This window comes from Cupriavidus sp. 05L310 (genome assembly GCF_056398185.1).
Genome location: NZ_JBFTOX010000005.1, coordinates 1 through 57,671 on the forward strand (window position 1 = coordinate 1; position 57,671 = coordinate 57,671).

47 protein-coding genes and 1 pseudogene (1 of these 48 running past the window's edge) are annotated in these 57,671 nt (G+C 64.6%); 27 read left to right on the forward strand and 21 right to left on the reverse strand.

Going from position 1 to position 57,671, the window contains the following annotated elements:
• From AC1DS6_RS04315 to AC1DS6_RS04365, 11 genes and pseudogenes are all read left to right on the forward strand, one after another.
• Window positions 1–1,279, forward strand: a pseudogene (locus tag AC1DS6_RS04315) (hypothetical protein); the annotation flags it as partial.
• Window positions 1,276–1,557 carry a hypothetical protein gene (locus tag AC1DS6_RS04320; RefSeq protein ID WP_477102149.1) on the forward strand — a complete coding sequence of 94 codons (282 nt, stop codon included), beginning with the start codon at window positions 1,276–1,278 and terminating at the stop codon, window positions 1,555–1,557. The pseudogene AC1DS6_RS04315 and the gene AC1DS6_RS04320, both read left to right, overlap by 4 nt.
• Window positions 1,558–1,635: 78 nt before the next feature.
• Window positions 1,636–2,109, forward strand: a complete 474-nt coding sequence (locus AC1DS6_RS04325; protein WP_477102150.1) for a hypothetical protein — start codon at window positions 1,636–1,638, stop codon at window positions 2,107–2,109.
• A 582-nt stretch (window positions 2,110–2,691) separates the two neighbouring features.
• The gene (locus AC1DS6_RS04330; protein ID WP_477102151.1) at window positions 2,692–3,906 is read left to right on the forward strand and encodes a hypothetical protein; all 1,215 of its coding nucleotides are present in this window, start codon (window positions 2,692–2,694) and stop codon (window positions 3,904–3,906) included.
• A gap of 355 nt (window positions 3,907–4,261) precedes the next feature.
• Entirely contained in the window at window positions 4,262–4,438 is a 177-nt protein-coding gene (locus AC1DS6_RS04335; protein WP_477102152.1) for a hypothetical protein, read from the forward strand.
• A 531-nt stretch (window positions 4,439–4,969) separates the two neighbouring features.
• Entirely contained in the window at window positions 4,970–5,317 is a 348-nt protein-coding gene (locus AC1DS6_RS04340) for a hypothetical protein (RefSeq protein ID WP_477102153.1), read from the forward strand.
• Window positions 5,318–6,507: 1,190 nt separating this feature from the next.
• On the forward strand, window positions 6,508–8,238 hold the full coding sequence (locus AC1DS6_RS04345) for a ShlB/FhaC/HecB family hemolysin secretion/activation protein (protein WP_477102154.1): 1,731 nt from the start codon (window positions 6,508–6,510) through the stop codon (window positions 8,236–8,238).
• Between the two features lie 89 nt (window positions 8,239–8,327).
• Window positions 8,328–9,008 (forward strand): CsgG/HfaB family protein, encoded by a 681-nt coding sequence (locus tag AC1DS6_RS04350; protein ID WP_441635227.1) that lies wholly within the window; start codon window positions 8,328–8,330, stop codon window positions 9,006–9,008.
• Between the two features lie 24 nt (window positions 9,009–9,032).
• Complete coding sequence (locus AC1DS6_RS04355) at window positions 9,033–9,407, forward strand: DUF4810 domain-containing protein (protein ID WP_477102155.1); 375 nt, start codon at window positions 9,033–9,035, stop codon at window positions 9,405–9,407.
• Window positions 9,404–10,063: a DUF799 domain-containing protein gene (locus tag AC1DS6_RS04360; protein ID WP_477102156.1), complete on the forward strand. Its 660-nt coding sequence runs from the start codon at window positions 9,404–9,406 to the stop codon at window positions 10,061–10,063. Before AC1DS6_RS04355 ends, AC1DS6_RS04360 begins: the two co-directional genes overlap by 4 nt.
• A gap of 315 nt (window positions 10,064–10,378) precedes the next feature.
• A complete protein-coding gene (locus tag AC1DS6_RS04365; protein ID WP_477102157.1) occupies window positions 10,379–11,128 on the forward strand; it encodes a glycosyltransferase family 25 protein in 750 nt (249 codons plus the stop codon).
• 97 nt (window positions 11,129–11,225) lie between these two features.
• On the opposite strand, the gene AC1DS6_RS04370 is transcribed toward AC1DS6_RS04365, so the two are convergent.
• The 6 genes from AC1DS6_RS04370 to AC1DS6_RS04395 form a co-directional block, all read right to left on the reverse strand.
• Window positions 11,226–13,256, reverse strand: coding sequence for a TonB-dependent receptor family protein (locus tag AC1DS6_RS04370; RefSeq protein ID WP_441635235.1), 2,031 nt, complete (start codon window positions 13,254–13,256; stop codon window positions 11,226–11,228).
• Window positions 13,257–13,402: 146 nt separating this feature from the next.
• Window positions 13,403–15,571, reverse strand: a complete 2,169-nt coding sequence (locus AC1DS6_RS04375) for a PQQ-dependent dehydrogenase, methanol/ethanol family (RefSeq protein WP_477102158.1) — start codon at window positions 15,569–15,571, stop codon at window positions 13,403–13,405.
• Window positions 15,572–15,789: 218 nt separating this feature from the next.
• Window positions 15,790–17,280: a phenylacetaldehyde dehydrogenase StyD gene (gene styD / locus AC1DS6_RS04380; protein WP_441635239.1), complete on the reverse strand. Its 1,491-nt coding sequence runs from the start codon at window positions 17,278–17,280 to the stop codon at window positions 15,790–15,792.
• Between the two features lie 127 nt (window positions 17,281–17,407).
• On the reverse strand, window positions 17,408–18,424 hold the full coding sequence (locus tag AC1DS6_RS04385) for a helix-turn-helix domain-containing protein (RefSeq protein WP_441635241.1): 1,017 nt from the start codon (window positions 18,422–18,424) through the stop codon (window positions 17,408–17,410).
• A gap of 182 nt (window positions 18,425–18,606) precedes the next feature.
• Complete coding sequence (locus AC1DS6_RS04390) at window positions 18,607–19,662, reverse strand: class I SAM-dependent methyltransferase (protein WP_477102159.1); 1,056 nt, start codon at window positions 19,660–19,662, stop codon at window positions 18,607–18,609.
• Window positions 19,663–19,741: 79 nt separating this feature from the next.
• Window positions 19,742–20,047, reverse strand: coding sequence for a hypothetical protein (locus AC1DS6_RS04395; RefSeq protein ID WP_441635245.1), 306 nt, complete (start codon window positions 20,045–20,047; stop codon window positions 19,742–19,744).
• 208 nt (window positions 20,048–20,255) lie between these two features.
• On the opposite strand from AC1DS6_RS04395, the gene AC1DS6_RS04400 reads away from it, so the two are divergent.
• Complete coding sequence (locus AC1DS6_RS04400) at window positions 20,256–23,465, forward strand: ATP-binding protein (protein ID WP_477102160.1); 3,210 nt, start codon at window positions 20,256–20,258, stop codon at window positions 23,463–23,465.
• 50 nt (window positions 23,466–23,515) lie between these two features.
• The gene (locus AC1DS6_RS04405; RefSeq protein WP_441632356.1) at window positions 23,516–23,764 is read left to right on the forward strand and encodes a nickel-binding protein; all 249 of its coding nucleotides are present in this window, start codon (window positions 23,516–23,518) and stop codon (window positions 23,762–23,764) included.
• A 36-nt stretch (window positions 23,765–23,800) separates the two neighbouring features.
• On the opposite strand, the gene AC1DS6_RS04410 is transcribed toward AC1DS6_RS04405, so the two are convergent.
• Window positions 23,801–25,099: an aminotransferase-like domain-containing protein gene (locus AC1DS6_RS04410; protein ID WP_477102161.1), complete on the reverse strand. Its 1,299-nt coding sequence runs from the start codon at window positions 25,097–25,099 to the stop codon at window positions 23,801–23,803.
• 184 nt (window positions 25,100–25,283) lie between these two features.
• Here AC1DS6_RS04410 and AC1DS6_RS04415 point away from each other — a divergent pair, with 184 nt between their 5' ends.
• Together AC1DS6_RS04415 and AC1DS6_RS04420 are read left to right on the forward strand one after the other, a co-directional pair.
• Entirely contained in the window at window positions 25,284–25,913 is a 630-nt protein-coding gene (locus tag AC1DS6_RS04415) for a LysE family translocator (RefSeq protein WP_441632360.1), read from the forward strand.
• Between the two features lie 45 nt (window positions 25,914–25,958).
• On the forward strand, window positions 25,959–26,345 hold the full coding sequence (locus AC1DS6_RS04420; protein WP_441632362.1) for an antibiotic biosynthesis monooxygenase family protein: 387 nt from the start codon (window positions 25,959–25,961) through the stop codon (window positions 26,343–26,345).
• A gap of 74 nt (window positions 26,346–26,419) precedes the next feature.
• Here the strand turns inward: AC1DS6_RS04420 and AC1DS6_RS04425 are convergent, their stop codons facing one another.
• Both AC1DS6_RS04425 and AC1DS6_RS04430 read right to left on the reverse strand, forming a co-directional pair.
• A complete protein-coding gene (locus AC1DS6_RS04425) occupies window positions 26,420–27,499 on the reverse strand; it encodes a porin (RefSeq protein WP_441632364.1) in 1,080 nt (359 codons plus the stop codon).
• Between the two features lie 274 nt (window positions 27,500–27,773).
• Window positions 27,774–28,688, reverse strand: coding sequence for a LysR family transcriptional regulator (locus tag AC1DS6_RS04430; protein WP_441632366.1), 915 nt, complete (start codon window positions 28,686–28,688; stop codon window positions 27,774–27,776).
• A gap of 212 nt (window positions 28,689–28,900) precedes the next feature.
• Between AC1DS6_RS04430 and AC1DS6_RS04435 the strand changes: the two genes are divergently transcribed.
• Both AC1DS6_RS04435 and AC1DS6_RS04440 read left to right on the forward strand, forming a co-directional pair.
• Window positions 28,901–29,134 (forward strand): AbrB/MazE/SpoVT family DNA-binding domain-containing protein, encoded by a 234-nt coding sequence (locus AC1DS6_RS04435; protein WP_477102162.1) that lies wholly within the window; start codon window positions 28,901–28,903, stop codon window positions 29,132–29,134.
• A complete protein-coding gene (locus AC1DS6_RS04440; RefSeq protein ID WP_477102209.1) occupies window positions 29,121–29,549 on the forward strand; it encodes a PIN domain-containing protein in 429 nt (142 codons plus the stop codon). The genes AC1DS6_RS04435 and AC1DS6_RS04440 overlap by 14 nt, the downstream gene beginning before the upstream one ends.
• A gap of 25 nt (window positions 29,550–29,574) precedes the next feature.
• Here the strand turns inward: AC1DS6_RS04440 and AC1DS6_RS04445 are convergent, their stop codons facing one another.
• From AC1DS6_RS04445 to AC1DS6_RS04465, 5 genes are all read right to left on the reverse strand, one after another.
• Entirely contained in the window at window positions 29,575–30,729 is a 1,155-nt protein-coding gene (locus tag AC1DS6_RS04445) for a Wadjet anti-phage system protein JetD domain-containing protein (RefSeq protein ID WP_477102163.1), read from the reverse strand.
• Entirely contained in the window at window positions 30,713–34,036 is a 3,324-nt protein-coding gene (locus tag AC1DS6_RS04450; protein WP_477102164.1) for an ATP-binding protein, read from the reverse strand. The genes AC1DS6_RS04445 and AC1DS6_RS04450 overlap by 17 nt, the downstream gene beginning before the upstream one ends.
• Window positions 34,033–34,620 (reverse strand): DUF4194 domain-containing protein, encoded by a 588-nt coding sequence (locus tag AC1DS6_RS04455; protein WP_477102165.1) that lies wholly within the window; start codon window positions 34,618–34,620, stop codon window positions 34,033–34,035. The genes AC1DS6_RS04450 and AC1DS6_RS04455 overlap by 4 nt, the downstream gene beginning before the upstream one ends.
• 169 nt (window positions 34,621–34,789) lie before the next feature.
• Entirely contained in the window at window positions 34,790–36,286 is a 1,497-nt protein-coding gene (locus AC1DS6_RS04460) for a DUF3375 domain-containing protein (RefSeq protein WP_477102166.1), read from the reverse strand.
• Between the two features lie 761 nt (window positions 36,287–37,047).
• On the reverse strand, window positions 37,048–37,755 hold the full coding sequence (locus AC1DS6_RS04465; RefSeq protein WP_441632368.1) for a GntR family transcriptional regulator: 708 nt from the start codon (window positions 37,753–37,755) through the stop codon (window positions 37,048–37,050).
• A gap of 149 nt (window positions 37,756–37,904) precedes the next feature.
• Between AC1DS6_RS04465 and AC1DS6_RS04470 the strand changes: the two genes are divergently transcribed.
• A complete protein-coding gene (locus AC1DS6_RS04470; protein WP_477102167.1) occupies window positions 37,905–38,750 on the forward strand; it encodes a fumarylacetoacetate hydrolase family protein in 846 nt (281 codons plus the stop codon).
• A gap of 129 nt (window positions 38,751–38,879) precedes the next feature.
• Here the strand turns inward: AC1DS6_RS04470 and surE are convergent, their stop codons facing one another.
• The gene (gene surE / locus AC1DS6_RS04475) at window positions 38,880–39,650 is read right to left on the reverse strand and encodes a 5'/3'-nucleotidase SurE (RefSeq protein ID WP_441632372.1); all 771 of its coding nucleotides are present in this window, start codon (window positions 39,648–39,650) and stop codon (window positions 38,880–38,882) included.
• A 259-nt stretch (window positions 39,651–39,909) separates the two neighbouring features.
• Between surE and AC1DS6_RS04480 the strand changes: the two genes are divergently transcribed.
• The 5 genes from AC1DS6_RS04480 (at window position 39,910) to AC1DS6_RS04500 (ending at window position 45,691) form a co-directional block, all read left to right on the forward strand.
• Window positions 39,910–40,854: a DMT family transporter gene (locus AC1DS6_RS04480; RefSeq protein WP_441632374.1), complete on the forward strand. Its 945-nt coding sequence runs from the start codon at window positions 39,910–39,912 to the stop codon at window positions 40,852–40,854.
• A complete protein-coding gene (locus AC1DS6_RS04485; RefSeq protein ID WP_441632376.1) occupies window positions 40,838–41,668 on the forward strand; it encodes a helix-turn-helix transcriptional regulator in 831 nt (276 codons plus the stop codon). The genes AC1DS6_RS04480 and AC1DS6_RS04485 overlap by 17 nt, the downstream gene beginning before the upstream one ends.
• Before the next feature lie 384 nt (window positions 41,669–42,052).
• On the forward strand, window positions 42,053–43,432 hold the full coding sequence (locus tag AC1DS6_RS04490; protein ID WP_441632378.1) for an amino acid permease: 1,380 nt from the start codon (window positions 42,053–42,055) through the stop codon (window positions 43,430–43,432).
• A gap of 108 nt (window positions 43,433–43,540) precedes the next feature.
• Window positions 43,541–44,509, forward strand: a complete 969-nt coding sequence (locus tag AC1DS6_RS04495; RefSeq protein ID WP_441632380.1) for a ferritin-like domain-containing protein — start codon at window positions 43,541–43,543, stop codon at window positions 44,507–44,509.
• Between the two features lie 42 nt (window positions 44,510–44,551).
• On the forward strand, window positions 44,552–45,691 hold the full coding sequence (locus AC1DS6_RS04500) for a glycosyltransferase (RefSeq protein ID WP_477102168.1): 1,140 nt from the start codon (window positions 44,552–44,554) through the stop codon (window positions 45,689–45,691).
• A 47-nt stretch (window positions 45,692–45,738) separates the two neighbouring features.
• Here the strand turns inward: AC1DS6_RS04500 and hpnA are convergent, their stop codons facing one another.
• Window positions 45,739–46,740, reverse strand: coding sequence for a hopanoid-associated sugar epimerase (gene hpnA / locus AC1DS6_RS04505; protein WP_276285979.1), 1,002 nt, complete (start codon window positions 46,738–46,740; stop codon window positions 45,739–45,741).
• 158 nt (window positions 46,741–46,898) lie between these two features.
• Here hpnA and ispH point away from each other — a divergent pair, with 158 nt between their 5' ends.
• Together ispH and hpnH are read left to right on the forward strand one after the other, a co-directional pair.
• Window positions 46,899–47,900 carry a 4-hydroxy-3-methylbut-2-enyl diphosphate reductase gene (gene ispH, locus AC1DS6_RS04510; protein WP_441632383.1) on the forward strand — a complete coding sequence of 334 codons (1,002 nt, stop codon included), beginning with the start codon at window positions 46,899–46,901 and terminating at the stop codon, window positions 47,898–47,900.
• A gap of 32 nt (window positions 47,901–47,932) precedes the next feature.
• Window positions 47,933–49,102, forward strand: a complete 1,170-nt coding sequence (hpnH, locus tag AC1DS6_RS04515; RefSeq protein WP_441632385.1) for an adenosyl-hopene transferase HpnH — start codon at window positions 47,933–47,935, stop codon at window positions 49,100–49,102.
• A gap of 99 nt (window positions 49,103–49,201) precedes the next feature.
• On the opposite strand, the gene AC1DS6_RS04520 is transcribed toward hpnH, so the two are convergent.
• The gene (locus AC1DS6_RS04520) at window positions 49,202–49,840 is read right to left on the reverse strand and encodes an MlaC/ttg2D family ABC transporter substrate-binding protein (protein WP_035865348.1); all 639 of its coding nucleotides are present in this window, start codon (window positions 49,838–49,840) and stop codon (window positions 49,202–49,204) included.
• 311 nt (window positions 49,841–50,151) lie between these two features.
• Between AC1DS6_RS04520 and hpnN the strand changes: the two genes are divergently transcribed.
• A complete protein-coding gene (hpnN, locus tag AC1DS6_RS04525) occupies window positions 50,152–52,818 on the forward strand; it encodes a hopanoid transporter HpnN (RefSeq protein WP_477102169.1) in 2,667 nt (888 codons plus the stop codon).
• Window positions 52,819–52,835: 17 nt separating this feature from the next.
• On the forward strand, window positions 52,836–53,633 hold the full coding sequence (locus AC1DS6_RS04530; RefSeq protein ID WP_477102210.1) for an MlaA family lipoprotein: 798 nt from the start codon (window positions 52,836–52,838) through the stop codon (window positions 53,631–53,633).
• 55 nt (window positions 53,634–53,688) lie between these two features.
• Here the strand turns inward: AC1DS6_RS04530 and AC1DS6_RS04535 are convergent, their stop codons facing one another.
• The 4 genes from AC1DS6_RS04535 to AC1DS6_RS04550 form a co-directional block, all read right to left on the reverse strand.
• Window positions 53,689–54,366, reverse strand: coding sequence for a phosphorylase (locus AC1DS6_RS04535; protein ID WP_441632424.1), 678 nt, complete (start codon window positions 54,364–54,366; stop codon window positions 53,689–53,691).
• 32 nt (window positions 54,367–54,398) lie between these two features.
• A complete protein-coding gene (gene shc, locus AC1DS6_RS04540) occupies window positions 54,399–56,414 on the reverse strand; it encodes a squalene--hopene cyclase (protein ID WP_441632391.1) in 2,016 nt (671 codons plus the stop codon).
• A gap of 55 nt (window positions 56,415–56,469) precedes the next feature.
• Window positions 56,470–57,318 (reverse strand): presqualene diphosphate synthase HpnD, encoded by an 849-nt coding sequence (gene hpnD, locus AC1DS6_RS04545; protein ID WP_441632393.1) that lies wholly within the window; start codon window positions 57,316–57,318, stop codon window positions 56,470–56,472.
• A 223-nt stretch (window positions 57,319–57,541) separates the two neighbouring features.
• A protein-coding gene (locus AC1DS6_RS04550) for a hypothetical protein (RefSeq protein WP_441632395.1) crosses the window boundary here: on the reverse strand, window positions 57,542–57,671 show its 3' portion. 131 nt of this gene lie beyond the right edge of the window; the window shows 130 of its 261 coding nt (coding positions 132–261); its start codon lies off the right edge, out of view — the gene reads right to left on this strand; the stop codon is at window positions 57,542–57,544.

Below are 57,671 nucleotides of genomic sequence, written 5' to 3' on the forward strand. Positions count from 1 at the left end.
CGACGCGAAGCAATGGGAGGAAGGCGGCGACTACCGTGCGGCGCTGCACGCCGCAGGCGGCGCGCTTGTTGCGGGCCTGGGTGGCGACAACGCGGTGGCCGGCGCAGTCGGTGCGGGTGCGTCGTCGCTGGCTGCGCCCAAGCTTCAAGCGCTTGGCAATGCTGTGTCAGAGAGCACGGATACTGGCAATGCGGGGCTGAATGAAGCGCTCGGAAATGTGGCGGCCAATATCGCAGCGGGTGGCTTTGGTGCGATCGTGGGTGGTGGCTCGGGTGCGGCGGCGGCAGCGAATGTGGATCGGTTCAACCGGCAGTTGCATCCGGATGAACAGAAGTGGATCAAGGACAATGCCAAGGCTTTCGCACGGCGGCTCAATGGCGGGCAAGCTCCGTCTGATGTCCAGGTTGCTGACGCAGAGCAGCGCCTTGCACAACAGGGCTTTCGTCAAGTGCAGAACGGTGCTGGCGATGCATGGGACCAAGCTGCGAGCGGCTTCCTGAGCCAGGCGCACATGATGCTCCCTGCCGATCCTTCCTGCGCCGCATGCGGGATTAGTTACTCATTCCAGCCGACCGCAGCGCAAAAAGCCAATGCTGACATGTATGCCAACTATCTGCCGCAGGACCGGAACAGTAGTTTCTACGCGCAGAATGACCTCTCACAACCAACGAGCGCCGCTGTTAGTGCAGCTAACCAGCGAGCGCAGACTATTAACAATTTGATGGGGGCTAGTACGATCGCCGCCCCGGTTGCGGCGGCACTGTTGGTTGGGGCGCCTATAGCAACTGCTGCTGGGGGAATCTTTGGATATGCAGCAATTGGTGGGACGGTGGGTGGTGGAATGGATGCTTCCGGCCAATATGCGCAAACAGGCACCATTCGCCTTTTCCAGTCTCTGTTTGCTGGTGGAACAGGGGCCATAACGGGACCGATTGGTGGTAACGTCGGCTTCATAGGCAACGTGTTGGTCGGTGGGGCCGGTGCGGCTGCAAATACAGCGTTCAATAATATTTTCTATGGCGAAAACAATAGCATTCTATTCGCGGGTGCCGTTGGCTCGACATTCAGCGGTGCTGCCTACCCAATCGGCTTAGGAGTTACAAAGCTGGCGGGGCAGACTCTGCCGTCGCTGGTCTACCCCAATGGGCTGAAGCCAAAAATACCCGCCTTGCTCCAAGGTTTGCCAAATCCCTATCCTGCAAACATTGGGGCAACGGCGGGCTCTTTCACCCAAGGATTTGGATCGTTTTTTCCGAGTAAAGAAACGGGAAAGCAATGATGCGAAAGATTGATGATCTACTGCGACAGAATGGTTGGGCCGGTATCTTCTTCAGAGTCGGATTTGAGTTGCTCTTCCTACTTTTTATATTCCAGGCTGGCGATGTTTCTGTGTGGATTGAGCGGAATTTTTTTGACCGAAACTTAATTATTGATCGCGACAAGGAGATGCTGCTAGTGCGCATCTTCATGTGCATGATCGCGGTAGGTTTTTTCGTAGAAGCCATTAACGCGATCAAGCTGCTAGTTGCGTCGCGCGACACAAAAGTCGATCGCTGAACGCTTCAATCGGCAGTTGCATCCGGACGATGCAGATGTGGATTCTAGATAATTCCATGTATTTCGTACAGCAACTCAATGGCGGGAAACATTGTTGCGAATTGCTCGACCAATCCGACGACCTGCACCGCCGCCGGAGGTATTGGCGGTGTTGTGAGCAGCGTTGCAGATATGGTGGGACAAGTTTTGGTAACTGGTGGAATTCGACCCGGACAAACCACTATGGCTACGGTTAGCGGGGCAATCTTGAAACCCGTACTCGGATCCGCCGTCAAGGGAGAAAATCCGAATGCCGGCATGGCTGGCGCTGCTGCCGGCTCCGTGGTCGGGTACAAAGCAGGCGGCGCCTTAGAGAAAGGGGTCAATGCCAAGGTCAATCCATGGTACCGGCAAGAGTGGGCGGATACTGGTTTTGGGGTTTCGAAATATATTCCGCCGAGTGTGCTTCCGTCTCTCCTTGGCACCAGCTTAGGGGCCGCTGGATCAGAAGTCGCCAATGGAAGTGTTAGTACAATCATTAATCCACCACCCAAAAAAGATTCCGCGAAATGAAAGAAAATCTCCGACCCCTCTTGGCATATTTCACAATCTGCCTAATTACATTTTCATTGGGAGGACTATTCTTCGAGCTTATATTTTTTCCTGCGGTCGCATGGATTAATGGATACCACGGATATTTTCTATCCGGATTGGATCGAATTTTTTCCTGGATAAAATTCATTGTATTTTCCAGCCTCGTTTGCGGAGTGGGATTCTGGTTTTACGAAAAGATAATAATTGGCAGGTAGCTCAGCACAGATTTTTCAGAAGCAAAATCAATTGGCACATCGGATCCGGTAATGCGGCCCAGGATGATGGCTCCCCCCCACCCTCACAAAAACCAAATAAATGAGGAGCACATTGCAGAAAATTTTGTGGGCGGCCCAGGGAATTGCTGCCCCTTGAATCATGCTACTACCGCTGGTAATTCTAAAACTACTCGGGTTTAACGTTACCAAAAAATACTCTTACGTGTTTCAGCTCTGTGTCTGCTATGGATGCTAGCAATCCAAGACGGTGGGCGACGTGGCCGGCGCCAAGGAAAAGGAGGCGCGCGCGAATGCCAGGGCCGCCCATGACACCGGGGATAGCGAGATGGAATACAAGTACCTTGCCGACGCGAAGAACTGGGAGGAAGGCGGCGACTACCGCGCAGCGCTGCACGCCGCAGGCGGCGCGCTTGTTGCGGGCCTGGGTGGCGGCAACACGGTGGCCGGCGCAGTCGGTGCGGGCGCGTCGTCGCTGGCTGCGCCCAAGCTTCAAGAGCTTGGCAATGCTGTGTCAGAGAGTATGGATACTGGCAATGCCGGGCTGAATGAAGCGCTCGGGAATGTGGCGGCCAATATCGCGGCGGGCGGCATCGGTGCCATCGTGAGCGGTGGGTCCAGTGAGGCGACGGCGGCGAATGTGGATCGGTTCAATCGGCAGTTGCATCCGGATGAATATGCTCTCGCGAAGAAAAATGCAGGCCTTGTCGCTAAAAAACTTGGCATTAGTGTGGATGATGCACAAGGGCGTATCGTCGCCGAGTTGCTGCGCAATGTAGATGGGCAGACGGCACAGGCGTCAGGCGGGATCCACGACTACCAAGTTCGATCGATTCTGGGTTGCCAGATGTTGGGATGCGGGGCATCGTCGAGCGATACCAACTATTGGAATCCTACCTACAATTCGCCGTACATTGCGCCGAATCAGCTAGCCTATAACCTGGGCGTCGCCCAGTACCACACCGGGCAAACCTACAATCGACTTGTGACGAGCAAGATCACGAAAGACCCGGTTGGCGCCACTCTGGCTGGCGCAGGCATGATCAGCCTTGGCGTGGTGACAGCCGGAGGAGTGCCGATGCTCGCTGGCATGGCTACTGGAGGGACCATCGGGGGAGTGGCCAATGCCAGTATGCAAGCGGCATTTAATGGCTCTGTGAATCCCGTAGACGTTGCCTTCGGAACGATCACAGGTGCCCTTACCTACGGAACAGCATTGCTGCCCTCACTCTTGATAAATACTGGGGGTGCTTTGGCGGGCTCTACTGTCAAGGGTGACGATCCAATTCCTAGCATGGCTGGCGCGGCGCTAGGCACGACCATTGGCTATGGGCTGGGTATGGCCGCGGAGAGCACCTTAAATGGAGTTTTTAACCCATGGTACCGGGAACAATGGAAGAGCCTGGGGTTGGGTATCACTGTGGCAGCGCCCAAGAATCCGATACCTTCACTTGGCGGCACAGCGATGAGCGGATTTGGTCAAGAATTCACAGGAAATATACTGAATTCCATCTCAAACTCAAACGCAAAAAACAACAAATGAAAATAAACATCAGGCGAGATTTTATTATGTTTTTTAGGTATTTAATTTCTTTTTTTATTATATATTCCTTGTCAGGCACTATCTTTTTATTTGTTGTTCGACCAATTTTCTGGATGGCGCTTACACATCTCCCGTACGAGACAATACCTACTGATCAAATTTGGCGCACCGCTAGAGCACTTGGCGCAATTACATTAATCTCCTCCATTAGTCTATTTTGCTTCTGGAAAATCAAATCCAGGTAGCATAATTGCCTCTCCAACCCTCAAAAATCCAAATGGATACCTTAAAATCGTTGTAGATAGCCGTTAGCGCCCGATCAATCCTTTCACTTTTCGTTAGATTTGGAGTATCAATGGAAAAGATGAAGATCCTGCAGGAAAAATCAATGGCGTTGCGCGTGCTATTGCAGATGCATGAGAAAAGCAATGCGGATGCAATGCTGCTACTGCAATTGCTTACCCCCTCTTCCGGGATATTTCCCAGGGGAGAGTCATTCGCCCCGTTTACTATCAATATGGCCTCACGCTAGGGAAGGAAAATCCATTTTATGAGCCTAGTAGCCCATTCTTCCGTGTCGAGTCAGATTTTGTAGCCGCCCTTGAGGACTGGACGTCGCAACCTTGGTATCAGGACGGTTCAAAGCAAACCAATGAATGATCGCTTCAACCGGCAGTTGCATCAAAGCGAGTACGGATTTTGTCAGGCGGCGGCGGCAATACAACGAACGTGATCATGACCAGACCCATCACAGGGGATAGTAGATGATGGAAAATATGGGAAATAAATTGGTTGCTTGGCTTAAAGTTTTTGCCATCTGCCTGCTCGTTTACGTCATTGTGGCTAGCTTTTTTTTGCTGCTATTCATTCCAGTTCTAAGATCCCAGATTTTCAGCATACCGTATGGCCTCCCTGTCGCGGCGGATTACATTCGTTTCGCGAAAGCAGCTACGGTCCTTGCATCAATCACCACAATAGTGATTTGGTTCGCGAGAGCACGAGGCATTAATCGATAGCGGCGGTGTGTCATGTACTGGTCTGGCAGACGCAGGAATGATTGGCCTTGGTAGAATCAAGCGACGCTCCTTTTTTGGGTTACGTCAAAGGGCGCAACGGTGGTCAAGGATGTGAGCAACGTGGAGAAAAACTGATGAACCAAAAGAGAATGATAGCGACATTGAATACCTGGTTCACCGTGGGGCTTGCGTCCGCGTTCGGAGCTGGTTGTTGGACATTCGTTACGGCTGGCGTTTGCCGGATCTTATTTCATTTGGAAGACAATACGGCGATACTTTTCATCGGCATCCCTATTTTCGTTTTTCTATCAATTTTGTTTTGGCGAATTCTACCAAAGCATCTACGCAACGCAAAAATGCTTGGTGACGAACCGGAAAGATTCGGACCGTGGTAAGGAGCCACAACGGTGACCGGCTCTACTGGCAGTTGCACCCGGATAGAAAGGCGAATATCTTGGCGCAGAAAAACTGGAACAAGTGAATTAGTACGCCACCCCTTGGGACCGCACAAAGTGCGTTGCTGATCGGGCTTGGACTAAGGCCATTGGCCAAATTAATTATGTTAATAATGCTAGAGATGGAAAATGAATTGTCGGGCGCTGTTTAATTCTCTTCATGATGCTATCATTATCGGCCTGGCGATAATCGCATCCGGGGCATTCTATGTTTTTCTCATTCTGTGGGTATGCTTGAAGACCATCGGCCTTGATGATCAGCACAATCAAATCTGTATTGGTATGATTTTCATGGCTATCTATTCAATATGGGGGCTAATCTATTTCCCGAAGGCCTTGCGTAAGGCGGGGTGGCTGCGTGGCGCCTTTGAGAGGTGAAATCGAAATTAACTAGATTGTGGCCGTACCGCGAAAAAGACCGCTTCAATCGGCAGTTGCATTTGAATGCGCAGAAGTGGATTCGGGACCGCACGGCGGCTCAATGACGAACAAGCTCCGTCTGATGTCAAGATGTGAATACCAGTAGCAGGACGCCGCTCACGAGTGCGCCATGACCCGCCCTGTGATACATGCCCGGCGCACCCGCGAACCAGCACGACATCGACCAAAGCATCGAAAACATACGCCGCCTGCAGCGGCAGGCCGCCTACCAGCAGTGACTCCCCAACGACTGCAGATTATTCAGAACCTGGTCAAATTTGGCCCTGAATTAATTAATTAGGAAATTTCCTAACCCATTTTCGGATCTGTCCGATTTCAATCTGGACTCAGACTCGGTATCTTCCGTCTTGCGTGGGCGTAGCCCGTCTCCGGCAAGCGGCAACGCGCTTGCGCGGGGGATGCATCGGCACCGAGGCTAGCGGTGCTGGCGCCAACAATGCCTAGTCAAACCCGAAGGAGAGAAGATGATCGGATTTCTTTTGCCACAGCAACACCACTTCTCGATGTTGCGAAAATTTCGATCATTTATTCTCGCTCGCGGATTATCAATGAGCGCTGTTTTCCGCGCCATCTGTTGCACTCCGCATATAAAAGCGAAGAGGTAGTCGCACAAAAAAATACAGAGATTCAACCCGACCAAATCACTAACCTCCGAGTCGAATTGACTGACATGCAAACCGCGTCAATCTATGTCAATGCACTTCCGCAACGCGCGCCGCATGACGCGCGGTGTCGCCCCGTTTGTCCCGTTCATCCTGACGCTGCCTTCGCTCGCGGTTGCCCAGGCCCTGCCCTTCTTCCCGCCGGCCACCCCGAATGCCGCCATCGAGCGCCGTCAGGAACAACAGCAGGAAGCCGCGCGTGAGCGCGCCATGGCCCGCCCTGACGTACTCACGGCTTCCCCCATTAAAAACGGCATCGCGGGACCGCTGATGCTGCCCGCGGAGTCGCCCTGCTTTCTCATCAAGATGGTGCGTTGGGAAGGTGCGGAGGACTTTGCATGGCTCCAGGCCGAGGCCGGCATCCTGCCCACCCAGTGCGTCGGTGGCAAGGGGCTGGCGACCATCCAGGAGTATTTTTCCGCGCGGCTGCTCGCCCGAGGCTACATGACCACGCGCGTGGTGATCCCGGACCAGAATCTCGCCGGCGGCGAATTGCGCCTGCGCGTGGTGGCCGGACGCATTTCTGGTGTCAAGGCCGAGGGCGCGCCCGGCTGGTGGCGCGTGGCCTTGCCCACCGGCCCCGGCGGCCTGGTGAATCAGCGCGACCTGGACCAGGGCACGGAGAACGTGCGCCGCCTGCAGGGACAGGCCGATGCCAGCATCGATCTCGTTCCCGGCGAGAACCCCGGCGACACCGAGCTGATCATCAAGGCCGGCACCGGCAAACGCTGGCATGCCCTCGTGACAGGCGACAACGCCGGGCTGGATAGCACCGGACGCTACCAGATGGGCGGCACGCTGACGGTGGACTCGCCACTGTTCCTGTACGACAGCCTGACCGTCTCCGGCAGCACCAATGCCAATGCCGGCAACGGCGCGGCGGGGACGCGCTCTTCGGCGATCAGCTACAGCATTCCCTTCGGCTACTGGAACGCCTTCTTCAATGCCAACCAGTCGCGATACCACCAGACGGTGGCGGGTTTCGACAGCGACATCGTCTATGGCGGGCGCAGCACGCAGATCGAGGCAGGACTTGGCTACGTGCCGTTCCGCAATGCCTCGGGCAAGACAAGCCTGTACGGCAAGGTGTTCCGCAAGACCGCCCGTTCCACCCTGGATGGCATCGATATCGAAGTGCAGCACCGCGATTTCGTCGGCTTCGAGGCCGGCGCCGCGCACCGCCAGTACCTCGGCAATACGGTGCTGGATGTCGGCGCGGCATGGCGCGCGTCACTGCCCGCGCACTCCAGGTCGCCCGGCTTTGTGCTGGGCGAGCCCGGCTGGGATGGCAAGTCGGAGATCGTGCTGGCGAACGCCGGACTGATGGTGCCATTCCAGGCCGCCGGGGAGCGCTTGCGCTACCAGGGCAACGTGCGCATGCAGTACGCCCGCACCCGCATCCTGCCGTCCGACTACTTCGTCATCGGCAACCGCTATTCGGTGCGCGGTTTCGATGAACAGCTGACCCTTGCCGCCGAGAACGGCATCACCTGGCGCAACGAACTGGCCTGGCAACTCGCGAATACGGGCCAGGAAGCCTTCCTGGGTTTCGACATGGGACATGTCAGCGGCCCATCCGCCGGGTTCCTGGCGGGCCAGTCGCTGATGGGTGCCGTGATAGGAGCGCGCGGGCGCTGGGCCATGGGTGGCTACGCCGCCCTGACCTACGAGGTCACGCTCGGCAGGCCGGTCAGGAAGCCAGAGTTCTTCCGCACGCACACGCCCAATATCGCGGCGCAGATCGGTGTGGAATTTTAGGCCCCGCAGCCCGGGGGTATCGCGCAATCGATGCGCGCCCAAGAACGTGAATCGTTTGCATGTTTGATTAACCAAGAGGAGAAGACCGAATGAACAGACTGACAGCAGGATCGCTGTTTGCCGCGGCTGGGCTGCTCGCCCTGCTTGGCGGCTGCGCGACCGAATCATCGACTGCCTTGCCCGTGCAGAAGGTCGAGAGTGCCAGCCGCCCCTACGTGGGCGTGCGCACGCCGATCGCAGTCGGGAAGTTCGATAACCGTTCGAGCTATATGCGCGGCGTGTTTTCCGATGGCATCGACCGGCTGGGCGGCCAGGCCAAGACTGTCCTGATCACGCACCTGCAACAGACCAACCGCTTCCATGTTCTCGACCGCGACAACCTGGACGAGATCAAGCGCGAGGCGGGCATCAAGAGCCAGGCGCAGCGTCTCAAGGGTGCCGACTACGTGATCACCGGCGACGTGACCGAGTTCGGGCGCAAGGAAGTGGGCGACCAGCAACTCTTCGGCATTCTCGGCCGCGGCAAGTCGCAGGTAGCCTATGCGAAGGTGGCCCTGAACGTGGTCAATATCGCGACATCGGAAGTGGTGTTCAGCAGCCAGGGCGCGGGCGAGTACGCGTTGTCTAGCCGCGAGGTCATCGGTTTTGGCGGCAGCTCCAGCTATGACTCGACACTCAACGGCAAGGTGCTGGATCTCGCCATGCGCGAGGCCGTGACGAATCTGGTCAACGGGGTCGAGGCCGGCGCCTTGACGCCGCGCAATCCCTGAATGCCAATATCCAGAGGAAAAACTGTGAAGACATTATTCCAGCCGTGCCGCCTGGCGACACTCGCGCTCACGGCAAGCGCATTGCTGGCGGGTTGCGCCGCGCCAGCCAAGCCCCTGTATCAGTGGGAGAGCTACCAGCCGCAGGTTTATCAGTACTTCAAGGGCGAATCGAAGCAAGCCCAGATTGAAGCGCTTGAACGCGATCTGCAGAAGATCATGGCAGCGGGCAATACGCCGCCGCCGGGCTACCACGCGCATCTTGGCATGCTGTACGCCGATGTTGGCAAGGATGGCCAGATGGTCCGCGAGTTCCAGACGGAAAAGACCCTGTTTCCGGAGTCGTCCGCCTATGTGGATTTCCTGATGAAGAACATCAAGCAAGGGGGGAGCAAGAAATGAGGGATATGTTCAAGCGCGCGCTCGCGTTCCTGGCCGTCGCAGCGCTGACCGCCGGGTGCGCGGCGCCATCCAGGCATGTCGATTACGCCGCCTTCAAGGAGAGCAAGCCGCGCTCGATCGTGGTCCTGCCACCGCTGAACGAGTCGCCTGACGTCGCGGCGACCTACAGCATGCTGTCGCAGGTCAGCTATCCGCTTGCCGAGGCCGGGTACTACGTGCTGCCGGTGGCCCTGGTGGACGAGACCTTCCGCCAGAATGGCCTGACGACGCCGGGTGATATCCATGCCGTCCCGCCAGCGAAGCTCAGAGACATCTTCGGCGCGGATGCCGCCCTCTACATCACGGTAACGGACTACGGGACCAAGTTCCAGGTGGTTAACAGCGCCACGGTCGTAAGCGCGAAGGCGACGCTCGTGGATTTGCGGACAGGGGGCACGCTCTGGACTGGCGCCGCTTCGGCATCCAACAGCCAATCTGGCAACGCCGGCGGAGGCCTGGTCGGGATGCTCGTGGCTGCGGCGATCGCGCAGGTGATCAACAGCGTGTCGGATGCAAGCTATTCGGTCGCGGGAACAGCGAGCCTGCAGCTGCTGTCGGCCGGCAGCCCGGGCAGCATCCTGTACGGTCCGCGCTCCGCCAGGTACGGCTCGGATTGATGGTGCAGCGCCTGCTGCCGCAGTGCTGCCGCCCGCCGGTAGTGTTCACCCGCAAGTGCTCCGTGGGCGGCTACACCGCGTTGGCCTGCAAGGTGACGCCTGGCTGGCCGTCAGGAAGCCCGAATTCTTCCGCACGCGGCAGCCCTGCATCGCGGCGCAAATCGGCATTGCGTTCTAGCCCGGACCATCCCTGAAGCCTGGCGGCCACTCCGAGCGAGTTACTAATTGGGGGCGTCCCAGCATGATTCGAAGCTGGGACGCAACGGATAGTGCTTGCCATCCGGGTTCAATCAACAACGTTAGCGGGTATTTCCGATGCAAAGCGCATGCACTATTCCAAGTGATCTTCGCCGCTTGGGACTTGATGGCATCCTGATCATTAACGTTCGCTCGTTTGTCGAGCGCCGCAAGCATATTCAAGCGCAGCTTTTCAGATTCGGACTAGAAGGCGAATTTGTCCATGCGTTTGACGCCGTCGACATCGACAAGCAAATCAATGACAAATACTTCAAGGGCACGGGGCTTCGGCCAGCGCAGAAATCCTGCTCGCTGAAGCATATCGTCGCACTTGAGCGTATTTGCTCTCGAGGCTGGCGACGTGCGCTGATTTTGGAGGATGACGCAGTGTTGGCGGAGACTTTTCCAGCCGGCCTGAAGCAAGCGTTGATCGAGTCGTCGAGACATCGGTGCCCGCACGTCATTTATCTTGGTTGTGGTGGAAACCAGGACACCCCTCGCAGTCAACGGATTGCTGGTCAGCACTTGTACAAGAACAACCGCGGACGCTTTACCGATTCCTATGTCATTGGCATTACCGAGGCATCCGCGAGGCTGGAATGGATGTCTGCGAACAAGATGGATTTGCCGATCGACCTCGCCTTCGATGCGATGGACAGGCTGGTCGGCAATGAGATTCTCTGGTTCGAGGATCCGGTGGTTGAACAGGGTAGCAAGAATGGCGCCTTTGAAACAACACTGCAACCCGGTCGTACTGCGAAGGCGCAAAGATTGCACTTCGCCTGGAAGCGGCTTTGGCAAAAGCATGTGCGTCAGATCTGGCGATAGATCGAGGTCACCAGTATCGGCCGCAAACTTGCGGCACGAAGAAGCACGCGCTGACGCATCGCCCGCCAATGCTTGCTGTGCGCCCCCCATCCACCGCTCAAATCTCCGCCCGCAACCCCACAAAAAACCGCCGCCCCGGCGCCGGCTCGAAATACCGCCCGTTGCTCTCGTTCACGATCACCGAGCCGATGTAGCGCCGGTCGGTGACATTGTCGATGCGCCCATACGCGTACCAGCGCATGCGCCCCACGCGGAAGTTGTAGCCGGCACGCAGGTTGAAGATGGCGTAGCCCGGCGCGTATTGCGTGTTGAGGTCGTCGGCAAAGACGCGCCCTTCCACGCGCATCTCCACGCCCAGCGTGAGGTCGGCCACCGGCTTGTACGTTGCCTCGGCGAACAAGCTGTGGCGTGCGGTGCCGGGCAGGCGATTGCCGGAGGCAACCGTTGCGCCCTGCGCATTGCGGAAAGCGTCGCCAAAGAAGGCGTCGAGCCAGGTGTAGGCCAGCCCGGTGCCGTAGCGTTCTCCGGGGCCGTAGACGCCGCGCCATCCCAGTTCCAGCCCGCGCCGGCGCACACCATTGACGTTCTGGTAGACGGAGCGGCCGTTGTCGTTGGCCAGCGGCACGATTTCGTCGTGGCTGTCGGCATCGAACAGCGCGGCCTCCAGCCGGTGTCCCTGGCCTTGCCATTTGACGCCGATCTCGCCCTGGCGGCTGGTGGATGGCTGCAGGCCAAGGTTGGTGCCGGTGCCGCCTGGGCCGTAGGCCACCTCGGTCAGCGTCGGCGTCTCAAAGCCGCGGCCCAGGTTGGCATAGACGTTGAGCGAGTCGAGCGCTTGCCAGACCACGCCGAGCACCGGGCTCACGTTGTTATACGTGGCGGTGCCGCTGTCATCGGGGCTGGCCGCCGTGATGTAGTGATCGTCGATGCGCAGCCTGACCTTGCTGGCACGCACGCCGCCCACGAGCCGCCAGGCGGGGTTCCAGGTCCAGTCGAACTGGGCAAAGGCGCCGAGGCTGCCCGCCTTGTCGGTCTCGTCGCGGCGCAGCGCGCCCTGCGTGCCGTTCTGGTTCACGAAGCCGGTGCGCGCGTCGCGCATGCCATCGGCGTCGACGCCGGCGCTCCACAGCAGCGGCAGGCCGTTCAACGTGGTGTTGTGGTGCCACGAGAGCGCGCCGCCGCCATAGCTGCGGTCGATATCCACGATGCCGCCCGCCGACGAGGGCGCGATGCCGCTGAAGCCCAGGTACTGGGTTAGCTGGCGCGTGCCGCCGTAGAGGCGGAACTCAAGATTGTCGCGCTCGCTCAGGCGCTGCTCCACCTGCACGCCGCCCTGGTTCTGCCGGACAGTCTTGCCGGTATTGAACTGCGTGGCCAGCGGCACCGCCTGGCGCGGGTTGGCATCGGCCTGGGCGCGGGTAAGGCCGAGCGCGTCCTGCGCCTGCGGCTGGTCGAAGGCGTTGAACAACAGGGTGACGCGGGTGCCGGTGACAGGTTCCGCCACCACCTTGGCGTTGAGCTGGCGGCGCCGGGCCGCGCTGTGGTCGCGGTAGCCGTCGGTTTCAAAGGTCCATGCGTCCAGCACGCCGCCGATCTTGTCGTTACCGCCACCGACGGCCACGCTGGTCATCCATTGCCCGTCGGAGCCGAAGCCGCTCCCCACCCGTGCCATCGGCGCCTTGGGCGGATCGGGCGTAAAGATCTGCACGACGCCCCCCGAGGCGTTGCCGTAGAGCTGGGCGAAGGGGCCGCGCAGCACCTCGATGCGGCTGGCGTTGGTGAGATCGGCAGTGGATGCTTGCCCCTGCCCGTCCGGCATGGTGGCGGGAATGCCGTCGACATACAGCCGCACCCCGCGCACGCCGAACGTGGAGCGGCTGCCAAAGCCGCGCACCGCAAGCTGCAGGTCTTGCGAGTAGTTCTGGCGCTCGCGCGCGGCCACGCCAGGCACGAGTGTCAGCAGCTCCGAGAGGTTGATCAAGGGGCTCGGGGTCGCCAGCGAATCGACCGGGACATTGTCGATCGCGGCCGGCGCGTCAAAGCGCTTCTGCTCGGCGCGGCTGACGCTCACCACCACGTCGGGGAGCGTTTCCTCGGCACAAGCCACGCCCGGCGCGGCCGCGAGCATGGCGGCTGCCAGGCAGCACAGACGGTAAGAAGCCAGCCCGGAAACTGGTTTCCGGCTTCGCGCACCGCCCTTGCTGCCTGCCATCTTCCTGCCCTGGGTCCGTTGATCGCTCCCCTTCCTGCCGCGCGGGCGGCCCTGCGCGGCGATCAATTGGCCTTGGGCCGGATCGCGTCGGCGGTGCCCTGGATGAAAGCCTTGATCTTCTCGACATCCTCCATGCTCAGCTTGCCCGTGAAGTCCGGCATGCCGCGCGCCAGGGCGGGGCCTTTGAAGATGAACTTGTCGAGGTTCTGGATATAGGCGGCGTTCAGATAGCCAAGGTTGGGAATATTGCCGCCGCGATCCACGCCAGGCACGCCATGGCACAGCACGCAATTGCTGACATAGAGCGCGGTGCCTGCCGCGACATGGGCGGGGTCATATTTCACGCCCGCCAGCAATCCTTCCGCGCGGTACTGCACGAAGGCGGGCATCGGCGCCTTGCCACCCACGGCGAAGGTGTAGACCGTGCCGGGCCCCTGCCGCTCGGTGGCGCGCTGGGCCTGCCCGTAGACGCCGCCCCAGCCGACGGCGACGGACACGTACTGCTTGCCGTCGACCATGTAGCTCACGGGTGCCGCGATCACGCCGGTGCCCGTGGGGGATTCCCACAGCTTGGCGCCGGTGGCGGCGTTGTAGGCGATGAAGCGGCCGTCGGCCGTGCCCTGGAACACCAGGTTGCCGGCGGTGGTCAGCGTGCCGCCGTTCCACGGCGAGACGTATTCCTGGGTCCACGCGGCTTTCTGCTGTACCGGATCCCAGGCAATCAGGCGGCCGAAGGGCTTGCTCGCGGGCGGCTCGGCGTTGAGGAACTTCGCCGTGTTCCAGCCCACGTTGCCATGCGGCTGGCCAGGCTGCTTGCCGTTGAACGTCCAGTTCTTGTCGTCCATCAGGTTCAGCGGCACATGCTGCGCCGGCAGGTAGACCAGTCCGGTCTGCGGGTTGAACGACATCGAATGCCAGTTGTGCGCGCCATAGGGACCGGGGATGGCGTCATAAGGCTTGTCCGTGGCACGCGCCTCGGGCAGCTCGATCGGGCGTCCGTTCTGGTCGTAGCCGCTGGCCCAGTTCACATCGACGAAGTTCCTGGCCGAGATGAACTGGCCGTTGGTGCGGTCGATGACGAAGAAGAAGCCGTTCTTGGGCGCGTGCAGGATGACCTTGCGTGCCTTGCCGCCAATGTTGAGGTCGGCCAGTATCATGGGCTGGGCGGAGGTGTAGTCCCAGTTGTCGCCAGGCGTTTCCTGGTAGTGCCAGACATATTTGCCGGTATCGGGATCGAGCGCGACGATGGAGGCCAGGTAGAGGTTGTCGCCGCCGGCCGGGCTGCGCTTGCTGCGCGACCAGGGCGAGCCGTTGCCGGTGCCCACGTACATCAGGTTGAGCTCGGGGTCGAAGGCCAGCGTGTCCCATGCCGTGCCGCCGCCGCCGGCTTCCCACCATTTGCCGGCCGGGTCCCAGGTCTTGGCTGCCCTGGCCATCGACTCGTCCTCGAACGGTTTGCCTGGGGCGCCCGGCACCGTGAACCAGCGCCATTTCTGCTCGCCCGTGCCCGCGTCGTAGGCGGTGATATAGCCGCGCACGCCGTATTCCGCGCCGCCGTTGCCGATGATGACTTTGCCCTTGAACACGCGCGGCGCGCCGGTGATGGTGTAGGAGTGGCTGCGGTCGATGATGGTGTCTTTTTCCCAGACCTTGCGGCCGGTGCCCGCATCGAGCGCAATCAGCCGGCCATCGTAGGCAGCGACGAACACCTTGCCCTGGTAAAGCGCCACGCCGCGATTGACGACATCGCAGCAGCCCTTATAGCCGATCGACCTGTCGACCTTCGGGTCGAAGGTCCAGATGCGCTTGCCGCTGCGGGTGTCGATGGCGTGTACCACGCTCCACGAGGCGCTGACATACATGATGCCGTTCACCACCAGCGGCGTGGCTTCCACCCCGCGCGTGGATTCCAGGTCATAGGACCACGCCAGCCCCAGGTCCTTCACGTTGTCGGCATTGATCTGCGAGAGCCGGCTGAAGCGGGTTTCCGCGTAGTCCAGGCCGTAGCTGGGCCAGTCGGGGGTCTTGGCGGCGTTGGTCTCGATAAAGGCGCCATCCACGCCGCGGGTCACGGCACGGATGTGGTCGGCGCTGGCAACCCTGGCAGGCGGCTTGGTTTGCGCGGCCGCGAGCGAGGCCGCGGCCAGTCCTGCCGCCAGCATGGCCAGCTTGCCGGTGCGCCGCGCGGCGCCCGGCCAGCAGGAGAAAGCCCGCTTGGATTCTTGGCTCATTGTGTCTCCTCTTCTTTTATTTATTCTTGCTTCTTCTGGGGGGGAAGCCAGGCTGGTTCTGTGCCAGCGGCTGGCCAATGGTGCGGCGGACATTGCCCGCCGCACCACCGGATTGCAGCGATCCTAAGGATGGCGGCAGAGGCGCGTTATACACACTCGGGATTACCCCGAGGATGACGCCAGGCACGCCCCTGCCTTTTGCGGCAGTGCCGCTCTGCTCAGTAAGCCATGCAGACCGACTTGATCTCGGTGTAGGCCTCGATCGCCGAGCGGCCATGTTCGCGCCCGACGCCGGACGCCTTGTAGCCGCCGAAAGGCATGTTGGGATCGACGATATTGTGCGTATTGACCCAGACCGTGCCGGCATCCAGGCCATCGACCAGGCGCTGCACCGCGCGCAGGTCGTTGCTCCAGATGCTGGCGCCCAGGCCGTACTCCGAGCGGTTGGCCTCGGCCAGCACGGCCTCGGGATCGTCGAACGGCATGGCCACCACCACCGGCCCGAAGACTTCCTCGCGCACCAGGGTCAGGTCCTTGCACGCGGCGTTGGCCACCACCGTGGGCCGCACGAAATAGCCGGGACGGTCCAGCGCATCGCCGCCCGCGACGATCTCCGCGCCTTCGCTGCGCCCGGTGCCGATCAGGCCCATCACCTTGTCGCGATGGCGTGCCGAGACCAGCGGCCCCATCTGGCTGGCGGGATCGAGCCCGGAACCCAGCACCGTGGCATTGGCCACCTTGCCCAGCCCCTCGACCACCCGGTCATAGTGCCGGCGCGCCACGTACAGCCGCGAGCCGGCCGTGCAGACCTGGCCCTGGTTGAGGAAGATGGCGCCGGCCGCGCCCTGGATGGCGTGCGCGGGATCGCAATCGTCCAGCACGATCACCGGGCTCTTGCCGCCCAGCTCCAGCGACACGCGGCGGATATCCTGGCCGCAGCGCGCGCCGATCAGGCGCCCGACTTCCGTGGAGCCCGTGAAAGTAATCTTGTTGACGCCGGGATGCGCCACCAGCGCCGCGCCGGGCACGCCGTCGCCAGTCACCACATTCAGCACGCCCGGCGGGAAGCCCGCTTCGAGCGCCAGCTCGGCCAGCCGCAGCGCGGTCAGCGGGGTTTCCTCCGCCGGCTTTAGCACCACAGTGCAACCGCAGGCCAGCGCCGGCGCGATCTTCCAGACGGCCATCAGCAAGGGGAAATTCCACGGCACGATGGCGCCCACCACGCCCACCGGCGAGCGCCGCGTCATGGCGCTGTAGCGCGTTCCCGGCGGAAACGGCACCGACACATCCAACGTGCTGCCTTCGATCTTGGTGGCCCAGCCGGCCATATAGCGCAGCCATTGCGCGCTGCCGCCCACCTCCAGGCCTTGCGAGAAGGCCAGCAGCTTGCCGTTGTTGAGCGTCTCCAGCCGGGCCAGTTCGTCGCCGTGCTGCTCGACCAGGTCGGCCAGCTTGAGCAGCAGGCGCTCGCGCTGGGCCGGCATCATGGCGCGCCATGTGCCGCCGGCAAAGGCGCGCCCGGCGGCCGCCACGGCGGCATCGATATCTGCCGCCCCGCCGGCGGGCACGCGCGCGATCTCCTCGCCGGTGGCGGGATCGAACACGGCAAAGGTCTCGCCAGACTCGGCCTGGCGCCACTCGCCGTCGATCAGCATGGCATTGCGGATGGCCTGGTTCAGGCCGCTGCGGGCTTCCACGGGTGCATTCATCTTCGTCTCCGGTTGGTCTTGGCTTGATGCCTCGTTGTGGAGACCGAAGTTAGCACCGCGTCCTTGTCACGGCTTGTCTGGCCGTGCAGAAAGCTTGTCGATGCGTGCAAAGCGCACGCTGGCGCGGTTAATGACGCAGCGCAATACGCGTCCCGCCCGCATTCTGCTGGCGCCATTGCGAAGGACTCATGCCAAAGCGCTCATGGAAGACACGGCTGAAGTGCGCCGCGTCGGCAAACCCCAGGGCAAAGGCGATCTCGGTAATGCTGCGCCCGGCGTCCGCGCTGCCGGACAGCCGCACAGCCGCCTGCCGCAACCGGCGGGACAGGATATAGGCATGCGGGGTCTGGCCAGACTCGCGGAACAGGTTATACAAGGTGCGCCGCGAGACGTTCAGAACCGCGGCCAGCCGCTGCGCGGAGAGTTCCGGATCATGCAACTGGGCGTCGATGAATTCAGCGAGGCGATGCATCCGCGCTTCGCCGAGATGCCGCGCCATGGCTGCGTCCGCGCCATCGCCAAGCGCCGGCGGCCGCGTATCCGCACCTTGCAGCGCGGTCTCCACCAGCGAAACGACGGAATCCTGCAGCACCATCTGTCCCTGGTAATCCAGCAAGTGGCCCGAGCAGGTATCGTGCAGCATGGCACCCAGCGCCGACAACGCGATGCGCGCCGCGCCCTCGCCCCGCAACGCCCGGCCGCCCAGGCTGGCCGCCGCCTGCCGCCAGCCGAAGGCGCGCTCCTGCGGCACCAGCAGCACCAGCACCCGGCAGCGGTCCGGCATCTCGATGCTATAGGGTTGCGCGGTATCGTAAATCGACCACATCCCGGGTTCGAGCGAAGCCTCGTTACCCCGTTGCGCAACCCGGCTCTGTCCGCTGATTTGCCAGAAGATCTTGAAGAAACCCGCATCGGACGCCGCCACGTGCCGGGGCTCGCGCGCCACCCTGTGCGCATCGACATCCATGTCCGCCACCGCGCAGGCGCCGAAGCGGGCATAGCTGACGTTGCTATGGAAGCACCCGCGCGTCTGGCGCGTATAGGCGAGCGGCAGGAAGCTGGTATCGATGGCTTCGCACCATTGGTCGAACGTCACGATGGACATCCGTGCCGGTTTCTGCTGCAGATTCTGCACAGCGGGCATCAGGGCATCTCCAGTAACCGGCGGTATGCTGGGGAACGCGCCGGAAGTCCTCGAAGGTGGAGGCCAAGCCTAATGGAAAGCCCACGGGCAGACAATGGGAACAACTACGCAGGCGCGGCGACGGCAGGAAGGGCGAAAACGCCGCATTGCTTGCCGCCAACCCGCCGGCCCGCCGGCCCACGCTAAGGGCGCGCTTCGTAGACCAGGTTGAACGGCGTTTCCGTGGCGCGGCGGAAGCGGCGGAAGCCGCCCCGCGTAACCACCTCCCGGATACGCTTCTCGCCAGCCTGCGCGCCCAGGCACATGGCGCCTTCCTGCGCGCGCGACGCCGGCGTGCAGATGAAGGTCGACGCCGAATAAAAGATCCGCCCCACCGGGTTGAGGTTCTGCTCCAGCCGGTCCTGCGCGAACGGCTCCACGATCATCCATGTGCCGTCCGGCTTGAGGCTGTTCCACACGTGATGCGATGCGCCGGCCGGGTCGCCCATGTCGTGCAGGCAATCGAACATGGCGGCGAGATCGTAGTCGCTGCCCGGAAAGCTCTTTGCACTGGCGACCTCGAAGCGCACCCGGCTGGCAACCCCCGCGCGTTGCGCCGCCTCGGACGCATAACGAATGGACGGCTCGTGATAGTCGAAGCCGTGGAACGTGGAGTTCGGGTAGGCCTGCGCCATGATGATGGTGGACGCGCCGTGTCCGCAGCCGATGTCGGCCACGCGAGCGCCAGCTTCCAGCCGCGCCTGTACGCCCGCCAGCGCCGGGATCCAGTCGCTCACCAGATGCGCCGCGTAGCCGGGACGGAAAAAGCGCTCGGTGCCGTGGAACAGCGCCGCGTCGTGCTCGTGCCATCCCAGGCCCTGTCCGGTGCGGAATGCGTCGATCATTTTCGGGATCGCCTTGAATTGCGCCACGGCGATCTCGAACGCGCCGGGAATAAATGCCGGGCCGCCTTCCACGGTGAGCGCGAAAGCCTGCTCCTCGCCGAGGCTGAACCGGTCGGTGGCCGCGTCGTACTCCACGTAGCCGCTGGCCGCCTGGGCCGACAGCCACTCGCGCACGTAGCGCGCGTCGGTGCCGGTGTCGCTTGCGAGTTCCTGCGCCGACAGCGATTTGCCGGCAAGCGCCTTGTAGAGTCCCAGCTTGTCGCCGACCACGATCGTCGCGGCATGCATCACCGCGCCGAGATCGCGAACGAAGTTGTCCATGAACGCATTCAGCCTGGTGTCATCGATTGGCATGACGGGCTCCCTGGATGGATAAGTTGCCGCGCGCTGCGCGGCCTCACAGCACACCTCGCAACACGCCTCACAAGACGCCTCACAATACGCGATAGATCTCCCAGCGCGCGGTGCCGGAAACCACGAACGGCTCCAGGTCCTTGCCCCATTGCGCGTGGGCCGGTATCGATGCGAGCCGGCCCCATGCGCGGTCCAGCTCGCCGAGATCGTTCACTTCCCAGTCATGGACCACCGTCGCTTCGAGCGCGCCGATCGAGCCGGTCAGCAGGCGCCCGGTGACAAGGCCGGCTTGCGGGGCGATCTCGCGCGCCCATGCTTGCAGCCGGTCGATGACCTCTTGCTTGTGCCCAAAGCGGGCATCGATCTGCCATCTTGCGATCAGCATGATGTTTCTCCTTGAATGGTTGGTGGAGGATGGGATGGGATGGGCCGCGGGCGGGTGCGCGCATCGGCTGGCAACCGCCCGGCCCGTGTGCTACCTTTTTTGAACAGCGTCGCCAACGGTGCGGCGCGGCAGGCCGCTGTGCATCCGCAGCCCCGCCCCTCCAGTTCCACTATCGGCTGGCACCGTTGGAATCACGGTTGGAGAAAGCGTGGCTGCCAGAGATGCCGCTTCACCGCAGGCCACTGCCCGACTGGAAATCCGCCTGCTGGGTGATTTATGCGTGACCCGCAATGGCGAGCCGCTACCGCTGCCAGCCTCCAAGCGCACTCGCGCCCTGCTGGGCTACCTGGTTTGTGCCAGCGCGGCCCAATCCCGGCAGTCGCTCTGCGACCTGCTCTGGGACGGGCCCGATGACCCGCGCGCGGCGTTGCGCTGGAGCCTGACCAAGCTTCGACCCTTGCTGGACGACGCTGGTGCCGGGGCGATCAGGCTGGTCGCGGACAGGGAGCGGGTCGCCTTTGCCGCGCAAGGCGCCTCGGTGGATATCGCACGCGTCCATGCGCTGCTTGGCGCCGGGCCCGATGCTGCCTCGCTCGAGGCGCTCGAGGAAGCTGCCCGCCTGCTGCGCGGCGAGTTCCTCGCGGGCCTCGAACTTGCGCGCTGCTACCGTTTCTATCACTGGTGCACGGCGGAGCGGGAGCGTTACGACGGCCTGCGCCGCGCCGTGCTGTGCGCGCTGGTGACGCGCCTGGACGCCACGCCCGCACTGGCGCTGCCTTACGGACGAGCCATGGTGGCCGCCGATCCGCTCGCCGAATCCGCGCATGCCACGCTGGTCTCGCTACTGGCGGCGGCCGGGCGCTATCCGGACGCCGAGCAGCACTACGCCTACGCACGGGACATGCTGCGGCGTGAGTTGTCCACGCCGCCCAATGGCCCGCTGGACGCGGCGATCCACCGCGCGCGCCGGGAGATGCAGGCCGCAGGCGCGGCGGCCTGGGAGAACAGCAACGCGCAAGAAGCGCACGGCAACGACATCCCGGCCGCTACGGCCAACGCCGCCGAGCAGCCCGCCCTGCTGAGCCGGCCATTGATCGGACGCCTGTCCGAGCGCGACGCCATCGAGCGGCTGGTAGCCGGCGGCAGCGACAGCGAAAGCGGCATACTGCTGCTCCTGCTCGGCGAGCCCGGTATCGGCAAGACCACGCTGCTCGACCATTTCGCCGGGCGTGCCGAGGCGTCCGGCTTCCAGGTCCTGCGCGGCCGCTGCTATGAGGCCGAGATGGTGCGGCCCTACGGCCTGTGGCTCGACACGCTGCGCGGCATCGCGCAAGACACCGTGCCTGCGGGCGAGGCGCAGCAGGCGGCGCCGCTGCTGGCCGGCGGCGTACTGGCTGCCGGGCACCGCGAGGGCAGCCGTGAACAACTCTTCGGCGCGGTCGCCAGCCTGCTGCGCGGGCTCGCCGCTGGCCAACCGCTGGCGCTGGCCCTGGACGACCTCCAATGGCTGGATGAAGGTTCTGCCGCGCTGCTCCATTTTCTGTGCCGCACGCTGGAAACCGGCACGCGCATGATCTTCGCCGGCGGCGCGCGGGCGGGCGAGGTCGACGACAACCCATGGGCCAACGGATTGCTCCACTCGCTGGCGCGCGAAGGCCGCCTGCTCCGGCTGCCGCTCGCCCCGCTGGCCGTGGCCGAGGTCGCTGCGTTGCTCGGCCCGGCGCTGGCCGCGATGGATCCGCTCGCCGTAGCGCGCGATAGTGGCGGCAACCCGCTGTTCGTGCTTGCCCTGGCTAACGCCAGCGACAGGGCGCGCGGCGGCAACGGCTCGCACCGTACGCTTGACGCCCTGATCGCGGAGCGCCTGGATGCGCTGGAACCCGCATCGCGCGAACTGCTGTTGCGCGCCGCCGCGATGGGCCGCGAACTGCAGCCCCGGCTGCTGGCCGAGGTGTCCGGCATTCCCCTAGCGCAATTGCTGACGACCCTGGAGCAACTGGAGCGGCGCGGACTCCTCAAGCCGACCGGCGAGGGTCACTTCGACTTCAGCCACGACGTGGTGCGCCAGGCGGCCTATCGCGCCATCTCGCCGCCCCGGCGCCGCATCATGCATCGCCTGATCGCACAGCAGCTGGTGGTGGCATGCGCGGAAGACCCCAGGCTATATGGCGAACTGGTGCACCATGCGAGTCTCGCCGACGACGCGCCGATGACCGCGCAAGCTTGCCTGGCGGCGGGCGAGCATTGCCTGCGCGTCTATGCCAACGACGAAGCTGCCCTGGTTGCCGGGCGCGGCCTGGCCCAGCTTGAGCGGCTGCCGCAGGGCGCCGAGCGCGTGCGGCTGGCGATCGGCTTGCTCAAGCTGCGCGCGGTTGCCGCTACCAGCGCCGGCGCGCGGCGCCTGCCCACGCTCATCGGCGAGATGGAAAGCGAGATCCGCGCCGCGGAAGCGCTCTCGCTGCACGAAGAAGCCGCCACCGGCCTGCATATCCTGTCGTGGTTGCGGCAGCAAGGCAACGACACCGAGGGCGCGCGGCGCGCCATCCTGGAGGCCGAGCGCATGACGCGCAAGGCCGATGCCGCCACGCGCTGCCAGCAGCTCGCCAATACCGCACGCTGCCTGCTGGAAGTGGAGACGGATCTGCCCAGGGCGCGCGCCATGATCGCCGAGGCAGACGCGCTTGCCGAGTCGCTCGACCTGCAGACGATCGAGCTGATGTGGGGCCACGGCCTGCTGGCGCGTGTCGATGGTGACCTGGCGAGCGGCCACGGGCAGGTGGCGCGCGCGGTGGCCCTTGCCAGGCAGCGGCAGGATCACTGGCGGGAGTACGAGTGCCTCGTCTGGCAGGCCACCATCGCGTTCGAGCTTGACCGCTTCGACGAGGTCGTCGGGCACAGCGCTGAGATCGAGCAGGCTGCGCGGCGCATGGGCGAGACGGGCACGGCGGGCAAGACAACCGAAGCCGCGGATGCCGTGGAGCCCGCCGCCCCGTTCGCTGGCGCGCTGGGAGCCCTTGCCAGGCTGCGTCTCGGCCAGCCCGCCGCGCAGGACGAACTGGCGGCATCGCTGGCGTCCTTGCGCAGCGTGGACGACAAGGCGCACCTCGCCTATGCGCTCAACGCCGCCGCCGCGATGGCCCTGGACCGGGGACAATGCGATGTTGCCGGTACCTGCGCGAGCGAAGCCCTGGAAGCGGCCCGCGCCGTTCGCAGGCTGACCGAAATGACGGTGGCAGCCGCCTGCCTGGTGCAGGCCGCCGCCAGCGCGGGCGACGCGGCCAGCGCGGCCGGGTGGCTCGCGGACCTGCGCTGGCTGGCGGCCGGCCACCAGCCGGGCGCGCGGGCGGCGGCGGCGCTGGATCGCGCGGTGCTGGCATGCCGTGCCATTCCAACGCTTGCGCCAACGCCGGGGCACTAGCCTACCTGCATGCACTTCCGCACTTTCCGCACCCCGACAGGAGGCCCGCCATGTCACGCATCATCGTTGAGCGCAGTTTCACCACCCCGCAATCCGACGAAGATATGAAGATCGTCGCCGACCGCGAGCGCCCTTGCCTCGCCCTCTACAACGTCACCTGGAAACGCAGCCTGATCGCTGCCGACCGCAAGCGCATGGTCTGCGAGTACGAGGCCGCCGATGCCGAGACGGTACGCAAGATCCAGCACGAAGCGGCGGCGAGCTTCGATCGTGTCTGGGTGGGCGATGTCATCGAGTGAGGGCGAACCGCGCCGGGCGGCTAGGCGGCTAAACGGCTAAGCGGCCGCCGCCCGGCGCACCTTCATCAGCGCGTCTTCCAGGGCTTCATGTGAGATGGAGCCAATGGCGAGCCGCAACGCATGCGGCACGTTGGGCGTAACGGCGAAAGGCTCCGCGGTTGTCACCAGGACGCCTTCGCCCTCCAGCGCGGCGGCGACGCGGTCGGCGCGCAGGTCCTCGGGCAAGGTCAGCCAGAGATAGTAGGACGAGCGGTGCGCCACGATATCGCTGCCGCGCAGCACGCGGCGCGCCAGGCTTTGGCGCAGCCGCGCGTCCTTGCGTTTCCGGTCTTCCAGATCGTCGACCTGACCGGTTTCGATCCAATGGCAGCCAAGCGCCACGGTGAGTGACGGGGTGTTCCATGTCGAGACACGGATGGCGCGCTCGATCGCCGGCACCAGCGCGGCGGGGGCTGCGACAAACCCCACGCGCAGGCCGGATGCCACGCTCTTCGACAGGCCCGATACATAGACCGTCCGCATGGGTGCGTAGGTAAAGACCGGCTTTGGCGCCGGCTCGGCAAGGAAGGCATACGCACCGTCCTCGATGATCAGGAAATCGTGACGCGCGGCCAGTTCGGCCAGACCGATGCGTTCCGCCTCCGCCATCACCGTGCCCAGCGGATTGTGCATCGTGGGCATGGCGTAGACCGCGCGTACCGGACGCCGCTTGCAAAGCGCGGCCAGCCTGTCCACGTCCATGCCGCCAACCGTGTGCGGCACCGGCTCCAGATCGAGGCGATGCGCCTGAGCCAGCATCTTCATGCCCGGATAGGTCAACGCATCGACGGCCAGTACATCGCCCGGCTTGAGCAGCGCCATCACCGTCACGGCCAGTCCCTGCTGCGCGCCGTTGACGATCAGCACCTGATCGCCGCCCACCCGGATACCCCGGTTGCGCAGGTGCCGGGCCGCCGTCTGCCGCTCGTGCGGCCGCCCGCCCTGCGGCGCCGAGTGAAGCAGCGCATCGAGATCGCCCGAGGCGGCGATGGTGCGCAGGCCGTCCCGGAGCATATCGGCCTGGCCCGGCAAGGACGGATAGTTGAAGGTGAGATCCACCGCGCCGAAGCGCGCGGGATGCTGCTCCATGCCCAGGCCGCGCGGCAGCGACGTGTCCCGCACGAACGTCCCCCGGCCCGTCTCGCCGACGACGAGTCCGATCGATTCCAGTTCCTTGTAGATGCGCGAAGCCGTGGCCAGGGCGATGCCATGCTGCTTCATCAGGGCACGAACGGTCGGCAGCTGCGTGCCTGGCGGCAACATCCCCTCGCGGATGCGGCCGGCGATCTCGTCCATGATGGTTTTGTACCGGGTCGGTGCGGGGATCATCCTCTGCCTTCTGCGTTCTGCCTTCCGCTTTCTGCCTTGTCTTTGTATCTAGAACAATTTTTTGTTTGTACCAGACACAAAGATTACGCTACCACCCTCATCAACGTAAAGGGCTCCGGCGGGCTTCCACGAGCACCGGGGAGTTGCAGGCATGATCGAACTCGCAACCTTGTCCGTATTCGCCGCGGCAGTGATGGTCCTGCTGCTGTCACCCGGGCCAAACATGGCCTTTGTCATGGCGCACGGCATCACCTACGGAGCAGGCGGCGGCACCGCCGCGGCGCTGGGCATCGCGGCGGCGGACCTTGTGCTGACCGTCCTGACCGCCACCGGCATCACTGCCGTCATCGCCGCGTGGCCGCCCGCCTTCGACCTCATCCGCTACGCCGGCGCCTTATACCTGCTGTGGATGGCCTGCAAGGCGCTGCGCCGCCCCCTTGCGCCGCTGGGCACGGTGGCACAGCAAGCCTCGTTGATATCCGTTTTTTTCCGGTCCACGCTAAACAGCCTGTTGAACCCGAAAGCCCTGCTGTTCTTCATGGTCTTCCTGCCGCAGTTCGTCGACCCGGCCAAGGGGAACGTAGCCAGGCAACTGGTTGTCCTTGGCTGCGTGCTGACGCTGATCAGCACCGTCTTTCACGCGCTGCTGGGCGCGGCCGGCGGCTCGGCGCGCCGTTTCCTGAGCCGCAATCCGCGCGCCGCCATCTTCCAGAAGTACGGGCTGGCGGTGGTGCTGGCGCTGCTGGCGCTAAGGCTGATCGCCATGCCGAGGGCGTCCTAGGCCGACAGCCCCATCCCCAAGCAAACCAGCAACGGAGAGCATGAGATGTACATCGCAGCCTTTATCTACAAGCCAGGCGAGACCGACGAGGAATTCAGGCGATTGAGCGCGGTCATCGACGAAGTGGCGGCCGCCAGCCCCGGGTTTCTGGGCGCCGAGTCATGGCGCTCGCCGGACGGCAAGCTGGTCAACGCCAGCTACTACTGGCGGGACCAGGAAGCCCTGCGTGCCTTCGCCACCGACCCGCGGCACCTGGACGCGAAGCGCCAGTACCGCAAATGGTATGACGGCTATCACGTCGTGGTATCCAGGGTGGAGCGCGTCTACGGCGACGGCAGCCTTCAGCACCTCACCCGCTTCGGCGAAGCAGAGAAAAAAGGCCAGTCGATCAACCGGCCCAACGATCCTCGCGGCAAGGCAAGGTCGATATGATGATTGGCGGCATCCTCCCCAGGAAGGAGCCGCCGGTCAGCGCGGCGCCCCCGGCAACCGCGCATGCGCTCCGCTCAGAAGCGGTGACGCATGCCGACGGTGGCGCCGGTCTGGTTCGCGCCCGGCAATGCCGTGCCGCTGCCGTTCAGGCCCAGCGTGGAGCCGGACTTGTTCTTCACATAACCCACGTTCAGGTAGGCGTCGGTGCGCTTTGACAGCGAGTAGTCGGCCGACAGCACGAACATCCACGGATCCGCGTCGCTGTCCTTCATGTCGGTGTAGTAGGCCGCGCCCGTCAGTTGCAAGGCGGGGGTGAACTTGTACTGCGCGCCGGTCCAGTACACATTGCTGCGGGTGACGGCGGCCGTGGCGCTTGCCGTGCCATCGTCACGCAGCCAGCGATAGCCGGCAAACACCTTGGCATCGCCAAAGGCATAAGCCGCGCCAATGGCGGCGCGCTTGGCGCTGCGATCCTTCAATGCGACGGAAGAACCCTGGAACTGGTCATAGGCGGCGCCGACCGAGAAGCCACCCGCTGCGTAGGCCAGGCCCGCGCCGTAGTTGCGGCCGACCTTGCTTTCGCCCGGCACTTCGCTGCCATTGGCCACGGTGGCATCGCGCCCGGTGCTGTAGAAGCCGGTAGCGGTCAGGCCGCCGAACTTGCCGGTGTACTTGATGGCGTTGTCCGCACGGCCGTTGAACTGCGAATCGACGCTGTTGAGCGAGTAACGCGGGCCGACGGCCATCGGATCATAGGCACCGAACAGGTCATACAGCGAGTTCTGCTGGCGGCCCAGCGTGACGGCGCCGAAATTGCCCTGCAGGCCGACATAAGACTGGCGGCCAAACAGGCGGTTGCCCTGGCCGGACGTGCCGGAGTCGATATCGAAGCCGCTTTCCAGCACGAAGATACCCTTCAGGCCGCCGCCCAGGTCTTCGGTGCCGCGCAGGCCCCAGCGCGAGCCGGACAAGTTGCCGGAGTTCATGCGCGTGACCGTGCCGCCCGCGGAGCCGGCGGCAGGCATGTGGTTGATGACTTCAATGCCGACGTCGGCGATGCCGTACAGCGTGACGCCGGACGCGGTTTGGGCGAACGCTGCGCCGGATGCTGCAGCTGCTGCTGCGGCAGTCATTGCAAGGAGAGCTTTCTTCACTGGATTTTCTCTGTCTTATGGATGGATGAGGCGGTCTGCCACCGCCCGCGGGCAACCATGCGGGAAACGCCATGAACCGCACCCGTAGCGGTGAGACGCATTGTCCATGTCTTATATGAAAGCCATATGTCTAATGGCCGAATGTCTTGTATTGATGTCATTCAGGTGAGAGCGAGAGCGGGCGCAGACAGGCGCAAGCAGGCACCGGCCGGGTATGGCACGCCATGATGTAAATGGTTGCGCGCCCGTTGCGCGCGAAGCGTGTCGCCGCGGGCTAGGCAGGGAACGGGTAATCGGCGTCGAACGCCGCGAAGCGGGCCTGCAGGAACTCGATCAGGCGGCGCTGCCGGTAAGACGGAAACCGGCTTTGCAGGAACACCAGTTGCAGCGGCACGCTGTCCTGGTACCAGTCGGGAAACAGGAGCACCAGGCGGCCGGCACTGACGTCGGCCGCCACATCGAACCAGCTTTTGAACGCGATGCCGTGGCCCGCCAGGGCCCAGTCGCGCACCACGGCGCCATCATCGCTGGTGCGCCGCCCGTTGGCTTCCACCTCCACCCTCGTCTGGCGCGAACGGAACGGCCAGCGCATGCGCGCCTGGCCACCCGGTGCCAGGCACAGCATCTGGTGCTGCGCCAGCGCGTCGGGCGAAGCCGGTGTACCGCAGCGCTTGAGATACCCCGGCGCGGCCACCGCAACGCGCCGCGTCAAGGCAAGCTGCCGGCGCACCAGCCCCGAATCCTCCAGCCAGCCCACCCGCACGGCCAGGTCGACGTTGCTGCGATAAAGATCGGCGAGCGTATCGCCGATGGACAACTCAAGCGAAAGCTGCGGATGCGCCAGCAGGAAATCGTCCAGCCAGCCTCGCAGCAAGGTGCGCCCGAGGTCCGCCGGCGCCGACAATCGCAGCGGCCCTGCGAGTTCCTCTCGCTGTTCCGCCAGCGCGCCCTCGCCCTCCTCCAACGCCGCCAGTGCCTTGCGTGCGGCCTCCAGGAACACGCGCCCCTCCTCGGTCAGGCGCATGCGGCGGGTGGTGCGGGCGAACAAGCGCGCGCTCAGGCGCTGCTCAAGCCGGATCAACGCCGCACTGGCCGTGGCCGCGGTACGGCCCAGCTCGCGGGCGGCGGCGGAGAGGTTTTCAAGTTCGGCGGTGCGGACAAAAAGTCGCAGGTCGTCTAGGGAGTACATTCAAAACCGGTTTGATGAAATTGCCTGGGCAGGCGAAATTATCAAACGAGCAACGCAGTGCCGCAAGACGGCCGCGATGAGCACATCGGATGGATGCCGGCTCAGAAAATGCCATAAGCGGCACACATCGGCCTGCTCCTCTTGATGGCACGCACTGAACGATATACATTTAAAACGTATATCTTCCGCAATTTCTTCAGGAGAAGCCAAGCATGCAAGTCTGCAAATGGGGCAATAGCCTGGCCATCCGCCTGCCCGCCACGGTAGTGGCGGCACTGGAACTGCATGAAGGCGACGACATTGAAGTCGTGATCGCCGACGAACGGGTATTCCAGGTCCGGAAGAAGTCCGGCAGCGCCGCCTACCTGGCGAAACTAAGGCAGTTCCGGGGCCGCCTGCCGGCCGATTTCAAGTTTGACCGGGACGATATCAATGCCCGATCATAAGGCGTTCATCGATAGCAACGTGCTGCTGTACCTGTTGTCCGCCGATGCGGAAAAGGCGGATCGTGCCGAAGCCATCGTCCAGGCCGGCGGCAGGATCAGCGTGCAGGTGTTGAACGAAATCACCAGCGTGGCGCGCCGCAAGCTGGCGATGCCATGGACCGAGGTGAACGAAGTCGTGACACTGATTCAGTCCCTGTGCCCGGTAGAGGCGCTCACACTTGGAACGCATGACAAAGGAAGGCAAATCGCCGAACGCTACGGATTCAGCGTCTACGATGCGATGATCGTTGCAGCGGCCCTGCTGTCCGACTGCAAGATCCTGTATTCCGAGGATATGCAGGATGGCATGCTGATTGAACAGGGATTGCGTATCTGCAATCCGTTTGCCGAAGCGCCATTTTCCGGGGCGGCTTGAACGGCCTGAACTGGCCGCGCAGGCGTCAACCCGGCGCTCCACCGTGCCACGCACGCAGGGCCGCGGCGACCGGCTCGGGCGGCAAGAACTCCTGCTCGAGGCGCCCTCGCTCCTGCCTGTGCAAATACTGGTAAAAATCCCCCTCAGCGACGCTCAGTCCCTCGGGCGTCTCGATACTGGCAGGCACAGGCTCCGCTACCGCCAACGACGCAGCGTATTGATCAAAGCAGGCCCGATCCATCTGCACCGCGGCCACGCTAGCCAGGGCCTGCCGTGCCCTGGCTAGCATCGTCAGCCCCCATGTATCCATGTCGCCCCAATAAGCGACATGCTTGTGCGCTAACCATTGGGCCTGCATCCAGCCGAGGTTCAAGCCTGCCCCGAGGACGGCGACGGTACCCGCCAACGCCGGCAATTGATGCAGGCAGCGCTCATTCTCCACGATCAGGATATGGCTGACGGCCTCCGGCAACAGGCCAAGTTCACTGACACGCACACGCTGCAGGCGAAACGGCAGCAGTCCTGGCGCCAGCGGCACCAACAGGAGCCAATTATCGCTGTCATCGGCCGCATCCAGGAAGGACTCCAGCCCGACTTCGGTCGCCATTCCATCAAACCGCACATCGAGCATCTGGATCAATAAGGCGCGATTGCGTTCGATGAACTTGCTGTCAATATTGCAAACGGTCAACGCCCGCAGCGGACGTCCCCCGGCGCAGCCTGGCACCAGGGCCAGTGCGACCTGGCTCGTCTTGGCGACTTCGCCCGCCGGGCGGTCTACCGCCAGGCGGCGTTGGCGCAGAATCAAGGCGCGGAAGAGCGGATCGACAGCCTGCACCAACTGGCCCAGCACCCGGTATTCCGCCTGGATCGCCGCGTCCCCGGTGGCCGCGACCCATTCCGAAGGCGTGCGCAATTCCCAGCTCAGCGGCAGTTCGACTGGTGCATCGCCGGCTCGGTAGGCCACGGCCTGCCAGACAACCTTTCCGACTTGTATCTGGCGCCAGCGCTGCACATGCTGCCTGACCAGCCCAGTCTCATCGGCAAAGGCCCTGGCGCTCGGTCTGCCTATGGGCAAGATAAGCGGCCAGCTATCGGCCTGGAGCAAGCGAGCCATGCGCACATCGGCGGATTGCCAATGCCTGGCCAGCTTCGCTGCCAATTCATCCGGTGACTTCATCTTGGCTGCTTTGTCTAGAGCGGGCGAGCACATCCAGTTCTTCCCAGCTCAGCGATGTCATGGTGGCCTGCTGCCCTCTGCGGTGAATCAGGATCGCGGAGCGGGTGTGCGCGCGCAGCAGGCGCATTTCCTTGTTCGGCGTGACGAACAGCGGATGCAGGCCGAACTCCCGCAACGCCGAAATAATCCGCCCGGCCACGGCCTGCGAGCTTTTCGAGAAAGCTTCGTCCAGCACGATAGTGCCGAATAGCGGCTTGCTCCCGCCATCCGGGCACAGGGCATAGCTCAGCGAGGCGGTCAGGATATAGCTGGCGATGATTTCCTTCTCGCCGCCGCTTCCGCCCTGCGAACCGGTGCGGGTTTCCACGACCGCGCCCGTGCCGCGTTCGATCACCGACACGGCAAACTGCAGGCGATAGCGTGGATCCAGCAGCGCTCGCGCGCCAACCGTAGTCCGGCGCTCGCTGGCATCGCGCAGCAGCGTAACCACATGCGCCAGGGCTCTGAAATGGCTTTCGCCTTGATCATCTTGCAACGCGGCCGAGCGCAAGGAGCGCTGAGCCTGCTGCAGCGTTTTCAAGCTCTCGTGTACCACCCGGCGCGGATCCAGCCGCAGGTAGCGCCCTGACTGGAAATCCACTCGACGCATGGTGTTGTTTAGATCTTCGATACGTTCCTCAATGATCGCCACTTCGTTCTCGATACTGCCAAGCAACTGGGTTACGCCCTGGTCGGAGGACTGGTTGAGGTAGTTCAGGAAGCGCTGCAGCTTCTCTGGCAGCGCCTCTTCGTTCAGCATCTTCAAGCGCGCCAGGTATTGCGGCACGTCCTCCAGTTCGGAGCCGACGTCGGACAAGGCGCCGGTATCCTCGCCCAAGGCTTGTCCCATGGCGCGGACCAAATCCTTCTCGCAACGAACAAGGGCTTCGGCAATCTTTCGAAGCTGCCCACGCAACCGCCCTTCCGCCTCAGTCTCATGCTCTTCCAACGCGTCGACCTGCTGCACATCGGATAAGTCGAAATGCTGCTTTGCCAGTACCTGCTGTTGCGCGTCTAGCCCATCGCCGCTTCGCCGGTAGGCACGCTCGCGCTGCGTCAGCGCCGTCTCGCGATCCCGGCGCAAGCCGGCCTGGACGACGCGGCTGTTCTCGCGCGCCTCGTTTGTCCTGGTCAACTTCGTCTTGGCGGATTCCCAATCCCGTTTTGCCTTGGCGGTATCCGATGCCGGGTCCGCCAAGCCAGCCAGGCGCTTGAGCGAACTGGCCAACGCGCGCTCAGCTTCCGGCAGATCGATATCCTGGAACTGGACACTTAGCAGCCGCTCCAGCAGTCCCACGCGAGCGCGCCGTGCGCTCACATCGGCCCTCGCCGCCTCGAACAGTGCCTGGAACCCCTTTCGCGCCGAAGCAGCATCCTGCAACTGCTGCTGGAGCGCGGCCAGGCTGTCCTTGTTGTCGAAGCCGGTCATCCACCCCTGGTTCAAGGGCGTCTTGTCCTGCTTCTCAAAAAAGCCGCTCTTGCCTGACATCAGGCCCTGGGCCGTCATGCCATGCGGCGTAAGTTTCAACGTCTCGGGGGAGGCCACGCAATGCCGATCGATGTTTGCCAGGAATTGCTGCACTGCCTCCCTGTAGTCATGGCCCTTGAAATTCAGCTTCTGCGTGAAACCGTCCGCGTAGAACGCCACAGCCTGCGTCGGCACCTGGACCTCCAGCAAGCGAACATGCAACCGGTTGTCGCGCCCATTCACCCAGGAAAGCGCCGCGCTCATCGCCTCCGGCGGCACCATCAGACGCAGGCGGTGCCCACCGAGCGCGCGCTCGATGGCGCCGCGCCATTGAGCCTGTTTTGCCTGTACTTCAACCAACTCCGCCACGAACGGCAATGCAGCTTCAGCCAGGTCCAGGTGTGCGGCTAGTTCATTCCTGAACTGCTGGTACGGTCCCGGGATATTGGAGCCCGGCCGTGCCTGCGCCTGCGCCAGGGATGTCTCCAGTTCGGAGACCACCTTCTCGCTGGCCGCCACGTTCGCCCCCAACGAAAACACCTTGCTCTCCTGCTCGGCTAGCCCCTCTTCCCCCTGCATCTTCAGTTGGCCAGCCTGCGATTGATTCGCGTCGAAGGCATCCAGCGTGAGCGCCCCATCGAGTCCGAGGGACTTCGTCAGGCGCAGATAGTCCTGCGCATGTCGCTGCAGGGTCTCGCGGTGCTTGCGCTGCAGCGCGATCTGGGCTTCCAGTAGTTCGACACTGCTTCCGCCGCTCTGCAGGTACAGATCGCGCAGTTGTTGTTCCTCGGCCTCCTGGCCGGCAGCTTCGGTGGCCAGCGCCTCGATGCGTTGCGCGCACAGTTCGATCTGCCGCTCAAGATAGATCGCCCGGTCCCCCCAGAGCTGGTGCGCGCGAAGCGCATAGCAGATCGGCAGCATGGCGATCAGGTCGAGCTGAATCTCCTGTTGTTGCCGGTACTCGCTGCGCGACTGCCACCCCTTCTCGACCGGAAGCAGGGACTCCCGCTGCCTGCGCGCAATCTCCAGTTCCTGGTGGATCGCGGCCAGATCGTCGAACTCGGACGCCACTTCCGCGGCGCGCTGGAACGCCGTACGGTCATCGAGCACCAGTTCGCGAAACAGCTCGTCGATGCTGTTCAGCTGCTTGAGACCGGCAGCACGGTTCAGCAAGGTGAAGGCGTTCTCACCCACCTCGAAGAAACGGCGCAGTTGCGCGACATAGGCCTTCTTGTTCTCGAAAACCTGCAGATCGGCAAGCTCCCGCCCTAGCTGCTTCAGTGCGCGCTTGCCGCCAGCGTGGTGTGCTTCGAGCCACTCATCGAGCCCTTGCCGCTCCTGCCGGGAGATCAACCAGATCCTGTCAAGGTCGGCCGCCGCCGAACTACTACCCTCCAGCGTAAAGATGCCTGCGATGGTCAAACGCACGTTGCCGTTGCCAAAGCTCGCGGCGATGGCCGACACGGTTTTGCCCGGCCGGGCGATATGGTCGGTATCGCCAGCACGTCCCGCGCCGGAGACGCCGCGTACATAGGACACCAGATCGCGATCGCTCTCGTGTCCGCCGGTGGATGCCAGGTTGTAGCGCGGCTGAGCCGCGATCAATGTCATCAGAGCATCGACCAGCGTCGTCTTGCCACTACCGGTTTGCCCGATGATGGCGGTACCCTCGATATCGATCTCGGCATGGTGCCGTCCGCCAAACGGCCCCCAGTTGTAGACGTCAATATGCGTGAGCACATAGGCCGCGGAAGGCAGCAACTCCTCGATTGACGGATGCCCTGCCTGGGGAGGCGTCATGCGGCGTCCTCCGGATCGTTCGATACGCCGCCGTCGCCAGCGCCCGCAGGCTGCGCCGCATGCTTAAAGGCCTGCAACAGGCTTTGCAGGTTCTCGGGATTGGCAAGATGCACGATGATGGGCCGGATGGCGACCTGGTCGTGCGGATCAACTTCGGAAACAATGCCATGCGGCTTGAGCTTCTCCAGCAAGGTGCGCAAACGCTGCTGCTCGCGCGCATCGCTGCCCAGATTACCCAGGTACAACTGCAATTGCGGCAGCAGATCTTCCAGTGCCACCTGGGCATCCCCGGCCCCGATCCCGCCTTCCTGTTCATGCGCCACATAGTGCTGGCGCAGCAAAGCCACCAACAAAGATTGTTCGAGTGTCAAGCGTTGGCGGCGCACCAGAGGATGCGACCACTCGTCCTCCGCCTCCAGAAACAAAGGTTGTGCCACCACCAGAAAGGCCAACCCTCGCACATCGTCGATCTTCAACGCCAGGTCCAGCGGCTCCAGGATGCGATCGATATCGGCGGCATGGGTGGTAGCGATGCGATAGAGATTGGGCTTTTTCGCCGCCTCCAGCAGCCCGAGCTTGAGCAACTCCTGGCAGGTATCCTTGACCTGCCGCGGGGTGATGGCAAGCCCGCTCTCCGCGCCGGCTTGCGCGGGGGACGGCACTGGAACGTCTTCCTCACGGTATCGCGAAGACGAATCGCCCGTTGCGGCAAGCTCATCCGCCGCGGTCAAGGCATCGAAAATGCTCGCCATGCTATATCTCCATATCCAAGTCACGCAGGTGCTCGGCACCCAACTCCACCTGCGGCACCTGAAAACGCAGGGCAATCCCGTCCCGGCCAAGCACATCGACGCTCTCGCGCTGCCGATGCACCGGAGCATCGGCCTCTCTCGCCATACTCAACCACAACGCGATCGACTCCAGATCATGGGTCGGCGGCAGATGGTGCGCCAGCTCGGCAATGCCCATGGCCTGCCCGGTCTCCTCCAGCAGAGCCAACGTCCGCTTGATCAATGCCGGGCGGTCGAGGCTATCGAACGCATTCCAGAAATCGTCATCGATCAGCGTCGGATCCACGCCTCGCGCGCCAAGTTCGAGGCTCGGTTGCTCATCGTCCTCGCTGGCCTTGAAACGAAGCCGCTCCACCAGTGGCAGCCCCGACACCGCGATGGCGACCGGCGGCAAAGCGCCGGCCTGGCGGCGTACCGCAGCGCTGCCCCAGTCCATCGCCAGGGCTTGTTGCAGGATGTCGTTAACCAGTTCGCCAACCCGATGATGCTCGGCCGCCAGGCCCGTCTTGAGGAAGCCCTTGACATCCCGCTCACTACGGGCCCTGGCGCGAATCACCGCCGCCGACTCGTCCACCAGGCGAATGATCAACCAGCGCAATTCACCTTGCTGCTGCGAATTCAAGGCAGACCGGGTAGCTGGATGCCTGATGATGGAACGCAGACGATGCTTCATTGCGTCCAGCTCCGCCGAACGCCCCAACTGCTGTTGGAAGCCATGAAACACTTGACCTTCCGGCGTCTGCAGCAGGCCATCGTGGCTATTCAGCAACTTGTCGACGATCTCGCCTCGGTGGTTGCGCTCGCTGACAATCGATTGCCGCAGCCGACGATCCGCCTCGCGATACGAATCCTCCACCCGCCGAAAATCCGCCCGCAAGCTGGTCGCCAAGTTGAATATCTCGCGAATTCCCTCGGCTGCCTCGACATCGCTCAGGACCTTGACCTCACCTGCGTTGACCGCGGCCAGTTCGGTTTCGAGATCGGCGATCTTGCGCTGCAAATGCCTGGCCCGGCTGCGCGGATCCGGATTCAGACTTGACTCCAGATTCTCGATCTCCCGCTGCACGATGGACAAGCGCGATGCGGTTGACGTCATCAACCGGCCGTCGAGTCCGGTTACGAACCTCAGCGCTTCTTCCAGTGCGTCGGTAGCATACAGGCGCCCCTCCCGCTCGATCACCAGCGCGCGCCGAATCCAGGCGCGCAATTCCTTGCGCGCTGCTGCCGCGCTGTCGTCAGCTTCGACGCCGAATTCGTCGCTATTGGCATGCTGCTCCAGCAGTGTCGCCAAGGCCTGCTGAGCCTCTTCGAAGACGATCCCGTCGTGACTCTTCTCGAACAGCGTCTGCAGACAGCTCAGCACCAGCGGTGAACTGCGCGCCGCGAGCAATTGCCAGGCTGGATGCTGGCGCCGGGCCTGGACATATTGCTGCGTACGTTGCTTCCAATCGAGATCCATCTCGCTGTCAATGTGTGTGCTTTCGTCGGCAAGGAGCAGAGGAAATCAGCTCAATCGAAGGAGCGACCCTTTTGGCGTAACGGCGTAACGGCGTCACGCCGACCACCAGAACGCGCTCGGATTGAGGATGCTATCAGACAGACGCCAGAAGTTGCCAGGAAACGGGCCGCGCCGAACCGCCATGCCAGCACTGCGCCGGCTATGCGCGTTCTCCCCGCACCGCCTCGGTTAGCTCGGGCCATCGGCATTGCCATAGACGCTGCCGAAGCTCGTCACGTTGCCCTGTGCATGCTCCAACGCCTGCTACCGGCTGGTCCTGCTGCTGGAATTGCTACCCGCGATGCTCTCACCCAGCGCATTGCCAAAATCGCCTACCAGCAACGCCCCAGATGAAAGCTCGCCGACTGGCCGGCACAGCATCGCAAGCGACGCGACGAGTCCGAGCACGCAGGCCACACGCACATGAGCCGGGATATGCATAAGGGAGAATGGCGGAGCGACACCAGAAGCGTTTCGATAGCAGGCGATGCCATAAGGGAAGAAGCCACTATCAGACCAGCGTCGGAATGAGTTGAAAGAGATTGCTCGCGAATGAAGGAGGAAACTTCGGAATGGCGGGCGCCAATTTTCCCAAAGCGCTGGCAGGTACGCCCTGTCAGCGATATGGGCAAAGGACTCGCCCTGTTGCGCTGAGTTTACGGCCAGGAAAAATGAAATGTTAAAGCGCATCGCAAAGACATGCTGCAACGCCAAAGCACCGTCTAGTCATCCCGCCCGACAGCCGCCTGAATAAATTCCGCCGTCTGCCAGTAGTGCCGCGTCAGCAATGACACTGCCCGCTCAACATCCCCGGCCAATACCGCTTCAGCCACAGCCGCATGCTCCGCATGCACATCCCGCACGCCATAGGCATTGCGGATCGAGCATTGCCTGTATCGATAGGCCTGGTCGGCAAGCTCCTCGCTGAATTGCCGGAGCCAGCGGGAGCGGCAATTCGCGATCAGGCTGCGATGGAACTCGCGGTGCAGCCGCTCCCACTCCCGGTTGGGTACGTAGGTATCGTCCTGTGCCGAGCGCGGGGTTCGCGAGAGCCGGTGCAAGGCCAGCACGATCTGCTCTTCCCATTGCGTCGACGGATGCGCCATCGCGTCTTTCAGCGCCATCTGGTCGATGTCGGCGCGGGTGCGCGTGAGCGCTTCGAGCTCGTCGAGGTCCACCGGAGCGGCCGTGAAGCCGCGCTGGTCGTGGCGCACTACCAGCCCTTCCGCGGCCAGCCGGCTCAGCGCTTCGCGCACTGGCGTGTTGCCGGCGGCGTAGCGCTCGCAGATGGTTTCGATACGCAGCTTGACACCCGGCTCGATGCCACCCGTGAGGAGGTCATCCCGCAATCGTTCATAGACGGAGCTGGCAACCGTGACGGCCGGCGTCCTGGCTCCGGTGGCTGCGGTTTCGGGAAGTGACGGTGACATGGTGCGCATCGGGAGATTTTATCGATTTTCGTCACGCGTTGATACGTGCGGCCCTGATGTAAACCCTAATCTCAAAAAATATCGATATTTAATAGCATATTAATAAATATCGATATTTTGCGATGTTCGAAACCTGGATGGAGTGTGCGATGCGGCTGGCAAGATATGAATTCGAGGGGAAGATCTGCCTCGGGGTGGTGGACGGTGCGGAGATCGTCGAGACCGTGGCGGGTGTCGCGGACTGGAGCGAGTGGTTCGCGCTGCCCGATGCGGCGCGAGGCCGCCTGTCCGAATCCCTGGCGGGGGCAAGGCGCCTGCCGCTTGCCGCGGTGCGGCTGCTGACCCCGCTGGCAAGGCCGGGCAAGATCATCTGCCTTGGCCTGAATTACTACGATCACGCCGCGGAAGGCGGGAATGCGAAACCGGAATACCCGGCCTTTTTCTTCCGCGGCGCCACGTCCCTGCTGGCGACGGAAGCCCCGATCCAGCGCCCGCGCTGCTCCGACAAACTCGACTATGAAGCGGAACTCGCGGTCGTCATCGGCAAGCGGGTGCGGCATGCCAGCCGCACCGATGCGCTGAACTGCGTGGCCGGATACGCCTGCTTCAACGATGCGTCGCTGCGCGATTACCAGCGCAAGACGGCGCAGTGGACGATCGGCAAGAATTTCGATGCCACCGGGGCGTTCGGGCCGTGGATCGTGACACCGGACGCATTGCCGGCGGGCGCCGCCGGCCTGCGCATTCAGTCCCGCCTGAACGGGCAGGTCATGCAGGATTCCAACACCAGGCACATGATCTGGGACGTGGCGGAAACCATTGCCCTGCTGACGGAATGCCTGACCCTGGAGCCGGGCGACGTGATCGCCATGGGCACGCCCGCCGGCGTGGGCTATCCGCGCACGCCGCCGGTGTTCATGAAGCCCGGCGACAAGATCGAGATTGAGATCGATGGCATCGGCGTGCTTTCCAACCCTGTCGTGGACGAGCCCTGACGCGCGCGCCGGCGACTCGCGTTCGGCGGCGCCTGCAGCGGGCCCCGCGCTGAAGGCCGCCCCCCATCGCCGGGCGCTATCCGAACGTCGCGGCCTGCGCCTGGGTCCAGCGATCAAGGCCCGGCGCCATCACAGGCGCCCCGCCAGTTCCGCCGCCGCCTCCTCGTCGGTGCGCTCGAAGCGCAGCGGCGTGACGGAGATGCCGCCGCGGCCGATCACGACGGCCTCGCTGTCCTCGGCGTCGGGGCGCGGGCCGCGAGAGAACTGCAGCCAGTGATACGGGATCCCGCGCGGGTCGACATGCGCCCTGACGGCGAGATCCTTGACCAGGCCGACGCCCTGGCGCGTCACCGTCAGCGGGCCGGCCGACTCGGGTACCACATCGGGGAAGTTGACGTTCAGGCAGGCCTGCTGGTTCCAGCCTGCCGCAAGCAGGCGGCGGATCACCTCAGGGGCCAGCTCGCCCGCAGTTTCCCAGCGCACCGCATTGCGATCGGTAAAGGCCTGGCTCAGCGCGATCGCCGGGATGCCCAGCAATACGCCGGTCATGGCGGCGCCTACGGTGCCTGAGAACACGGTTTCGAGCCCAAGGTTGGCGCCGCGGTTGATGCCCGACAGGACCAGGCTCGGCGGGGCATCGGCCATCAGGTGCCGCGCGGCCATGACGACACAGTCGCCCGGCGTGCCGGACACGCCAAAGCGGCGTTCGCCCTGCTGGCTGATGCGCAACGGCGAGTGCAGGCTCAGCGAGTGCGAGGTCCCGCTCTGGTCGTGCTCGGGCGCGACCACCCAGACCTCGCGCGCCAGCTTGGCGGCCACGGCCTCGAGCACGGCCAGGCCGGGGGCGTCGATGCCGTCATCGTTCGTAAGGAGTACGCGTTCCAGCAAGAGTTCGGACATGGAGAAAGGGGGCTGTAGATTGACGAATCCTGGGCTGCCTTGCGCGGGAAACAGCGTCAGGCGCAGCGCAAGACGTTGCAACGGCCATGATGTGGCCGGCCGGGGCGAAGGCCAACTATAAACCGAAGCCGAGGCCGGTCGGCCGCACAGCGGCGCGCGTTGCCGGATTCGCCAAGACAGCACGGTATCCGGCTACTAACCTGCAGCCCATTGTTGTCCGCCCTGCCCGCGCCGCGCGCGCCCAAAACCCCAATACGCCATGCCGTCACCCCGTCACACCGTTCCACCCAGCGCCATCTGGCTGTCCAGCCTCGCCTTCGTGCTGATCTGGTCGACCGGCTTCATCGTGGGCCGTGCGATCGTGCCGGTGGCGCAGCCCAGCCTCTTCCTGCTGGCCCGCTTCTCGCTGGCGGCCCTGCTGTTCACCGGCGTAGCCCTGGCCGGCGGCGCGCGCTGGCCGGCACTGCGCGATGTGCCGAAACACTTGCTGGCCGGCGGCCTGTTGCACGGCAGCTACCTGGGTGGCGGTTACTGGGCCATTGCACATGGCCTGGCGCCATCGGCCATGGCCTTGCTCGGCGCCTTGCAGCCGCTGCTGACGGCGCTGCTGGCGATCCCGCTGCTGGGAGAATTCCCGTCCCGCCGGGGCTGGGGCGGACTTGCGCTGGGCTCGCTGGGCGTAGTATTGGTAGTGGCCCCGGCCACCCTGGCCAGCGCGCCCAGCCCGGTATCGCCGTGGGTGGTGCTGGTGGCGGGGCTTTCCATCCTCTCCATCACCATGGGCACGATCCTGCAAAAAACCTCGATTGCCGCCGCCGACCTGCGTGCCAGCTCGGCGTGGCAGAACGTGGGCGGCGCACTGGTGGCCGGCGCGCTGGCCTGGATGCTGGGCGAGACGCACTGGCAGCCGGGCCTGGCGCTGTGGTCCGCGCTGGCGTGGGCCACCCTGGTGCTGTCGGGCCTGGGCACCTACCTGTTGCTGCGCATCGTCAGGCGCGGCCAGGCCGCCAAGGCGGCCTCGCTGATGTTCCTCGCTCCGCCGCTGGCCGCGTTGCAGGCCTGGGGGCTGTTTGGCGACCGGCTCGGGCCCCTGCAATTGCTCGGCCTGATCGTTGCCGGACTTGGGGTCTGGCTGTGCCAGACCGGCCAGGGCGGCAAGCGCGGCGACGCCATTGGGAAAACCGGCCATGTCGCCGCCCGATAAGCGCGCCTTGCCGGCAATACCGGCGAGCCTGCCGGCTCCGCTGGTGGAGACTCGCGTCTACCAGCCGGAGCCAGAGCGGCATCGCCATGACTATTACCAGGTACTGTTCGGCCTGGACGGTGCCTGCGAGTTGGAAATCGGCGGACACCTGCACCGGCTCGATCCCCGTAGCGGGCTGATCGTACCTGCCGGCGAGTGCCACGATTTCCTCGGGCTGGGGAACAACCGGCAACTGGTGCTGGACGTTCCGCCCGGTTCGCTCGCGTTGCCGGCGGCACTGACGGACCGTGTGAGGGCGTTTGCCGTCACCGACGCCTGGAGCGCCGGCGTGCGGCGCGTGGCCATGCTGCAGCAAGGCACGAGCCAGGCCGGCTCGCGCCAGCATCACTGGCAGTTGGCGGCCACGCTTGCCTCCGACCTCGCGCAAGCGCTCGGCGTGGATGGCCGTGTCCGGCCGGCGCATTTCCCCCTGGCGGAAATCGACGCCTACCTGCGCCAGCATCTGGAGGCACCTGTGCGCGCCAGCCAGCTTGCGGCACATTTCGGCTGGAGCGTAAGGCGTTTCCACACCCTGTTCCGCGACGCCTTTGGCGATACGCCGCATCGTTACCAGACACGCATGCGGCTGGACCAGGCCACGCGCCTGCTGGCCGACCGGAGCCAGGCGCTGGCGGATATTTCGCTGACGCTCGGCTTTCCCGACCAGACCACCTTTACCCGCAGCTTCACCCAGCGCTTTGGCATGCCGCCGGGCGCATGGCGCGCCGGCCTCGGGCCCGAGCGTATCGCCGCCCGCGCATCGCGCCGCCGCTAGCCGCTCCGCCGCCGCGCGACCCCACACGATGTGTCCCGGCCGCGCCGCACTTCCACCCCGCCGGAGCCATTTCAGCATTTTTTCCTGCTATTCATATAAATTTCAAAAACAAATGCTGGTCGATTGTCTTTAATCTGCTCGCCACTTCCGTCCAATAGCACCGCATCGGACTGCTTGCTTTCCAGCCAATGCTTGTCTTAAAAGGCAAACAATTGCGCCGGAAGGCCAGTTTTCAGTAGGACATGCCCACCAGGCATCCCCTATGAAGATGCGGCGCCGGCCTTGTCCGCACCATCTGCGCGACTTGTCCACGGAAGCCAGGAGGCGCACCCGGACCGCTCCCAAAAGGGGCGATTCCGGACAATTACCGATCGGAGACAAGAGATGAGTGAAAACGGAGAAGCGCTGCACCGCGGCCTTGGCGAACGCCAGATCCGGCTGATGGCGCTGGGCTCGGCCATTGGCGTGGGCCTGTTCCTGGGCTCGGCGAGCGCCATCAAGATGGCCGGGCCGGCCATCATGCTGGCCTATATCATCGGCGGCGCCATGATCTTCCTGATCATGCGCGCGCTCGGCGAAATGGCCGTGCACAACCCGGTGGCAGGTTCCTTCTGCCGCTACGCGCAGGACTATATGGGGCCGTTGGCCGGCTACCTGACGGGCTGGAACTACTGGTTCCTGTGGCTGGTGACCTGCATCGCCGAAATCACCGCTGTCGCCATCTACATGGGCATCTGGTTCCCCGACGTGCCCCGCTGGATCTGGGCGCTGGCGGCGCTGGCCGCGATGGGCTCGGTCAACCTGCTGGCGGTCAAGGCCTACGGCGAATTCGAGTTCTGGTTCGCCATGATCAAGATCGTCACCATCGTGCTGATGCTGATCGGCGGCACCGGCATGATCGTGGCTGGCTTTGGCAATGGCGGCGTGGCGATCGGCATTTCCAACCTGTGGACCCATGGCGGCTTCATGCCGAACGGCGCTTCCGGCGTGCTGATGTCGCTGCAGATGGTGATGTTCGCCTACCTCGGCGTGGAGATGATCGGCCTGACCGCCGGTGAGGCGAAAAACCCGCGGAAATCGATCCCAGGCGCCATCAACTCGGTGTTTTGGCGCATCCTGATCTTCTACGTGGGCGCGCTGTTCGTGATCCTCGCCATCTACCCCTGGAACGAAATCGGCACGCAGGGCAGCCCCTTCGTGATGACGTTCGAACGCCTCGGCATCAAGACCGCCGCCGGCATCATCAACTTCGTGGTGCTGACCGCCGCGCTGTCCTCCTGCAACGGCGGCATCTTCAGCACGGGCCGCATGCTCTACAACCTGGCACAGCAAGGCCAGGCGCCGCGCGCCTTTGCCGTGACGGACCGCAACGGCGTGCCGCGCCGCGCCCTGCTCGTTTCGATTGCCGCATTGTTGTGCGGCGTGCTGCTGAACTACCTGGTCCCCGAGAAGGTGTTCGTCTGGGTCACCTCGATCTCCACCTTCGGCGCCATCTGGACCTGGGCCGTGATCCTGGTCACGCAGATGAACTTCCGCCGCGGCCTGTCCTCGGCGGAACGCAGCAAGCTCGCCTTCCGCATGCCGTTCTGGCCCTATGGCTCCTGGGTGGCGCTGGCCTTCCTGGGGCTGGTGGTCGCGCTGATGGCGTACTTCCCGGATACGCGCATCGCGCTGTACGTGGGCCCGGCCTGGCTGATCCTGCTGACCTTGCTGTATTACCGGCTGGGCATGCAGTCCCGTTCGCCGGTGCAGTACCAGGGCTAGGGCCAGCCCTGTCCCCGCCCGCCGCGCCGTGATGCTTGTCCGGCACGCGCGGGCGCGTCGGCCAAGCTAGAATGACCCCCAAACCATCCACAGCCAGGGGGGAGCGGGATGTCAGACGCACTTGCGGCGCCCAGCAGATCCGAAAAGCCGAGCGCCGAAGCGCGCGCAACCGCCGTCGCAGCGACCATCGCGAAGGCCGCGATCGACCAGGCCGACCATGCCATGCGCAACTGGACCGATCCCGAACCCGGGCCGGTCCGCATTGGCTCGCCCCGGCACTTGCGCATGTTCTGCAACATGCTGCTGCAAACCCACAACCCCTATAAACCGGCCGTCATCGACTGGCCGAGCCTCGACCCCGACGCCTTGCACCGGGTGACGTCCCTGCCGATCTGGGATATCGCGGTGCAGACCGAGGGACGCGCGTCCATCCGTGTGCAGTCCTTCGCCAATACCGTGGCCGAGCCGCTGCTGCGCAGCGCGCTTGAGATGGACGGCGCAGAGGAGGCGCGGCACAAGGTGGTGCTATCGAAACTGGTCGAGGCATATGGCATCGCGCTGGCGCCTGAACCCGAGTACCTGCCCCCCGCCGACGCCGAATGGGGCTGGCTGGTGACCGGCTACAGCGAGTGTATCGACAGCTTTGCCGCGTTCGGACTGTTCGCCGCGGCCAGGCGCTCGGGCTTCTTTCCCGCCGAACTGGTCGAAACCTTCGAACCCGTCATCCAGGAGGAAGGCCGGCACATCCTGTTTTTCGTCAACTGGGCCGCCTGGTACCGCCGCAGCCTGCCCTGGTGGCGGCGCCCCCTGTACGCGCTCAAGGTGATGCGGGTGTGGGCTTTCCTGATCTGGGAGCGCGTTGGCATTGCGCGCGGCATCGATGCCGATGGCATGGCCAAGGACGCCAATTTCCCGATGAACAGTACGGCAGCGATCGCCGAGACCTTGTCCGCGCGCGAGATGATCGATCTTTGCCTGGCCGAGAACGAACGCCGCATGGCGGGTTACGATCCGCGCCTGTTGCGGCCGGAGACCGTTCCCAAGCTGGCCCGGCTTGCCCGCCGCTTTCTGCGCTGAGCGCACCTTGACCCACCTGAAGCTGTTCTGGAGCCTTTTGAGATGTTCCTGTTGTCCCTGATCCCCCTCGCCATCTGGTGCGTGCTGCTGGCTGGCCGCGCCGGCTTCTGGCGGGTGCGCAAGCCCGGCCCCGCGCCCGCCCCGGCGCAATGGCCGGAAGTGGTCGCCATCATCCCGGCACGCAACGAGGCGGCCGTCATCGGCGGCGCGGTGACCAGCGTGCTGGGTCAGTCCTATCCCGCGCCCCTGCGGCTGATGGTGGTGGACGACCATAGCACCGACGGTACCGCCGACATTGCACGCAGCGCCGCGGCTGCGCTGGGCAAGGCGGAATCGCTTGCGGTGATCACGGCGCGCGAGCTGCCACCCGGCTGGAGCGGCAAGGTTTGGGCGCAGTCGGAAGGCCTGGAAGCCGCTGACAGGCTGGCTCCCGCGGCCACCTGGGTGTGGCTGACGGATGCCGACATCCATCACGGCCACGGTGTGCTGGCGCAGCAGGTGGCGCGCGCGGAATGCGAGCAGCGGGACCTGGTTTCATTGATGGTGCGGCTGCGCTGCGCATCCTGGTGGGAGCGCATGATCGTCCCGGCCTTTGTGTTCTTTTTTGCCAAGCTCTACCCGTTCGCGCGCGTCAACAACCCGCGCAGCGGCGTGGCCGCGGCCGCCGGCGGCTGCATGCTGGCGCGGCGCAGCGCGCTGGCCCGCATCGGCGGATTTGCCGCGATCCGCGGCGAACTGATCGACGACTGCAGCCTGGCAGCCTGTATCAAGCAAGGCGGCTCAATCCGCCTGGACCTCGCCGACGACAGCATCTCGGTGCGCCCCTACGATGACTGGCGCAGCCTGTGGGACATGATCGCGCGCAGCGCCTACACCCAGCTGCGCTACTCGCCGCTGTTGCTGGCCGGCGCCGTGGCTGGCATGGTGCTGACCTACCTGGCGCCACCCCTGCTGGCGCTTGGCGGCGGCCTGCGGCTATGGCCGGCATGGGCGGCCTGGCTGGCCATGACGCTGGCCTACATGCCCATGCTGCGCGAATACCGCCAGCCCCTCTGGCTGGCGCCGCTGCTGCCGCTGACGGCCTTGTTCTACCTTGGCGCCACCATCGATTCCGCGCGCCGCTACTGGCTGCGCAAGGGCGGGCAGTGGAAAGGCCGTGCGCAAGCGCCGCAGCGCGGCTGACGGCAGCGGGCCGGAGGCTGGCAGCGCGCCTGCGCCGCCAGCCAGTTTCAGCGCAGGTAGCCGGCGGTACGGAACCAGTCGAGCGCCTCGCCCAGGCCTTGCTGGTAGGGCCGTGCCTGGTAGCCAAGCACCTGGCGGGCTTTTTCCGAACTGAAGAACATCCGGTATTTCGACATCGACAGGCCATCGGCCGTCAGGAAGGGCTCTTTGCCCGTCATGCGCGCCACCGCCTCCGCCGCGAAAGCGAGCGGGTAAAGCGGCCAGCGCGGCAGGCTGATGGTGGGCGGGCGCCGCCCGGTCATGGCGGCAATGTCGGCCAGCATCTGCTGCAGGGAGACGTCCTGCCCGCCAAGAATATACCGCTCGCCGGTCACGCCGCGCTCCAGCGCCAGCATATGCCCGGCCGCCACGTCGTCCACATGCACCAGATTGAGGCCAGTATCGACAAAGGCGGGGATCTTGCCGCTGGCGGCTTCGACAATGATGCGGCCGGTAGGCGTCGGCCGCACGTCGCGCGGGCCGATCGGCGTGGAGGGATTGACGATCACCGCCTCGAGGCCGTCGCGGGCCACCATGCGCTCCACCACGCGCTCGGCCAGCACCTTGCTGCGCTTGTAGGCACCGATCGCCTCATGGTCGCCCATGGCGGCGTCTTCTGCCACCGGCGCCGTGGCGCCCGCTACCCGCAACGTCGCCACGCTGCTTGTGTACACCACGCGTTCCACGCCGCAGGCGAGTGCCGCGCCCATCACGGTTTCGGTCCCGGCCACATTGGTGCGTACGATTTCCTCGGGATCCGGAGCCCACAGGCGGTAATCCGCCGCCACATGAAACAGATAGCGCACGCCTTTCAACGCACTTTCCATGGCGCGTGCATCGCGCATATCGCCCTCGGCGATCTCAACCGGCAGGTCCTCCAGGTTGCGGCGCGGGCTGCCCGCGCGTACCATCGCGCGCACCCGGAACCCGCGCTCCAGCGCCTGCCGCGCTACCGCCGAACCGAGAAAACCCGATGCGCCCGTTACCAGGACATAGTCTCCTGACGTCATGTTCCCCACAGGAATAACCCTCAAAGTGTTGCAGGCGTTTGCCAGGTGCCAGACAAAGGTTGCGGCACGGGTATATAGTAACCACCGTATGACGGGAAAGTGATTCCGGAATATCAACTAATGCTGAACCCGTTGACTGGGTCGGGGGGCCTATTTTTATGCAGGTGATTCTTGCTCAACCCCGCGGTTTTTGTGCCGGCGTGGTGCGCGCGATCGAGATTGTAGATCGTGCCCTACTCAAGCATGGAGCCCCGGTGTTCGTGCGACACGAAATCGTGCACAACAAGCACGTGGTGGAAGGGCTAAGGCAAAAGGGTGCGCGCTTCGTGGAAGAACTGCATGAAGTGCCGACCGGCGCCGTCACGATTTTCAGCGCGCATGGCGTCTCCAAGGACGTCGAGAGCGATGCGCGGACCCGCCAGTTGCACTCGATCGACGCGACCTGCCCGCTCGTGATCAAGGTACATACGCAGGGCCGGCAATATGCCGCCAGCGGCCGCACGGTGATCCTGATCGGCCATGCCGGCCATCCGGAGGTCGAAGGCACCATGGGACAGATCCCGGGCAAGGTCATCCTGGTGCAAAGCGAGGCGGAGGTCGCGCAACTCGACCTGCCCGCGGATACCCCCGTGGCCTACGTCACGCAGACCACGCTGAGCGTGGACGATACACGTAATATAATTGCCGCCCTGAGCCGGCGCTTTGCCAACCTGGTGGGGCCAGATACGCGCGATATCTGCTACGCCACGCAAAACCGGCAAAGCGCAGTCCGCGAGCTGTCCAAGCAGGTGGAGGTGATCCTTGTGATCGGCGCCACCAATAGCTCCAACTCCAACCGCTTGCGCGAGATCGGTACGGAAAGTGGCGTGCCGAGCTATCTGATTGCCGACGGCAGCGAGCTGAACCCCGAATGGGTGCGCGGTGTCGAAGTCGTGGGTATCACGGCAGGTGCGTCCGCGCCCGAGGAAATGGTCAAGGACGTGATCGCCGCGCTGCGCAGGCTCGGACCGGTGGAGGTGTCCACCATGGATGGCCGCGAGGAGCACGCCGAATTCCGCTTGCCCGCCGAGCTGGCCGATCCGTCGCCGCGCAGGCAGGCAGCCGGCACGGCCGCAACCGAGGCCGTGCCGCAGCCGGACCCGCAAACCGCCGCTGGCTGACCCCGGCCGCCCCCATAACAAGGAAGTACATTTTGGCCATTCCCTTTTTGCAGGTTGCCCGCGTGGGCGCCTATGTCGTCAAGCAGCATCTCTCCGGCAACAAGCGCTATCCGCTGGCACTGATGCTGGAACCGCTGTTCCGCTGCAACCTGGCCTGTAACGGCTGCGGCAAGATCGACTATCCGGACCCCATCCTGAACCAGCGCCTGTCCATCGAGCAGTGCCTGGGCGCGGTCGACGAATGCGGCGCCCCGGTGGTCTCCATCGCCGGCGGCGAACCGCTGCTGCACAAGGACATGCCCACCATCGTCAAGGGCATCATTGCGCGCCGCAAGTTCGTCTACCTGTGCACCAATGCACTGCTGATGGAAAAGAAGCTGGACCAGTACGAGCCCAGCCCTTACTTCGTCTGGTCGGTGCACCTGGATGGCGACCGCGAGATGCATGACCGTTCGGTGAGCCAGGAAGGCGTTTACGACCGTTGCGTCGAGGCGATCGCCGCGGCCAAGAAGCGCGGCTTCCGCGTCAACATCAACTGCACGCTGTTCAACGATGCCGAGCCGGAAAAAGTGGCCCGCTTCTTCGACTCCGTGAAGGCCATGGGCGTGGACGGCATCACCGTATCGCCGGGCTATGCCTACGAGCGCGCGCCGGACCAGCAGCACTTCCTGAACCGCGGCAAGACCCGCCAGTTGTTCCGCGACATCCTGTCGCGCGGCCGTGCCGGCAAGAACTGGGCCTTCAGCCAGTCCACGCTGTTCCTGGACTTCCTGGCCGGCAACCAGACCTACAAGTGCACGCCCTGGGGCAATCCGGCGCGCACCGTGTTCGGCTGGCAGCGTCCGTGTTACCTGGTCGGCGAAGGCTATGTCGGCACCTTCAAGGAACTGATGGAAGGCACCGACTGGGACGCCTACGGCGTCGGCAACTACGAGAAGTGCGCCGACTGCATGGTCCACAGCGGCTTTGAAGCCACCGCGGTGGCGGACACCATCGCCCATCCGCTCAAGGCGCTGGGCGTTAGCCTGCGCGGCGTGCGCACCTCGGGCCCGATGGCGCCGGATATCGACCTGACCAAGCAACGCCCTGCCGACTACGTGTTCTCGAAGCACGTCGAGATCAAGCTTGAAGAGATCGGCCGCGCCAAGTCATCCAAGGCAGCCAACGACACCGCCGCCACACGGAAAGCCGCCACGCGCTGAAGCGCAGGCAATCCGGAATGCATAAAGGCTCGCACCCTGGGTACCGCGTGTACCGGGGGCGAGCCTTTTATCGTCCATGCCGGCGGTAACGCCGGGGGCTCAAGCGTCGGCGTTCTGGCGCGCGTTGTGGTTGGCCAGGTACTTGAGCAAGCCGTCGATGCCGTTACGCGCGACGATATCGGCGAACTGCCGGCGGTAGACCTCGATCAGCCAGGCGCCCATCATATTGATGTCGTAGATCTTCCAGCCGTTGCCGACGCGCTGCAGGCGGTAGTCGATCTGCATCTCGTCGCCGTTGTTGAGCACGCGCGTCTCGACCACCACATCGGTGGCGCCGCTGGCGGCCAGCGCGGGCTTGTAGCGGAACTTGACGTTCTGCTCGCGCAGTTGCGACAGCGAAACCGCGTAGCTGCGCACCAGCAGGGTCTGGAATTGCTCGTACAGTTGCTTTTGCTGCTCGGGCGTGGCATTGCGCCACGCGCTGCCGACCGCCAGCCGGGTGGTACGCTCGAAATCGGTGTAGGGCAGGAACTGGCGCTGCACTACTGCGGTAATCTTGCCCAGATCGCCGCTGCGGGTGTCGGGGCTGGACTGGATGGTGCCGATCACGCCTTCGACGGCGGCCCGCACCATGCGGTCCGGCGAAGACCTGTCGACCGTTTGCGCCTGTGCGGCGGAAACCATCGCCACCACGGCGAGCGGGGCCAGAGCCTGGAAAGCAATACCGTATTTCTTCATGCGAATTTGGACCTGAATATGCCAGTCGGTTCGCCGCCGGAAATGCCCGGCAGACTTGCCAAGGGAAACATGCCGCGCCGCGGGCTGCGAGACCGCAGCCCGGCTCGCGCGCGTGTGCCGGGGCAGTATAGCGTACCGAAGCCGGCGCTCGCCGCGCCGGCGGCAACCGCGCATTGCATGACGGCGCGGCCAAAGCGGCAGCGCTATGCCGCGTCCTGCCGTTATACTCGCGGCTGCCGCTTTGCGCGCTGCGCTGCGCTTTTTTTCGCGCCTCGTTGCGCGCCACACAGTTACTGTCCCCCTTATCGCCCATGTTGACGTCGTTGGTCATCCGCATCGTCCAGTTTTCTACCCGCCGCGCGTGGCCCGTGATCGCGCTGACGCTGCTGCTGACTGCCGCCAGCGGCGTCTATGTGGCAGGCCATTTCGCCATCAACACCGATATCAGCCGCCTGCTCCAGTCGGACCAGCCCTGGGCGCGCCGCGATGCCGCCGTGAGCGCCGCCTTTCCCCAGCGCGACCAGATGATCCTGGCCGTGGTGCAGGCGCCGGCCGCGGAACTGGCGGACGCCGCCGCCGACGAGCTGGCCAAGGCGCTGCGCCAGCAGGGCGAGCGCTTTCGCGCCGTCAGCCAGCCGGGCGGCGGGGAATTCTTCGAGCGTAACGGACTGCTCTTCGTCGAAACGGAAAAGCTGCGCGATACCACCACGCAACTGACCCAGGCACGTCCCCTGCTCAACGCCCTTGCGCATGACCCGACCCTGCGCGGCCTGTCCGATACGCTATCGACTACGCTGTCGTTGCCGCTGCAACTCGGGCAGGTCAAGCTGGGCGACATGGCCAAGCTGCTCGGCAGCAGCGCGCGCACGGTGGACCAGGTACTGGCAGGCAAGCCCGGAGCGCTGTCCTGGACCGGATTGGTCGACAGCAGCCTGCAACCTGCGCCCGGCGGCGTCGCCACGGCGTTCGTCGCGCTCAGCCCCGTGCTCGACTACGCCGGCCTGCAAGCCGGCGCGGATGCCGCCGGCGCTATTCGCGCCACGGCGGCCAAGCTCGGGCTGGCCCAGCGGTACGGCGCCACGGTGCGCCTGACCGGCTCGCAAGCGCTGGCGGATGACGAATTTGCCTCGGTCAAGGAAGGGGCCGCCTTCAATGGCGTGCTGACGTTGCTGGTGGTGATCCTGATCCTGTGGCTGGCATTGCGCTCCAAGCGGCTGATCCTGGCGGTACTGGCCAGCATGCTGGTGGGCCTGGTCATCACCGCCGCGCTCGGGCTGGCCATGGTCGGCGCGCTCAATATGATCTCCGTGGCCTTCGCCGTGCTGTTTGTCGGGCTTGGCGTGGATTTCGGCATTCAGTTCGGCGTGCGCTACCGCGCCGAGCGCCATGTGCATCCCGAAATCCCGGTAGCCCTGGCGAGTGCCGCCAAGGCGGTCGGCGTGCCACTGGCGCTTGCCGCCGCCGCTACCGCGGCTGCCTTCTTCTGCTTCCTGCCCACCGACTACCGCGGCGTGGCCGAGCTGGGCCAGATCGCAGGGGTGGGCATGCTGATCGCGTTCACCACCACCATCACGCTGCTGCCCGCGCTGATCACGGTATTCCGCCCGAAGGACGAAGCGGGACGGACCGAAGTGCCTGGCTTCAAGTGGCTGGCACCGGCCGATGTGTTCTTCGAGCGCTATCGCAAGCAAGTGCTGCTGGTCACCTGCGGCCTGATCCTGGCCGGCTCGCCCCTGCTGTTGCACCTGCGGTTCGACTTCGATCCGCTGCACCTCAAGGATCCGCACTCGGAATCGATGGCAACCCTGCTCTCGCTCAAGGATGCGCCCCAGGCCGGCACCGACAACGTCAACGTGCTGGCGCCCTCTCTGGCCGCGGCCGTCGCCGCCGCCAACCGCCTGGCAGCGTTGCCGGAGGTGTCGCGCGTCGTCACGCTGCAGACTTTCATACCCGACGACCAGCCAGCGCGGCTGGCCTTGATCGCCAAAGCATCGGCGAGCCTGATGCCGGTGCTGACGCAGACCGTGGCCACGCCTGCGGACGATGCGCGGCTCGTCAATTCGCTCAAGAACGCGGCGCGCCAGCTCACCCTCGCGGCGGAGGATCATCCCGGCCCGGGCGCCACCGAAGCCGCCCACCTGGCTACGGGGCTGCGCAAGCTTGCCGGCGCGGACGCCGCCACCCGCGCGCGCGCCGAACAGGCCATCGCCCTGCCGCTGCGCCTCGCGCTGGCCCGCCTGCAGCGGATGCTGTCGCCGCAGCCGATCAGCCGGGAGACCTTGCCGCCCGCCCTGGTACGCGACTGGGTCGCCCCCGACGGACAGGCCCTGGTCAGCGTGAGCCCGAAGCTCCCCCCGGCGGCCAAGCCGGGAGATGCGTCGAGCAGCAACAGCGATGCGCGCGACGCCGCGCTGACGCGCTTTATCGATGCCGTGCAGCGCGTCGAGCCCGCCGCGGTAGGTGGCCCGATCTCGATCCGGGGCTCCGCCGACACCATCATGACCGCCTTTGCCCAAGCCGGCATCTGGGCCGTGCTGTCGATCACGCTGCTGCTTTGGATCACGCTGCGCCGCGTGGGCGATGTGCTGCGCACGCTGGTGCCGCTGCTGGTGTCCGCGCTGGTCACGCTGGAACTTTGCGTGGTGTTCGGCATCCCGCTCAATTTCGCCAACGTGATTGCCCTGCCCCTGCTGTTTGGCATCGGCGTGGCCTTCAAGATCTACTACGTGCTCGCCTGGCGCGAGGGCAAGACACACTTGCTGCAGTCCCCGCTCACCCACGCCGTGCTCTTCAGCGCCGCCACCACGGCCGCCGCCTTCGGCAGCCTGTGGTTGTCCCAGCATCCAGGCACGGCCAGCATGGGCAAGCTGCTGGCGCTGGCGCTGGCATGCACGCTGGTCGGCGCCGTATTTTTCCAGCCGATCCTGATGGGACGTCCGCGCGAGCGGTCCGCGCCCGCTACCGGACCGGCCCATTGAAACGCCATCTCAACATGATGAACCGCCCCGTCCCTCGCTTCTCGCGCCTACTGTCGGCGCTTTCCCTGTCGCTACTGGCCACGGCATGCGCCACCGGCCCGCAAGCCAACCCGGACGACCCGCTGGAGCCGCTCAACCGCGCAGTCTTCAAGGTCAACGACAAGGCTGACGAGTACGTAGCAACGCCGCTGGCCAAGGGCTACCGTGCCGTCACGCCACAGCCGGTGCGCACCGCTGTCACCAATTTCTACTCGAACCTGGCCGACGTCGGCAACACGGTCAACAACCTGCTGCAAGGCAAGGGCGTGGACGCGGCGGAAAGCTTCATGCGCGTCGCCATGAATTCGGTACTCGGGGTCGGCGGCCTGATCGATATCGCTACGCCAGCCGGCCTGAGCAAGCACTCCACCGACTTCGGGCTGACGATGGGCGTGTGGGGCGTGCCCGCCGGCCCGTACCTGGTGCTGCCGCTGTTCGGTCCCAGTTCGATCCGCGACGGGGTGGGCCTGTATGTGAACTTCCAGCTGTCGCCTACCACGTGGGTCGAAAAGGACGTGCAGTGGGCGCTGTGGGGCGTGGGTTTCCTCGATGCACGTACCAATGCACTGGCCGCGACCGATCTGTTGTCGCTGGCGGCACTGGATAAATACAGTTTCGTGCGGGATGGGTACCGGCAGCGCCGGCAGTACCTGATCCAGGGTGGTGGCGGGAAGCTGCCGGATTACGAGGATACGGATGCGCCCGCCGAAGGAGCGGCGCCCGCGCCGGCCGGCGGGGAAGAGAAAAAGCCTGAAGCGGAAGGGACGAAGCCTTAAGCTTTTGCTGCCCGGTCTTCGATCCGGCCGCCCGGGTCAAAGGCCGGGCGGCGGCTCACCCTAAACCAAACCCCGCCCCCACCCGGCCCCGCGCCACCTCCAGCGCCAACCTCGCCAGCCTGGCATCCCGACCCAGCCGGATCAGGTCCGGCACCTGCCCCGGCCCCGCCAGCAGCGCCTTGAGCAACGCCAGGATATCGGTGCCGCCATCGGGCCCCATCCCCGCCACCGCGGCGGGCGGCACATCCCGTTGCGCGGGATCGATCACGACCCGGCAGGCGGCAAACGGCACCCCGAATTCCTGGGCGATCCGCGCCGCGATATGAGACTCCATATCGACCGCCAGCGCCCCCGTGGCAGCGTGCAATGCCGTCTTGGCAGCCACCGAGGTCACCGCCTGGTCTGAGCCCGCCAGCGTCCCGGCAACGGCTTCCGGCAACGCAAGGGACAGTGCGCGAGACCAGCTTGCATCGACCGGCCGCGACGTATCGCCGTCGTGTACTGCGGTGGCGACAATCACCTTGCCAGGCGCAAGCGCGGGATCTAGCCCGCCCGCCACGCCAAAGCTGATCACGCCCGCGCAGGGATGCGCCAGGCGTTGCCGCAAGCCTTGCGCCAAGGCTTCGGCGCGTAGGCCGTGCAGGGTTTCAATGCCGGGGCCCGCGGCAATGCGGGCCTCGAAGCGCATGCCGGTCACCACCAGCGTGGGACCGGCGGCCTGCCGTTGCGGCAGGCGCGCGGACAAACCGGACGAAGCTGGCGCGCTCACATCCCCCACGCCACTGCCCGCGTGCCGTCGCGGCGCAGGTTGCGGTAGCGCGCCACGGCCCAGAGCGGGAAGAAGCGGGCATAACCGTGGTAGCGCAGGTAGAACACGCGCGGGAAGCCCACCGCGGTGAAGCGTGCCTCGTTCCACAGGCCATCGGCCTGCTGCGTGCGCACCAGGTAATCGATCCCCCGCGCCACGGCGGGATGATCGACCTCGCCCGCCGCCATCAGGCCCAGCAAGGCCCATGCGGTTTGCGAAGGGACGCTGGGCGCGGGCTCATAGCCCTGGTAGTCGAGGCGGTAACTGCTGCCATCCTCGCCCCAGCCGCCGTCGGCGTTCTGGATCGACACCAGCCACGCTGCCGCGCGGCGCATCTCCGGGGCCTCCGGTGGCAGGCCGGCAGCGTTCAGCGCGCACAGCGCGCTCCAGGTGCCGTAGATGTAGTTCATGCCCCAGCGGCCGTACCAGCTGCCGTCGGCCATCTGCTCGTCGAGCAGGTAGCGCAGCGCGCGCTTGAACGCCGGACTGCTCGCCGAGTTTTCACCCAGTTGCGCGAGCATCGACAGGCAGCGCGCCGAGACGTCGGCGGTGGGCGGATCGAGCAAGGCGCCGTGGTCGGCGAACGGAATATTGTTCAGGAATTCATGCGTGTTCTCGGGCTCGAAAGCGCCCCAGCCGCCGTTGCCGCTCTGCATGCCGGCCACCCACTCGCGCGCGCGGCTAACCGCTTCGTCATAGCGCGCGCGATGGCTCGCCGGGGCGACGGCCGGCGCCGCCGCGCCGGAACGCGCCGCGCGGTCCATGGCCATGGCCACCACGGCGGTATCGTCCACGTCCGGGTAGTGCGGATTGGCGTACTGGAAGGCCCAGCCGCCGGGACGCACGTCGGGACGCCGCACGATCCAGTCGCCGCGCACGTCCAGCACCTGCAGGGGGCGCAGCCATTGCAGGCCGCGCTCGGCCGCCGCCTCGGCGCGCGGGCCGCCGACCTCCAGCAAGGCGTGGCTGGCCAGCGAGGTATCCCAGACCGGCGACAGGCACGGCTGGCAATAGGCTTCGTCGCCATGCACGACCAGCAGCTTTTCGATGGAAGCGCGCGCCACCGCCACGTCCGGATCGGTACGCGGTACGCCCAGCACGTCGAACATCATGACGGCGTTCGCCATGGCCGGGAAGATGGCGCCCAGGCCGTCCTCGCCGTTCAGGCGTTCGCGCACGAATTTCTCGGCACGGGCAATGGCACGCTTGCGCAGGCTGCGGGGGAACAACGGCTCCGCCACGCGCAGGCCGGCATCCAGAGCGCTGAACACGGTGAACCAGACCCGGTTCTGATGCGGCGCCCTCGGGGCCAGGCGGGCCGCCTGGCAAGGACGGATAAACAATTCGTCGATGCCCACGCCACGCGGGTTCCTGGCCTGGGGGCGCAGGCTGTTGAGCACCAGCAGCGGCACGATCACGGTGCGGGCCCAGTACGCGACCTTGGACAAATGGAACGGGAACCAGAGCGGCAGCAGCATGATCTCGACCGGCATCATCGGCACCGCTTGCCACGGCATCACGCCGTACAGCGCCAGCAGCGTGCGGGTGAAGACGTTGCTGGCCTCGGCGCCGCCCTGGGCGTGGATGGACGCGCGGGCGCGGCGCATAGGCTCGGATTCGGTATCGTCGCCAATCATCTTGAGGGCGAAATACGCTTTCACGCTGGCGCTGATGTCCGAGCGGCCCTGATGGAACAGCGGCCAGCCGCCGTCGGCATTCTGGATGCGGCGCAGGTAGCGCGCGATACGCGCTTCCAGCACGGCATCCGGGGTCTCGCCCAGGTAGTGCACCAGCAGTACGTATTCCGCCGGGATCGTGGCGTCGGCCTCCAGCTCGAATACCCAGTGGCCGTCCGGCCGCTGGGTCGCCAGCAAAGCGTCAAGCGCACGGTCGAGCGTGCCTTGCAGCTCGTGATGCTCCGGCGCACCCTGCACGGCCGTGGCCGGCGTGGGGGATAGTGCTACTTGGCTCATCGGTCTCGATGTCCTCTTTTCAACAACGCAATCAGCAATACCTCGCGGGATCGCCTCAGATGAGGCCATGCCGGAGCAGAATCCAGAACAGCCGCGCCCGCGGCACGCGAACGCGCGCGCGCGGATTGGCCCAGCCGCGGGCCAGCAAACGCTGCAGGACTACGTGGTAGACCTCGCCCATGATGCGCGGCGAGCGCACGATCCGGCGAGGACAACCCGCCATGATAGCGAAAGCCTGCGCATAGTACGCCTGAGCCTGCTGCGCCACTTCCGCGCAGGCACGGCCGATGGCGGGATGGCCGACGATAGCTTGCGGCGCGCCGAGCGGCACGCCGGCGGCCGCCAGCGCTTCGGCCGGCAGGTAGACGCGGCCGAGCCCGGCGTCTTCGTCGATATCGCGCAGGATATTGGTGAGCTGCAGCGCGCGGCCGAGGTGATGCGCCAGCGCCACGCCGGTGTCGTGCTCCATGCCGAACACGCGCACTGCGAGCCGCCCTACCGCGCTCGCCACGCGGTCGCAGTACAGGTCAAGGGTAGCGTTGTCCGGTGCGCGGATATCGGCCAGGACGTCCATCGCCATGCCATCGACGACGGCGAGGAAGTCTTCCTGCAGCAATCCGAAGCGCTGGATCTGGGTGGCCAGGCCACGCAGCGCGGCCGGCGGCGCACCGGCATAGCACGCGGCGAGATCCGCGCGCCACGCATCCAGGCCGGCGAGGCGCGCGGCGCGCGGGCCGTCGCCATCGGCGATATCGTCCACGGCGCGGCAAAAGCCATAGATCTCGAACATCGCCTCGCGTTGCGCGGGGGGCAGGATCTTGAGGGCGGTATGGAATGAGCTGCCGGACGAGACGGCATTGCCCGCTGGCGGGACGGTTTGCACTGCGATTTCTGTTCCGGCCACGTAACTCCTCGTCACGCGTTGAACCGCCGTGCTGCTGTGCTGCCTCGCCCTGGCTAGTCGCCGCGGCCAGGCACGCAGCACAAGGCGGCATGTGTTTGGGGTAGTGGGCGATTATACCAAGTCCCGCCATGGGCGCGGCCGGCAGCCGAAGGTGGGTGTTGGCGGGGGGCGCGAGCCGGAGCCGTGCGACAAGAGCAGCAGCGGAACTGCGCGGGCGGCGCGCTTATCGGATACGCCGGCCGGCGAGGCGAAGCTCCATCACAAAAATACCCCGTTCCGGGTCATAGCGGGCAATTTCCGCGCAATTGGCAGCATTTTTTTGATTTTTATCGAATTCACCCGCACCCACCACG

What these genes read in the sequence shown, in the direction of transcription:
- AC1DS6_RS04360 (WP_477102156.1), top strand. Translation starts at nt 9,404, where the DNA reads ATGAGGGATATGTTCAAGCGCGCGCTCGCGTTCCTGGCCGTCGCAGCG.
- AC1DS6_RS04435 (WP_477102162.1), top strand. Translation starts at nt 28,901, where the DNA reads ATGCAAGTCTGCAAATGGGGCAATAGCCTGGCCATCCGCCTGCCCGCC.
- surE (WP_441632372.1), bottom strand. Translation starts at nt 39,650, where the DNA reads ATGTCCGAACTCTTGCTGGAACGCGTACTCCTTACGAACGATGACGGC.
- AC1DS6_RS04465 (WP_441632368.1), bottom strand. Translation starts at nt 37,755, where the DNA reads ATGTCACCGTCACTTCCCGAAACCGCAGCCACCGGAGCCAGGACGCCG.
- AC1DS6_RS04485 (WP_441632376.1), top strand. Translation starts at nt 40,838, where the DNA reads ATGTCGCCGCCCGATAAGCGCGCCTTGCCGGCAATACCGGCGAGCCTG.
- AC1DS6_RS04330 (WP_477102151.1), top strand. Translation starts at nt 2,692, where the DNA reads ATGGAATACAAGTACCTTGCCGACGCGAAGAACTGGGAGGAAGGCGGC.
- AC1DS6_RS04415 (WP_441632360.1), top strand. Translation starts at nt 25,284, where the DNA reads ATGATCGAACTCGCAACCTTGTCCGTATTCGCCGCGGCAGTGATGGTC.
- AC1DS6_RS04520 (WP_035865348.1), bottom strand. Translation starts at nt 49,840, where the DNA reads ATGAAGAAATACGGTATTGCTTTCCAGGCTCTGGCCCCGCTCGCCGTG.
- AC1DS6_RS04470 (WP_477102167.1), top strand. Translation starts at nt 37,905, where the DNA reads ATGCGGCTGGCAAGATATGAATTCGAGGGGAAGATCTGCCTCGGGGTG.
- AC1DS6_RS04450 (WP_477102164.1), bottom strand. Translation starts at nt 34,036, where the DNA reads ATGACGCCTCCCCAGGCAGGGCATCCGTCAATCGAGGAGTTGCTGCCT.
- AC1DS6_RS04320 (WP_477102149.1), top strand. Translation starts at nt 1,276, where the DNA reads ATGATGCGAAAGATTGATGATCTACTGCGACAGAATGGTTGGGCCGGT.
- shc (WP_441632391.1), bottom strand. Translation starts at nt 56,414, where the DNA reads ATGAGCCAAGTAGCACTATCCCCCACGCCGGCCACGGCCGTGCAGGGT.
- AC1DS6_RS04405 (WP_441632356.1), top strand. Translation starts at nt 23,516, where the DNA reads ATGTCACGCATCATCGTTGAGCGCAGTTTCACCACCCCGCAATCCGAC.
- AC1DS6_RS04445 (WP_477102163.1), bottom strand. Translation starts at nt 30,729, where the DNA reads ATGAAGTCACCGGATGAATTGGCAGCGAAGCTGGCCAGGCATTGGCAA.
- AC1DS6_RS04410 (WP_477102161.1), bottom strand. Translation starts at nt 25,099, where the DNA reads ATGGACGAGATCGCCGGCCGCATCCGCGAGGGGATGTTGCCGCCAGGC.
- AC1DS6_RS04420 (WP_441632362.1), top strand. Translation starts at nt 25,959, where the DNA reads ATGTACATCGCAGCCTTTATCTACAAGCCAGGCGAGACCGACGAGGAA.
- AC1DS6_RS04460 (WP_477102166.1), bottom strand. Translation starts at nt 36,286, where the DNA reads ATGGATCTCGATTGGAAGCAACGTACGCAGCAATATGTCCAGGCCCGG.
- AC1DS6_RS04370 (WP_441635235.1), bottom strand. Translation starts at nt 13,256, where the DNA reads ATGCTCGCGGCCGCGCCGGGCGTGGCTTGTGCCGAGGAAACGCTCCCC.
- AC1DS6_RS04390 (WP_477102159.1), bottom strand. Translation starts at nt 19,662, where the DNA reads ATGCCAATCGATGACACCAGGCTGAATGCGTTCATGGACAACTTCGTT.
- AC1DS6_RS04375 (WP_477102158.1), bottom strand. Translation starts at nt 15,571, where the DNA reads ATGAGCCAAGAATCCAAGCGGGCTTTCTCCTGCTGGCCGGGCGCCGCG.
- AC1DS6_RS04385 (WP_441635241.1), bottom strand. Translation starts at nt 18,424, where the DNA reads ATGCCCGCTGTGCAGAATCTGCAGCAGAAACCGGCACGGATGTCCATC.
- AC1DS6_RS04345 (WP_477102154.1), top strand. Translation starts at nt 6,508, where the DNA reads ATGTCAATGCACTTCCGCAACGCGCGCCGCATGACGCGCGGTGTCGCC.
- AC1DS6_RS04500 (WP_477102168.1), top strand. Translation starts at nt 44,552, where the DNA reads ATGTTCCTGTTGTCCCTGATCCCCCTCGCCATCTGGTGCGTGCTGCTG.
- hpnN (WP_477102169.1), top strand. Translation starts at nt 50,152, where the DNA reads ATGTTGACGTCGTTGGTCATCCGCATCGTCCAGTTTTCTACCCGCCGC.
- styD (WP_441635239.1), bottom strand. Translation starts at nt 17,280, where the DNA reads ATGAATGCACCCGTGGAAGCCCGCAGCGGCCTGAACCAGGCCATCCGC.
- AC1DS6_RS04480 (WP_441632374.1), top strand. Translation starts at nt 39,910, where the DNA reads ATGCCGTCACCCCGTCACACCGTTCCACCCAGCGCCATCTGGCTGTCC.
- hpnA (WP_276285979.1), bottom strand. Translation starts at nt 46,740, where the DNA reads ATGACGTCAGGAGACTATGTCCTGGTAACGGGCGCATCGGGTTTTCTC.
- ispH (WP_441632383.1), top strand. Translation starts at nt 46,899, where the DNA reads ATGCAGGTGATTCTTGCTCAACCCCGCGGTTTTTGTGCCGGCGTGGTG.
- AC1DS6_RS04365 (WP_477102157.1), top strand. Translation starts at nt 10,379, where the DNA reads ATGCAAAGCGCATGCACTATTCCAAGTGATCTTCGCCGCTTGGGACTT.
- AC1DS6_RS04350 (WP_441635227.1), top strand. Translation starts at nt 8,328, where the DNA reads ATGAACAGACTGACAGCAGGATCGCTGTTTGCCGCGGCTGGGCTGCTC.
- AC1DS6_RS04530 (WP_477102210.1), top strand. Translation starts at nt 52,836, where the DNA reads ATGAACCGCCCCGTCCCTCGCTTCTCGCGCCTACTGTCGGCGCTTTCC.
- AC1DS6_RS04395 (WP_441635245.1), bottom strand. Translation starts at nt 20,047, where the DNA reads ATGCTGATCGCAAGATGGCAGATCGATGCCCGCTTTGGGCACAAGCAA.
- AC1DS6_RS04335 (WP_477102152.1), top strand. Translation starts at nt 4,262, where the DNA reads ATGGAAAAGATGAAGATCCTGCAGGAAAAATCAATGGCGTTGCGCGTG.
- AC1DS6_RS04440 (WP_477102209.1), top strand. Translation starts at nt 29,121, where the DNA reads ATGCCCGATCATAAGGCGTTCATCGATAGCAACGTGCTGCTGTACCTG.
- AC1DS6_RS04430 (WP_441632366.1), bottom strand. Translation starts at nt 28,688, where the DNA reads ATGTACTCCCTAGACGACCTGCGACTTTTTGTCCGCACCGCCGAACTT.
- AC1DS6_RS04325 (WP_477102150.1), top strand. Translation starts at nt 1,636, where the DNA reads ATGGCGGGAAACATTGTTGCGAATTGCTCGACCAATCCGACGACCTGC.
- AC1DS6_RS04490 (WP_441632378.1), top strand. Translation starts at nt 42,053, where the DNA reads ATGAGTGAAAACGGAGAAGCGCTGCACCGCGGCCTTGGCGAACGCCAG.
- AC1DS6_RS04495 (WP_441632380.1), top strand. Translation starts at nt 43,541, where the DNA reads ATGTCAGACGCACTTGCGGCGCCCAGCAGATCCGAAAAGCCGAGCGCC.